Genomic DNA, 56,105 nt, shown 5'->3' with positions numbered 1-56,105 from the left:
CGGCGGGGACCGCCAGCGGTGCCGGCACGGGGGAACGCGGGCGGGCGGCCGGAAGGCTGAAACGCGAGCGGTTCGCCGTGCTCTGGCGCCGCCTGCCGTTCACCACCACCGTCGTGCTCGCGATCCTCGTGGCCGGGGTCGCGAGCCGCACGCTCTGGCAAGCCGCCGAGCACCAGCCGTCGTTCGCCTACTACGCCTACGGCCTGCCTTCGCTGGAACACGGCCGCTGGTGGACGCTGGCGACCGGCCCGTTCTTCGCGCCGCGGCCGCTGTTCTACCTGCCGATGGCCGGCACTTTCGCGCTGCTGACAGGGTTCGCGGAGTGGCAGCTCGGCACGCGCCGCACGATCCTGGTGACCGTCGGCGGGCAGCTGGCCGCGGCCGCGGCGGCGATCCAGTTCCTCGTGCTGTGCCGCCATTCCGGCTGGACGTGGGCCGCGCACATCGCGACCACGCTCGACGTCGGCTTCTCCGGCGGCACGCTCGCGGCCATCGCCGTGGCCAGCGCGACGCTGCGCGCGCCGTGGCGGCTGCGGTTGCGCGCCGGGTTGTGCGTGTACGCGGGCGTCGCGATCGTGTACGTCGGCACACTCGCGGATCTCGTGCACTTCTTCGCACTCGTGCTGGCGTTGCCGCTCGGCCACCAGCTCGCGGGCAAGGCGCGGCTCGCCGAACCGGTGCGGCCGAGCGTGCGCGAGTGGCGGCTGCTGGCGTGCGCGGGACTGCTGCTGCTCACCGTGGCCGAAGTGGTCATGTGGCTCGTCCCGGGAGACGGCCCGTTCGGCCCGTCGGACGCGGTTTCCCTGTCGGCGCGGGAGATTCTCATCATGGGTGCGCTCGTGGTGCCGATGCTCAACGGCCTGCGCCGCGGCTCGCGCGTCGCGTGGCGCTGGGCCGTGGGGTTGTGCGTGTTCGCGGTGTCGCAGGTGCTCCTGGTGAGTGGGGTCCTGGCCGTGGCGAAGCTGGTGCGCACCGAGTACGACAGCCACGGGCTGTCACTGTTCTTCGTGGACAATCTCTTGTGGACGGTCGAGCTGGTGCTGCTGATCGCGGCGAGCGGGGCGTTCCGCGTGCCCTCACGCCGGCGGCGCCGCAAGGTGCTGCGCGGTGGTCCGGACGGCAGTCTTGCCCGGCTTCTGCTGGGGCGCAACGGGGGCAGCACGATCTCGTGGATGACGACGTGGCCGCAGAACACGTACTTCGTCGCCTCCGACGGCGCGTCCTACCTCGCTTACCAGCGCCACGCGGGGGTCGCGATCGCGCTCGGCGATCCCGTGGCGCCGTGCGGCTCGGCGGCACACGCGCTCACGGAGTTCCGGGAGATGTGCGAGAACTCCGGGCTCGTGCCGTGCGTTTTCTCCGCGACGGCCGCCACGGTCGGCGTGACGCGGGAGCTGGGCTGGCAGCACGTGCAGGTCGCGGAGGACACGCTGGTGGATCTCGAGAACCTGGAGTTCCGCGGAAAAGCCTGGCAGGACGTGCGTTCGGCGTTGAACAAGGCCCGCAAGGACGGCATCGAGTTCCGCCTGGTGCGCCTGGCCGAGCAGCCGCCCGCGATCCGCGAGCAGGTGCGCGCGCTGTCGGAGGAGTGGATCGGCGACAAGGGCCTGCCGGAGATGGGGTTCACGCTCGGCGGTGTCGCCGAGGCGATGGACCCGGCGACGCGCGTGGGGCTCGCGATCGACGCGACGGGCACGGTCTGTGGTTTCACGTCGTGGCTGCCGGTGCACACGGGCTCGGGCACGGTCGGCGGGTGGACGCTCGACGTGATGCGCCGCCGTCCGGACGGGTTCCGGCCGGTGATGGAGTTCCTGATCGCGTCGGCGTGCCTGGCGTTGCGGGACGAGGGCGCGCGGTTCGTGTCGCTTTCGGGCGCGCCGCTCGTACGCAGCCCCGACACCGCACCGGCGCGTGCGGTGGACCGGGTGCTCGACGCGGTGGGCGCGTTGATGGAGCCGTACTACGGGTTCCGCTCGCTGCACGCGTTCAAGGCGAAGTTTCAGCCGCGGCGCGAGCCGCTGTACCTGGCCTACCGCGACGAGGCCGACTTGCCGCGCATCGGCCTCGCGCTCGGGCGCGCGTACCTGCAGGGGGCCGGACTGATGGACTTCGCGAAGCTGGCGTTGCGGCGTCAGCGCGTGGTCGGCGGCGGCGTGGTCGTGGACCGGTCGGCGGCCGGCACGCCGCGGTAGCTCTGAAGCAAGCGGACGACGTCGGCGCGGCTGGTGGAGTCGTCGGTGTAGACGACGAGGACCACGGACTGGGTCGCGGTGGCCAAGGCGAGCGCGCCGACGGTGACGTGCTTCTGGGTGCAGGCGTCCGTGCCGCCCTGGGTGACGTCGGCGAGCACCACGCGCGCGGGACGGGTTGTGCCTTCGAGCTGCACGGTCGCGTCCTGCGCCGGCGCGTACGTCACCTTCGCGCCGGGGTCGTAGGCACTGCCGACGAGGTCGCCGACGGCTTTGCGCGCGGCGGCTGCGGCGTCGCCGCCGTCTTCGGTCGTGACTCCGGACCCGCCGTGGCGGCTGTCGCTGCCGCAGTAGCCGCGGCCGACGGACGCCGTGGTGCTGAGAGTGATCCCCGGCGAGGTCGCCGTGCCGTCCCAGCCGTGCACGGCGCCGGGTTCCGGTGTCCAGCTCGGCGGGACGTCGTAGGCGAAGCTGCCGTCGCGCGCGGCCACGGAGGACCAGCCATCGACCACCGCGGGCACGACGAGGTGCGGCTCGGGCTGGAAGCTGACCGGGCCCAGGCTGGGTGTCGACGAGCTCGCCGAGTGGTGGCGAGCGGCGCCGAAGAAGTTCATCGCGGCCACACCGAGGGCGATCACGGCCACGAGGATCCACAGCGCCCGCGACGGCCGCCCCTTCAACCGCGCATCCGGCCGACTCGCCGGCCGGATGCGCTGGGGCTCCGCGCGCGGAGCCTGCCCGGTGACGGCGGGATCCTCGGCGTACCAAGGAGTTCCGCCGGATTTCTCGCCTTGCGCCGGCCCCGGACCGCGTCCCGGTTCGGCCGCCGGCTCGGCGGCGGGCTGCCCGGAAACCGGGGAGCCCGTGCCGTAGCCGGCGGCCGGGAAGCCGGGTGCGTCAGCGGGTTCGTACCCGCCGACGCCGGTGAGGGCGGCGTTGTCCTCGTAGCCGCCATCACCATCGGCACCGTCGGCACCATCGCGGCCGGACCGGCCGAAGAGCCCCACCGGCGGGTGCCGTCAGGAGCGGACGAGCTTGACCAAGTGGCCGACCACGGAGTCGACCGGGATCTCCTCGCGCTCGCCGGTGCGGCGGTCCTTGACCTCGACCAGCCCGTTGGCCAGGCCGCGCCCGACGACGAGGATCGTGGGCACGCCCACCAGCTCCGCGTCGGCGAACTTCACGCCCGGGGTGGCCTTGCGGTCGTCGAACAGCACGTCGACCCCGGCCGCGTCGAGCTCGGCGACGAGCTTCTCCGCACCCGCCGCGATGGTCTCGTCCTTGCCCGCGACGACCACGTGCACGTCGTACGGCGACACCTCGCGCGGCCACACGAGGCCGGAGGTGTCGTGGTTCTGCTCGGCGAGCACGGCGACCAGGCGCGAGACGCCGACGCCGTAAGAGCCCATCGTGATGCGGATCGGCTTCGAGTCCGGGCCGAGGGCGTCGAGCTCGAACGCGTTGGTGTACTTGCGGCCCAGCTGGAAGATGTGGCCGATCTCGATGCCGCGCGCGGCGACGAGGGTGCCGTGGCCATCCGGCGACACGTCGCCCTCGCGGACCTCGGCCGCCTCGATCGTGCCGTCGGGCGTGAAGTCGCGGCCCGCCACGAGGTCGAGCACGTGGTGGCCGTCCTGGTCGGCGCCGGTCAGCCACGCGGTGCCGGTGACCACGCGCGGGTCGACGAGGTAGCGGACGCCGTTCTCCTTGAGTGCCTTCGGGCCGATGTAGCCCTTGACGAGGAACGGGTTCTTCGCGAAGTCCGCCTCCTCCAGCAGCTCGACCTCGGCGGGCTCGAGCGACGCTTCGAGGCGCTTCATGTCGACCTCGCGGTCGCCCGGCAGGCCGACGCCCAGGAGCTCCCACTCCTTCGCGCCCGGCTGGCGGATCTTCAGCATCACGTTCTTGAGCGTGTCGGCCGCGGTGAACTCGCGGCCGAGGCCTGCGGCGTTGAAGAACGCCACGAGCGACTCGATGGTCGGCGTGTTCGGCGTGGCGTGCACCTGCGCGGCGGGCAGGCCCTCGATCGGGCGCTCGGCCGGCGCGGGCGTGACCACGGCCTCGACGTTGGCCGCGTAGCCGGACTCCGTGCTGCGCACGTAGGTGTCCTCACCCGTCTCGGCGACGGCGAGGAACTCCTCCGACGCCGAACCGCCCATGGCGCCCGACGTCGCGGCGACCACCACGTACTCGAGGCCGAGGCGGTCGAAGAGCTTCGTGTAGGCGTCGCGGTGCGCCTGGTAGGAGCGCTCCAGGCCCTCGTCGTCGAGGTCGAAGGAGTAGGAGTCCTTCATCACGAACTCGCGGCCGCGCAGGATGCCGGCGCGGGGGCGCGCTTCGTCGCGGTACTTCGTCTGGATCTGGTACAGCGTGACCGGGTAGTCCTTGTACGAGCTGAACTCGCCCTTCACGGTGAGCGCGAACAGCTCCTCGTGCGTCGGGCCGAGCAGGTAGTCGGCGCCGCGGCGGTCCTTGAGACGGAAGAGGTTGTCGCCGTACTCGGTCCAGCGGCCGGTGGCCTCGTAGGGCTCGCGCGGCAGCAGCGCGGGGAACTGGATCTCCTGCGCGCCGATCGCGTTCATCTCTTCACGCACGACGTTCTCGACGCGGCGGAGCACCCGCAGGCCCAGCGGCAGCCACGAGTAACCACCCGGGGCGACCCGGCGGACGTAGCCGGCGCGCACCAGCAGCCGGTGGCTGGGTACCTCGGCGTCCGCCGGATCCTCGCGCAGGGTGCGGAGGAACAACGACGACATCCTGGTGATCACTGCGGACTCCCTGCACTGAGAGACTGAGAAGCTGAGCGGGCTGAGACGTCGAGCCTGGTTCGACCGACACAGGGTAGTCAACCGGCGTCCGGCCACTCCACCCGGTTATCGCGGGGTCCCGGTTTTGTCGGTGCCCCGGGCTAGCGTCGGCGGCATGGCACTCGAACTGAGCATGATCACCATCGACTGCGCAGACCCCCGAGTCCTCACGGACTTCTGGACGCAGGCGCTCGGCGTCGCGGTCGAAGCGGACTACGGACCCTTCGTGATGCTCGCGCGCCCTGGTGGCGGCGGGCCCGCGCTGGCCTTCCAGCAGGTCCCGGAGCCGCGCACGGTCAAGAACCGCGTGCACATCGACTTCTCCGCACCCGACCGCGAGGCGGAGGTGAAACGCCTGGTCGGGCTCGGTGCGAGCGAGCAGGAGCGGCACGCGCAGCCGGGCATCGAGTGGACGGTGCTGGCCGATCCGGAGGGCAATGTGTTCTGCGTGGCGCAGGCGGGCGCGCACTGAGCCGGCGGCACTAGGTTGGCGGGCATGAGCGCGCGAGTTCTCCTGCCCTGGACCGACATCGAGCTGCCCGACGGGCTGGCCGCCGCGTACTACGACGGCGTGAACCTGCCCGGCGACGACCTGTCCGGCGTGGAGTTCTACGTGCTGCCCTACGACGCGGGAAGCGAGCCGCCGAAGCTGATCGGGAAGCTGCCTTCGCTGCGCGCGGTGCAGGCGCTGTCAGCCGGAGTCGAGGCGCTGGTGCCGCTGGTGCCCGAGGGCGTCGTGCTGGCCAACGGCCGGGGTCTGCACGACCTCAGCGTGGCCGAGCACGCGCTGGCGCTGATCCACGCGGCTCAGCGGGACCTGCCGCGGTGGTTCGCGCAGCAGGCCACCGGGTCGTGGGAGCGCGAGCACACGCGTTCGCTCGCCGACAGCCGCGTGCTGCTCGTGGGCTACGGCTCCATCGGCCACGCGATCGAGCGGCAGCTGCTGGCCGCGGAGGCAGTGGTCACGCGGGTGGCGAGCCGCGCGCGTGACGGCGTGCACGGGATCGCCGAGCTGCCCGAGCTGCTGCCCTCGGCCGACATCGTGGTCTTGATCCTGCCCGAAACCGAGGCCACGAAGGGGTTGATGGGTACCCGGGAGCTCGCGCTGCTGCCCGAGGGCGCGCTGGTCGTGAACGTCGGGCGCGGCTCCGCGATCGACACCGCCGCGTTGCTCGCCGAAACGACCACCGGCCGGTTGCGGGCCGCCCTCGACGTCGTGGACCCCGAGCCGCTGCCGGCCGACCATCCACTGTGGAGGGTTCCGGGCGTGGTGATCACGCCGCACGTCGCCGGCGGTTCGGCGTCGTTCTACCCGCGCGCCAAGAAGCTCGTGGCCGAGCAGCTGCGCCGCTTCGTGGCCGGGGAACCCCTGCTCAACGTCGTCGAATAGAGCTTCAGATCGGGAGCACGTAGCCGTAGTAGGTGTCGGCGACCTCGTAGCCGCACCGTTCGTAGATGCCGACGGCGCTGTGGGCGTTGTCGGTGTCCACGGACAGGGCCGAGCGCTCGAACCCGGCGTCGCGGGCGTGGGCCAGCGTATGGCCCAGCAGCGCCGTCGCCACGCCGCGGCCGCGCAGCTCCGACAGGGTGCCGACGTAGTCCACGTACAGCTCGCGCACGCCGGTCCCCGCGAAGTCGGCCGGGTGGAACGCGCTGAGCACGAACCCGACCACGGCGTCGTGCTCGGGGGTCAGGAGCAGGAACGACAGGTCGCCGCGGAAGTCCTTCGCCCCGGTGATGCGGTGGCGCCAGGCTTCTGCCGACAGCTCGGCGCTGCCCCAGTGGCCGGCGAAGGTCGCGTTGCGGGCCACGCGGGTGAGGTCGTCGTAGCGCTCGTCGAACGCGACCAGCTCGTACTCGGCCGGGAGCGGCCGAGCGGGCGGCAACGCACGCAGGTCGGCGCGCATCTCGACGAACGACCGCGCGTGCCGGAACCCGGCCCGCGCCAGCGCGTCGAGGTACCAGTGTTCGTTCTCGTGCGCGCCCGCGTGCAGCTCCAGCGGCGCGTCGGGGAAGGCGCGCTCGTGCACGCGCTTGCCGGCGTCGAGGAACCACGTGGTGAGGTGCGCGGCGACGTCGGCCGTGCGGAACTCGGGGTGTGTCATCGCCTCGACGCGCGGCATGTGCACCGGGTCGGCGGCGTCGCGGCGGCGGATGGCCGCGTAGCTCACCATTCGGTCGCCGGCCCACGCGCCGGTGCTGGCGAGCGCGAGGTCGAGGTCGGGTCCCTGCATCTCCTCGCGCAGGTCGGCGGCGGTGTAGTGCTCGCCGGTGCGGTCCACCTCCTCGGCGGCCGCGAACACGGTCGCGAGCTGCTCCGCGTCGCCGAGGGTGAGCGGGCGCCAGGTGAGCTCCATGACGTCAGCGTAGGCGGGCGCCGAACAGCGGCGCACCCCGATTACCCTCGTCGTGTGCTGGTGCTCCTCCCTCCTTCCGAGACGAAGGCCGACGGCGGCAAGGGCGCGCCGCTCGACCTCGAGACGCTGTCCTTCACCGAGCTCAACCCCGTGCGGGCCAAGCTCGCCGACGCGCTGGTCGAACTCGCGCAAGACGTCCCCGCGAGCCTCGCCGCGCTCGGCATCTCCGAGCGCCAGAGCCATGAGGTCGCGCGCAACGGGAGCCTCTGGACCTCGCCGACGCTGCCTGCGCTGCGCCGCTACACCGGCGTGCTCTACGACGCCCTCGACATCGGCAGCTTCACCCGTGCCGGCCTGGAGAAGGCCCATCGCCGCCTGGCCGTCACGTCTTCGCTGTTCGGGGTGGTCTCGGCCACCGACCCGATCCCCGCGTACCGCCTCTCGGGCGGCAACAGCGTGCCCGCGCTCGGCACCGTGCGCAGCCTGTGGAAGCCCGCCCTGGAGCCGGTGCTGCAGGACATCGAGGGGCTCATCGTCGACCTGCGTTCGGGCACGTACTCGGCGTTCGCGAAGCTGCGCCCCGGCGCGGTGACCGTGCGCGTGGTCACGGAGGACGCCGCCGGCAACCGCACCACCGTGAGCCACTTCAACAAGGCCTACAAGGGCCGGCTCGCCGCAGTGCTCGCGACCACGCGCACCGAACCGTCCACTGTGGACGAACTGGTGAAGGTGATCGCCAAGGCCGGCCTCACGGTGGAGCGCACCGGCGACCACGCCCTGGAACTGCTGACCGACGACTGAGCAAGCACCCCAATGCGGCGTTGGTTGCGCTCAACGCACCCAATGCGGCATTCGTTGCTCCATCCATGCCCCCGCCGCCGCCCTCAACGGAGGCGCTGCGCGCCCATGCCCCATTCAACGCACCGAACGCCACAACTGGGGTGCGGGCCTCAGCCGAACCGCGAAGGCGAGCACGCCGTCAGCAGGTCCGCCGGCAGATCTTCGCCGAGGACGAGCGCGGCGATGAGCTTGCCCGCGTACGGCGCCAGCGTCAGCCCGGCCGGTCCGAAGCCCGTGGCCAGGAACAACCCCGGCGCGGCCTGGCCCAGCAACGGCAGCGTGTCCGGCGTCGCGGGCCGGAAGCCGACGCGGGTCTCGGCGAGCGTCGCGTCGGCCAGGCCCGGTGCGACGGCCAGCGCCTGGTCGAGCACTTCGCGCTGGCCGGCGGCCGTAACGCGGTAGTCGAAGCCGGAGTTCGTCTCGCGCGTCGCGCCCGCCACGACGCGGCCGCCCGCGAACGACAGCAGGTAGTGGCTCGACCGCGGCAGCACCACGGGCCAGGCGGACGTGTCGGTTTCGGGCAGGTCGAAGTGGCTGATCTGCCCGCGTTGCGGCGCCACCGGCACCGCGATCCCGAGCGGCTCGGCCAGCTCGGCCGACCACGCGCCCGCGGCGAGCACCACGGCGTCGCCGGTCAGCTCCTCGTCGCCCGCACGCACGCGGGAGCCGGACAGGAGCGTTGCCTCCGCCGACACGAACCGCGCGCCCCGCTGCTCTGCGGCGGCCACGAGCGCCGCCCGCATCACCCGGCCGTCGACGCGGCCCGCGCCCGACAAGTGCACGGCGGACAGCTCCGGCGCCAGCGGCGGGAACAGCTCGCGCGCCTGCGCCGGATCCAGCCGCCGCACCTCGCCCGCCTCGGGTGCGTCCGCGACCCGCTCGACCAGCCGCGTGTAGGCCTCGTCGAGCTCGGCCCCGTCCGCCGAGACGACCATCCCGCCGACGACCTCGAACGACGCGTCCTGCCCCTGCTCGCGCAACGCCGCCGCCAGCTCCGGGTAGTACGCCCCGGCGGCGGCCGCGAGCGGGTAGATCGCGCTGTCCCACCGCGAGGTCCAGGGGCTCACGATCCCCGCGCCCGCCTCCGTCGCGACGCCGGGCAGCCCGGCGTCCACCACCACGACGTCGGCCCCGCTGCTCACGAGGTGGTAGGCCGTGGCTGCTCCGGCGATCCCGCCGCCGATCACGATCACGCGCATGTCTTCACCCTGCCCGTTCCTCGGCGCGCCGTCGAGCGAGCACCGCCATCGCCGCGTTGTGCCCGGGGATCCCGCTCACGCCACCCCCGCGCACGGCACCGGCGCCACAGAGCAGCACGCGCTCGTGCGCGGTCTCGACACCCCACTTCCCGGCGTCGGCCGGATCTTCGGCGTAAGGCCAGGACAGGTCGCGGTGGAAGATGTGCCCGCGCGGCAGCCCGAGCTCGGCCTCCAGGTCCAGTGGCGTCTTCGCCTCCACGCACGGGTTGCCCGCCGCGTCGCGCAGCAGGCAGCTCTCGATCGGCTCGGCAAGCACGCTGTCGAGCGACGCGATCGTGGCGCGCAACGCCTCGGTCCGCGCGCGATCGTTGTCGGCCTCGAACAGCCGCGCCGGCATGTGCAGGCCGAACAACGTCAGCGTCTGCACGCCCGCCGCGCGCTCGGCCGGGCCGAGAATCGACGGGTCGGTGAGCGAGTGGCAGTAGATCTCGCACGGCGGCAGCGTCGGGATCTTGCCCGCCGCAGCCTCGGCGTACGCGGTTTCGAGCTGCGAGTAGGTCTCGTTGACGTGGAAGGTGCCGCCGAACGCGTCGCGCGGGTCCACGGCCGCGTCGCGCAGGCGAGGCAGCCGCGACAGGACCATGTTCACCTTGAGCTGAGCGCCTTCCGGGCGTGGGCCGGGTTCCTCGCCGAGGAGTCGCGCGAGCGTGTCGGGGGCGACGTTGGCCAGCACGTGAGAGCCTGCGGCCACGCGTTCGGTGCCGTCGAGCGTGTAGCGGACCTCGCCGTCGGGTGAGACCGACCGCACCTCGGCGCCGGTCACGAGCGTGGCCCCGGCGCCGCGGGCGGCGTCGGCGAGCGCGCGGGTGACCGCGCCCATCCCGCCGACGGGCACGTCCCAGTCGCCCGTGCCGTTGCCGATCAGGTGGTAGAGCAGGCAGCGGTTCTGGCGCAGGTCCTCGTCGCCGGCGCCGGCGAAAGTGCCGATGAGCGCGTCGGTGAGCACCACGCCGCGCACGGTGTCGTCGCCGAACCGCCCGGTGAGCGTCTCGGCGATCGGGCGCTCGAACAACGTGGCCCACGCTTTGTCGTCGCCGATGCGGGCTTTGAGCTCTTCCCGGCCGGGCAACGGTTCGGTGAGCGTGTCGAACGTCGCCGCCGCCACGCGCCCGGCCTGCGCGTAGAACTCGCGCCACGCGTCGAAGTCCTTTGTGGACCCGGTGACGGCGCGGAAAGCCGCCCCGGTGCGCGCCTCGTCCCCCGTGTCGACAAGGAGACCCGTGTCGCCAGACGGCGTGTACGACGACATCCGGCGCCGGCGCAGCTCGACGCCGAGACCGAGGTCGGCCGCGATCTTCCGCGGCAGCAGGCTCACCAGGTAGGAGTAGCGCGACAGGCGCACGTCGACGCCGTCGAACGCGCGGAACGACACCGCCGCTCCCCCGATCTCGCCGCGCCGTTCCAACACCAGCACCGAGCACCCGGCCCGGGCCAGATAGGCCGCCGCGACCAGGCCGTTGTGGCCGCCGCCCACGATCACCGCGTCGTACTTTCCGCCACCGTTCATGCCGCCGAGGCTAGGGGTATTTCGCGGAGCCCGTTAATTCGGTTGCGCGAGCCGCTCGCGCCCCGGCATGCTGCTCGCGAACCGGCGGGGTGCCGGTGGCCGACGGAAGCGAAGGAGGTGCGTCGTGGCCAATGTCCGGGCGCTGACCTGCCCACTTCCGTCCGCCCCTCTCGGCTAGAGCCGCCGCGCTCGCCCGGTGGGGCACCCCGATCGAGGAGACCCACCAGTGCGCGAGCACGACTACGAAGACCTTCACGCGTCCGATTTCGAGCGTCCCCGTCGCGGGCGGCGCTTCAGCGACGAACCCGAGCCGACTCGCCGGGGCCGGCTCACCGAGGGCGAGCGCGTCCGCCTCGCCCAGGCGCGCGACGACGCCTACACCGAGACCGACCTCCCGGACGGCGCCGACCGCTGGACCACCTGGGACGACGCCGACCAAGGCCCCCGCCCGAGGCCCGACTGGGTGGTCACGGAGCTCGGGGCCGTCGACACCGACCTGGGGGTGCTCAAAACCGGCAAGGAGGCCGACGTCCACCTCCTGCGCCGCACTCTGCCCGGCACCGACGGAGTGCTGCTGGCCGCCAAGCGCTACCGCAGCGACGAGCACCGGCTGTTCCACCGTGACGCCGGGTACCTCGAAGGCCGGCGCATGCGGCGCTCACGTGAGATGCGGGCCATGGCGGGCCGCACCTCCTTCGGGCGCAACCTGATCGCCGAGCAGTGGGCGGTCGCCGAGTTCGCGGCGCTGAGTCGCTTGTGGACGATCGGGGCACCCGTGCCCTACCCCGTGCAGCGCCACGGGACCGAGCTGCTGCTCGAGTTCCTCGGCGAGCCCGACGGCACGGCCGCGCCCCGGCTGGCACAGCTGCGCCCGGAGCACGACGAACTGACCGAACTGTGGGAACAGGCCGTGTCGGCGCTGGAACTGCTCGCCACGCAAGGGCTCGTGCACGGCGACTTGTCCGCGTACAACCTCCTGGTGCACGAAGGGCACCTGATGGTGATCGACCTCCCGCAGGTCGTCGACCTCGTCGCGAACCCCCGCGGCCGCGAGTTCCTGGAGCGCGACGTGCGCAACCTGGCGGGCTGGTTCCAGGCCCGTGGCCTGCCGGAACGCGTGACGAACGTCGAGGATCTCGTGGCGGAACTGGCCTACGCCGCAGGGGTGGGCTGATCCGCCGGCTGTACTGTGGGTGGCGTCGCTGCGCTGGGCCATTCGGATGTGGCACAGGACACGACTGCGACGCCGCCCACAACCGGACACCTGGGTGTGAAGCAGAAGCCCTCGCTCCGGTACAGTAATCAACAGACCGCAATCGGCGGCGTGGATGAGTTGGTGTCCGTCGCCTCCAAAGCCCACTGACGGGCTCGCGGTGAAATCCGAAGCATTTCCATCGGCGCTCGATGGTGGGAACTCCTGAGCGCGCCGGGTCCGTCCCTGTGAAAGCCCATTGCACACCATCTTGCCCTGCCTGCGAGCGGGCAGCCCGGGCCTCCTTGCGACGTGCCACGTCCGAGAGGCATAAGTGACAGTCACGTTCAACTCCGGCCATTCCGCTGCGTCGTCCCACTCAGGGCCGGGCCGCGGGGACCGTCCCGACCGCAAGCCGCGGCAGCGCCCGGCTCGCGAAGACTTCCTTCGCGACGACACCGTCGAGACGGTGGCCACCAAGACCTTCGCCGAGCTCGGTCTGCCCGACGAGCTGCTGCGCGCGCTGGCGGAGGCCGGCATCAACTCGCCGTTCCCGATCCAGTCGGCGACGATTCCCGACGCGCTCGCTGGCCGCGACGTGCTGGGCCGCGCCCAGACCGGTTCCGGCAAGACGCTGGCGTTCGGCCTGGCCATCCTGGCCCGGCTCAACGGCGGCAAGGCCCGCCCGAAGCACCCCCGCGCGCTCGTGCTGGTGCCGACCCGCGAGCTGGCCATGCAGGTGGCCGACTCGCTGACCCCGCTCGCCAAGTCGCTCGGCCTGTGGTGCCGCACGGCCGTCGGCGGCATGGCCTTCACCCGTCAGGCCGACGCGCTTTCGCGTGGTGTCGACCTGCTCATCGCCACCCCGGGCCGGTTGTCGGACCACGTCCGGCAGGGCACCGCGTCGCTGAGCGACTGCAACTTCATCGCGCTCGACGAGGCCGACCAGATGGCCGACATGGGCTTCATGCCGCAGGTGCGGGAGATCCTCGACCTCACCCCGCCGCGCGGCCAGCGGCTGCTGTTCTCGGCGACGCTCGACGGTGACGTCAACAAGCTGGTGAAGCAGTACCTCGCCGACCCGGTCACGCACTCGGTCGCGCCGTCGACCGCGAGCGTGGACACCATGGACCACCACGTGCTCCAAGTGTCGCACCAGGACAAGCAGGACATCGTCACGCAGATCGGTGCCCGCGAGGGCCGCACGATCATGTTCGTGCGCACCAAGCACCACGTCGACCGCCTCACCGAGCGGCTGCGTGAGCAGGGTGTGCACGCGGCGGCGCTGCACGGCGGCAAGACCCAGGGGCAGCGCAACCGCGTGCTGGCCGACTTCAAGGAAGGCCACACTCCGGTGCTGGTCGCCACAGACGTCGCCGCGCGCGGCATCCACGTGGACGACATCTCCCTGGTGCTGCACGTGGACCCGGCCGCGGACCACAAGGACTACCTGCACCGCGCGGGCCGCACGGCGCGCGCCGGTGCGTCGGGTGTTGTCGTCACGCTGGTGACGCACGACCAGAAGCGCACCGTCCGCCGGATGACCGACCGGGCCGGCGTGCGCGCCGAGACCACGGTGGTCCGCCCGGGCGACGCGGAGCTCTCGCGCATCACGGGTGCGCAGGAGCCGAGCGGCGAGCCGGTGATCGAGCGTCGCCGCGAGTCGCCGCGCCGCAGCGGTGGCCGTGGCTTCGGCGGTGGCCGCGAGCGCGGTGAGCGCAGCTACGGCGAGAACCGCGACCGCGGTGGTTACGGTTCGCGCGAAGGCCGCCCGAGCTACGGCGGTCGTGGCCGGTCCGGCAACGGTTCGGGTCGCCCGCAGCGCCCGGGTCGTCCGCAGCGCCGTGGTTACGACAGCTGAGTTTCCGTTCGAGAAAAAGCCCCGCCTTCGTGCGGGGCTTTTTCTTTGTGTGGCAGGGCCCACGGTTTCGCGCGTGACGCGGGTGGGACACTGCGGGACGTGAATGCCATCCCGCAGCTGCCGCCCGAGAACGTCTTCGACTGGCTCGACACCGAGGCCGAGAAGCGCGCGGAAGCGGGTTTGGTGCGGCGGCTGCGGGCCCGGCCCGCGCAGGCGGACGAGCTCGACCTCGCCGGCAACGACTACCTCGGCCTGGCCCGCGACAAGCGCGTCGTCGGCGCCGCCGCGGCCGCCGCCATGCGCTGGGGCGCGGGAGCCACGGGCTCGCGGCTCGTCACGGGGTCGACCGAGCTGCACGCCGAGCTGGAGCTCGAGCTGGCGCGCTTCTGCGGCGCCCAGGCGGCGCTGGTGTTCTCCTCGGGCTTCGCCGCGAACCTCGGCGCGGTGACGGCGCTGTCCGGCGCCGAGTCGGCGATCGTGACCGACAAGTACATCCACGCGTCGCTCATCGAAGGCTGCCGCTTGTCGCGCGCCGACGTGGCGGCCGTGGCCCACGCGACGCCGTCGGCGATCCAGCACGCGCTGTCCACGCGCCGCAAGCCGCGCGCCCTCGTGGTCACGGACTCGGTGTTCTCCGTCGACGGCGACCTCGCCCCGCTGGGCGAGCTCGCGGAAATCTGCCGCGGCGCGGGTGCCGCCCTGCTCATCGACGACGCCCACGGCTTCGGCGTCCTCGGCGAAGGCGGCCGAGGCGCCGTCCACGCGGCCGGTCTGTCCGCCTCGCCGGACGTCGTCACCACCCTGACGCTGTCCAAGTCCCTCGGCGCCCAGGGCGGCGCCGTCGTCGGCCCGCGGCGCGTGATCAAGCACCTCGTGGACACGGCGCGGAGCTTCATCTTCGACACCGCCCTCGCGCCCGCCAGCGTCGCCGCCGCGCTGACGGCGCTGAACGCGCTGAAGGCCGATCCTTCGCTGCCCACGAAGGTCACCGACAACGCCGGCACCATCGCCATGCAGCTCAAGGCGGCCGGCCTGCACGCCAGCGTCCCGGACGCCGCGGTGATCTCGGTGCAGGCCCCGTCCGCCGAGGCCGCCGTCACGTGGGCCGAGTCCTGCGCCGACCAGGGCATCCGCGTCGGCTGCTTCCGCCCGCCGTCCGTCCCGGACGGCATTTCGCGCCTGCGCCTCACCGCCCGAGCCGACCTCACCGAGGCAGACGTGGACCGTGCCGTGAAGGTCATCACCGCGACGGCACCGCGAGGGGCGGCTTCTTAGGAACCGGCGGGGTCCTTCGCGACACGGCGCATGGTGATGTGCGGGATGCCGTCGTCGAGGAACTCGTCGCCTTCGGCCACAAAGCCGAAGCGGGCGTAGAGGGCCCGGGCGTACGTCTGCGCGTCCAAGACGAACTCGCCTGAAGAGCCGGCCAGCGCGGCCTCCATCAGCGACGCCGCGAGGCCACGACCGCGGGCTGAAGCAGCCGTGACGACGCGGCCGATGCGGGAGACACCATCCGGGTCGGCGAGGACGCGCAGGTACGCCGTGACCTCGCCGGCGGAGTCCGTGAACCACAGGTGCCGCGTCGTCGGGAGCAGGTCACGCCCGTCGACGTCGCCGTAAGCGCATTCCTGCTCGACGACGAACACGTCGGCGCGCAGGCGGAGGATGGCGTAGAGCTGGGCGGCGGTGAGTCCGGGGCCGGTCGCGTGGTGCGGGGTCGTCACGACCCCTGCTTAACACAGCTCAGCCGAGGACCCGCGGCGGGGACTGCACAGCTCAGCCCAGGATCCGCGCCTGCGACTGCGCCGCGATGTCGTCGGCGTACGTCGACACGCGGGTGTACACGCCGGGCTTGCCGGCCTTCGCGCAACCGTCGCCGAAGGAGACGATGCCGATGAGGGTGTCGCCGACCACGAGGGGACCACCGGAGTCACCCTGGCAGGCGTCGATGCCGCCATCCGGGTAGCCGGCGCAGACCATGCTCGACGGGTCGTACGTGTCGTAGGCCGTCTTGCACGTGGAGTCGCTGACGAGCGGCACGACGGCGCTGCGCAGGTAGTCGGAGCGGTCGCCGCCGTCGGCGACGCGGCCCCAGCCGAGGACGGTGGCCTGCGTGCCCGTGTCGTAGGCCGCGCGGTCGCTGGCGGACGCCACCCTCGCCGGCCGGTAGGGCAGCTGGCCCCGCACGCTCAGCACCGCGACGTCGGCGCCCTTCGTCGGGTCGGAGAAGTCCGGATCGACCCACTCGCGCGACACGGTGAGCACCACGCCGTCGCTCGTGCGCTTGTCCTGGCGGCCCGCGACGACGCGAACATCGGTGCGGGGCAAGGCTTTCGCGCAGTGCGCGGCTGTCGCGACCGCGGTGGAGCTCACGATCACGGCGCCGCAGAACTGGTTCCCGTTCTGGTCGGCGAGGTACACCGCGTACGGGTGGTCGGACAGCGTGGCCTCGTCTCCGCCGACGATCCGCGGCTGCGCGCCGGAGGGCGGCGTGGGCGCGTCCTGTGCCGACGCCGTGCTGACCGCGATCGGCACCGTCACCGCGGTCACGAGCAGGGCCCCGGCCGCGAGAAGGAGCGGACGGCGGAACTTGGCGGGCATGGGATTCCCCTTCGGCAGAGCATTTCGACCAAAACATTCGGCAAGAGCATGGACATTCGGCAAGAGCGAGCAGCGGGATCGCGGCGCGTGAACGAGCAGCCGCGATTACCCTAAACGGAGCAGGCCCGAAATGGTGTCACTGGAACGGGTGGACTCAGCGCTCACGGAGCGCGTTTGATTGGCTGGTTCCATGCGACGGAGAGCGACGGCCGCGGCCGGCACCCTGATCACGTTCCTGCTGGTCGGCTGCAGCACGCCGGCCTCGACCGCGCCCTCGGTCCCGCCCGGAACGCCGTCACCGAGCGCGACGAGCCGGACGAGCGCGGCACTCCCGACAACCCGGACAGCGACGAGCACTCCGCCTGTCACCTGGCAGGTGGGTGCACGCCCGCTCCCCCGCCGTTCCGACGGCTTCGGCGAGATCCTCCCGACTCCACCCGAACTGGTGAATCGCGCCCTGCCGACGCGCGACTTCCTGCCGCCGCCGGCTGGCACCACCTACACGTCGAAGATCGTCCCCGTCCCCGCCGACGTGCTCGCCCGCAGCACCTGGCAGCCCGGGTGCCCGGTGAAGTCGACGGACCTGCGCTACGTCACGCTCTCCTTCTGGGGCTTCGACGGCCGCGCCCACACCGGCGAGCTGCTCGTGAACCGCACCGGCGCGCAGGCCGTCGTCACCGCGTTCGGCAAGCTCTTCGCGCAGCGGTTCCCCCTCGAAGAAATGCGCGTGACCAGGCCCGAGGAGCTCGACGCGCCGCCCACCGGCGACGGCAACGACACGAGCGCCTTCGTCTGCCGGCCCGTCCGCGGCGAGACGAATTGGTCCGCCCACGCGTACGGGCTGGCCGTGGACGTGAACCCGTTCTGCAACCCGTACACGAAGGGACCGCTGGTACTGCCGGAGCTGGCGTCGGCGTACCTGGACCGCTCGCGCGTGCGGCCGGGCATGGTCGTCGCGGGCGGACCGGTCGTGCACGACTTCGCCGCCGTCGGCTGGAGCTGGGGTGGCGCGTGGACCTCGCCGGTCGACCGGATGCACTTCACAGCCACAGGGCATTGACCGCGGGAACACCCTGTGCGGCCGCGCAGTTGACTAGGCTGGGGAACGCCTGTTCTACGGCTTTCGGAGGAAGACTGTGCCGCACTACGACCTGGTGATCGTCGGGACCGGATCGGGGAACTCGATCCTCGACTCGCGCTTCGCCGACCTGAAGACGGCGATCGTCGAGAAGGGGACGTTCGGCGGCACGTGCCTCAACGTGGGCTGCATCCCGACCAAGATGTTCGTCTACGCCGCAGACGTGGCCGCGACACCTTCGCACAGCTCCCGCTACGGCGTGGACGAGGAGCTCAAGGGCGTGCGCTGGCCCGAGATCCGCGACCGCGTCTTCGGGCGCATCGACCCGATCGCCGCGGGTGGCGCGGAGTACCGGAAGAACCACGAGGACAACAAGAACGTCGACGTCTACCAGGGCGAAGGCCGCTTCACCGGAATGAAGGAGCTGCGCGTCAGCTTCACCGACGGGCGGCCCGACGAGGTGCTCACGGCCGACCGCTTCGTGCTCGCCGCGGGCGGGCGCCCGGTCGTGCCGGACGTCCCGGGCCTCGAGGAGACCGGCTACCACACCTCCGACACGATCATGCGGCTCGACGCCCTGCCCCGCCGCATCACCATCCTCGGCGGCGGCTACATCGCGGCGGAGTTCGCGCACGTGTTCGCGTCGTTCGGCGTGGACGTGACCGTGGTCCTTCGCTCGGGCGCGATGCTGCGCGGCGAGGACGAGGACGTGAGCGCCCGCTTCACCGAGCTGGCCGCGGAACGCTTCGACCTGCGTCGTGACCGCAAGATCCTGCGCGCGCACCGCGAAGCCACGGGTGCGGTGCTGGAGCTCGAAGGCCCGCAGGGCGCCGAGACGCTGGAGAGCGACCTCATCCTGGTCGCCATCGGCCGTACGCCGAACTCCGACGTGCTCGACGTCGCGGCCACCGGCGTCACCACGAAGGCCAGCGGCCACGTGGCCGTGGACGACCACCAGGAGACGGTGGTGCCGGGCATCTACGCGCTCGGGGACATGTCGTCGCCGTACGAGCTGAAGCACGTCGCGAACCACGAAAGCCGTGTGGTGCAACACAACTTGCTGCACCCGGACGACCGCATCAAGGCCGACCACCGCTTCGTGCCGCACGCGATCTTCACCTCACCGCAGATCGCCTCGGTGGGCCTGACGGAACAGGACGCGCGCGCTCGCGGTGTGTCCTACGTCGTGTCCAAACAGGACTACGCCGGCATCGCCTACGGCTGGGCCATGGAGGACACGACGGGCTTCGCGAAGCTCCTCGCCGACCCCGCCACCGGCCAGCTGCTGGGCGCCCACATCATCGGCCCGCAGGCCTCGTCGGTCATCCAGCCGCTCATTCAGGCCATGAGCTTCGGCCTCGACGCCCACACCATGGCGCGCGGCCAGTACTGGATCCACCCGGCGATGCCGGAGCTGATCGAGAACGCGCTGCTGAACCTGCCGCTGGACTGAGAATCTCGAGACGCGAAAGGCCTCCCCGTTTCGACCGAGCGGGGAGGCCTTTCGCGTGTCGGGTCAGACGTAGCGCGGACGCCCCGCCAGGACGCCGAAGAACATCTGCGCGCACATCACCACGATGAGCACGATCAGCGACACCGACCAGCTGCCCGTCGCGTTGTGGAGGAGGCCGAAGACGAACGGGCCGACGGCCGCGAGCAGGTAGCCGTAGCCCTGGGCCATGCCGGACAGGCGCGCGGTGTCGGCGCCCGTGCGGGCGCGCAGGGCGATGACGGTGAGGGCGAGTGAGAAGACGCTCATGCCGATGCCGATGAGCACGCTCCACAGCAGCGGCGACGCGGCCGGCGCCACGAGCAGGCCGGCCATCCCGGCCAGGCCGCACAGGCCCATGCCGAGGATCCACCAGCTCTGGGTGCCCTGCCGCGCCGCGATGGGCGGGATCACGAGGCTGATCGGCACGGCGATCACGGAGATCAGGCCCAGCAGCAGGCCGGCGTCGCCCTTGCTGACGCCGGAGTCGATGAAAACCTGCGGGAGCCAGCCCATGACGACGTAGGCGATGAAGGACTGCAGGCCGAAGAAGATCGTGACGATCCAGGCGAGCGGGCTGCGCATGAGCGACCGTCCACCGCCGGTCGACGCGGTCGGCTTGGGTGCGCGGCCGGTGCCACGCACGGCGAAGAGCCAAACGGCCAGCGCGAGCGCGCCCAGCACGGCCCACGAGCCGAGCGACAGGCGCCAGCCGCCGAACGCCGTCTCCAGCGGTGGGCTCGCGGCGGACCCCGCGGCGCCGCCGCCTTGCAGCGCGGCCGTGTAGACGCCGGTCATCATGCCGACGCGCGCCGGGAAGGAGTCCTTGATCACCACGGGGATGAGGACGTTGATCAGCGCGATGCCGGCCGTCGCGACGAGGGTGCCGCCGAGGACCACGAGCTGACCGTCGACGACGCGCAGCACCAGCCCGGCCGTGAGCACCGCCAGCGCGAACCCGATCGCCGAGCCGATGCCGAACCGGCGCGAAAGCAGCGGCGCCGTGAGGCCCGCGCCGGCGAAACACAGGCCGGGCAACGTCGTCAGCACGCTCGCCCAGATCGCCGACGCGCCGAGGCTGCCGCGCATCTCCGCGAGCAACGGACCGACGCTCGTGATGGCCGGGCGCAGGTTCAGCGCCGTGAGCACCACGGCGACGGCGAGCAGCGCGCCACCCGCGATCACCCCGGGCCGGCGCACGCCGCCAGGCGTCTCTTCCTCGATGCCGCCTTCGAGTTCGAGCTCGAGGCGGTCGGAGTAAGAGGCGGGGCGTGGGGTGGGATCCCAGGAATCGACGGACACGTCCGCTACTATCGCATACATAGGATGATTGGATGAAGGGATTAATCCTGTGCCTCTCGCCACCACCCGGCGCGCGGGCCTGGTCGACCAGGTCATCGACCAGCTGCGCGACGCGATCGCACAGGGGGAATGGCCGGTCGGACAGCGCATCCCCACCGAGCCCGCGCTGGTCGCCCAGCTCGGCGTCGGGCGCAACACCGTGCGCGAGGCCGTCCGCGCGCTCGCGCACACCGGCATCCTCGAAGTCCGCCAGGGCGACGGCACGTACGTCCGCGCCACCAGCGAGGTCTCCGGCGCCCTGCGGCGGCTGTGCGGCACCGAGCTGCGCGAGGTCCTGCAGGTCCGCCGCACCCTGGAGGTCGAAGGCGCGCGCCTGGCCGCCACCGCCCGCACCGACACCGAGGTCGCGAGTCTGCGCGTGCTGCTGCAACAGCGCGACACCGACCAGCTCGACGGCCGCGTCGACGACTTCGCCCGCACCGACGCGGAGTTCCACCTCGAAATCGTCCGATGTGGACACAACGGCCTGCTGTTCGAGCTCTACCGCGGCCTGATGGAGGCGATCACCGCCAGTGTCGCGTCCACCTACGACCACCCGGACCACGCCGAGATCGCCCAGCACCGCGCCATCGTCGACGCCATCGAAGCCCGCGACCCGGCCCGCGCGGCCCAGGCGGCCGGCGACTTCCTCGACGAAATCCTGGCGCGGGCCGAGGAAAGCGGACAAACGGCGGACTAGGGACTCCTCGACACCGCTCCCCCGATGTCACCGCCGCGTCACCGCTGGTTCACGGCCCGGCCGAGGGGCCTCCCCCACCCGCGGGACTCTTGAACGTGAAAGTGACTCACATAAGTTGCGGACTTGTCCGGACCACGCGAAAGTCTGATCACCATCCCGTCGGACGGAGAGGTCAGGCCCGTGCGCCGTTCGCCCCTTGTCGTGTTGCTCGTGGTCGCCGGGCTGGTCGCCGGTGCCGCCGCCGCGGCCGCCAGCACTCCGTCGTTCCGCAAGTACGTCGCCCTCGGCGACTCGTACACCGCCGGGCCGCTGATCCCGTGGCAGCAGGCCAGCTGGTGCTTCCGTTCGAACAACAACTACCCGTCCTGGCTCGCGACGCGGCTGGGGATCTACGACACGGACGGCGCGTTCACCGACGTCAGCTGCTCGTCGGCCGACACGTCGAACATGACGCAGCCGCAGGTCACGCCGTCGCCGAGCATTCCGCTGTCCACACAGCAGCCGCAGTTCGACGCGCTGCACGCCGACACCGACCTGGTCACCATCGGCATCGGCGGCAACGACGACAGCGTCTTCGGCGACCTGACCGGCACCTGCCCGACGCTGCGCGCCGACGACCCGACCGGCGCGCCCTGCCAGGCGCACTACACCGTGAACGGCGTGGACACCATGGCCGCCGCGGTGCAGGCGACCGGCCGCAACGTCGCGAAGGTCGTGCAAGGCGTGAAGGACCGCGCGCCAACCGCGACGATCGTGCTCGTCGGCTACCCGCGCCTGCTGCCGCCCACGGGCACGTGCCCGAGCGTGATCCCGTTCGCCGACGGCGACTACGCGTGGGCGGACAGCATCGAGCAGCAGCTCAACGCCGCCATCGAAGGAGCCGCGCGCAGCGAAGGCGTGCACTTCGTCGACACTTACGGCCCCAGCCTCGGCCACGACGCGTGCGCCCGCGGCAAAGCGTGGGTCAACGGCCAGAGCACGAATCTCTTCGAAGCCGTGGCCTACCACCCGTTCCGTGCCGGGATGGAGGCCGAAGCGAAGCTGATCGCCCAGTCGCTCGGGGTGCCCGCGAAGAGCACCAAGACACCGGCTCCGCGCAGCAAGGCCGACCCCGCTCAGCTGGCCCGGACCGCGCACCTCACGGGAGCGTGAGGATCTCCGCGCCGTCGGCCGTGACCACGAGGGTGTGCTCGAACTGGGCCGTCCACTTCTTGTCCTTCGTGGTCACGGTCCAGTTGTCGTCCCACACGTCGTAGTCGATGGTGCCGAGGGTGATCATCGGCTCGATCGTGAAGGTCATGCCCTCTTCGATCAGCGTGTGGACCGAGGGCTCCTCGTAGTGCAGCACCGTCGGCGCGGTGTGGAACGCCGGGCCGACGCCGTGGCCGGTGAAGTCGCGGACCACGCCGTAGTCGAAGCGCTTCGCGTACGCCTCGATCACGCGGCCGATCACGTTCAGCTGCCGCCCGGGGCGCACCGCCTTGATCGCGCGCGCCGTGGCTTCGCGCGTGCGCTCGACGAGCAGCTTCGCCTCCTCGGAGACGTCGCCCGCGAGGAAGGTGGCGTTGCAGTCGCCGTGGACGCTGCCGATGAAGGCGGTGACGTCGATGTTGCAGATGTCGCCGTCCTCGATCAGGGTCGAGTCGGGGATGCCGTGGCAGATCACCTCGTTGAGCGAGGTGCAGCACGACTTCGGGAAGGCGCGGTAGCCCAGCGTCGACGGGTAGGCGTGGTGGTCGAGCAGGAACTCGTGCACGACCTTGTCGATGTCGTCGGTGGTCGCGCCGGGCTTGACGGCCTTGCCGCCCTCCTCGAGCGCCTGCGCGGCGATCCTCGACGCCACGCGCATCGCCTCGATCACCTCGGGCGTGCGCACGCCGTTGCCGGTGTCCCGCTTCGGCGCCGGCCGGTCGACGTACTCGGGGCGGGCGATGTCTGCGGGAACGGCGCGGCGCGGAGTCTGGACGCCGGGCTTCAACGGGGCACGAACGGACATGCCCTCCAGACTACGACGTCACTTCGCGGCCACGCCCGCGAGGAACCGGTGAGCGGCGTCGACGGCCGGTTTCGAGGAGCCGGCGTCGGTGAGCAGCACCGCGAACGCCAGGTCGCCCTGGTAGCCGACGAACCAGCCGTGGGAGTGCGTGCCGTCGCCGAACTGGGCCGTGCCGGTCTTCCCGCGCACGTCGGGCAGGTCGCGCAGGGCGGTGGCCGTGCCGGTGGTGACGACGTCGCGCATCATCGAGCGCACGGCGTCGAGCACGTCCGGCCGCGGCGCCGGGCCGAGACCGCTCACCCTGGCGGGCCGGCCGCGCACCAGCGACGGCGAGGGGACCTTTCCCGACTGCACGGCCGCGGCGGCGAGCGCCATCCCGAAGGGGCTCGTGACCACGGTTCCCTGCCCGAAGCCGTTCTCCGCGCGCTGCACCACGGAATCAGCCTGCGGCGCGGACCCCGTGACGGTCGTGAGGCCGGGGATCACGAAGTCGGCGCCGATGCCGAGCGAGCGCGCGGCGTCGGTGAGCGCCGTCGGCGAAAGGTCGGCCGAAAGCTGGGCGAACGTCGTGTTGCACGACTGCGCGAACGCCTTCGCCAGCGGCACCGTGCCCAGGTCGAACCGGCCTTCGTTGGGCACCACGCGGCCGGCGAACGTCACCGTGCCCGGGCAGGCGACGGGTGAGTCGACCTTCACGCGGCCGGCCGTGAGCGCGGCCGTCGCGGTGACGATCTTGAACGTCGACCCCGGCGGGAAGCGGCCGGTGAGCGCGAGCGGTCCCTGCTCGTCCGCGGGCTCGTTCTGGGCGACGGCCAGCAGCTGCCCCGTCGACGGCTGCAGCGCCACGATCGCGGCGGCGGTCTTCACTGGCGCAAGGGCCTTCTCAGCGGCCGTCTGGATGTGGGTGCTGAGCGTGCTCGTGACGGCCGGCGAGTCCTTGTGCGGCACGGCGTAGAGCTCGCTGGCCTCGCTGCCGGTGACGTCGAGCGAGACGATCCGCCAGCCCGCGCCGCCCGCGGCCTGCTGCTCGACCATCGCGCGCAGTGCGGGCAGGATCTGGCGGCCGGTGTCGCGATCGTCGGGCAGAAGGCGTTCCTGGCTCGTGAAGCGGACGCCAGGCAGGTCGTAGATGGTGGGCTTGACCTGCTCGTAGTCGGTGTCGCGCAAGGAAAGCACGGGGTAGGCGGCGCCGGGTTTGGTGGCCTTGATGCCATCGAGCACGGAGCGGCCGGTCACCGTCGGCTCGAAGCGGTGCAGCGCCGAGCCGAGCTTGCTGGCGACGGCTGTGGTGTTGCCCGTCTTCGCCGGGTCCACGACGACGCCGATCACGGTCTGCGGGCGCAGCAGGGGGAAGCCGTCGCGGTCGAGGACCGGCGCGGGCTCGGCCGGATCGGCCACGATCGCGATGCTCTGCGACGGCGCCAGCTGCGGGTGCACGACGGTGGGCTGCCAGTGCACCTGCCAGCTGTCCTCGGCCGAGCGCAGCTGCGCGTCGGAGGTGTAGCTCCAGGTGCGGCCCTTCGGGAGGTGCCAGGTGAGGCGGTAGCCGCCGGTGGCGTTGTCGCCCGACTGCTTCACGGTCTCGTCGCTCGCCTCGATCGACTCGGGCTTGAGCGCGGCGCGGACCTGGGTGAGCAGGGTCTTCGCGGCGTCGGGCGAGTCGGTGCGCGCGGCGGCCGCGGCGACGTCACCAGAGCTGACGGCGGTGAGGAAGGCGGCGAGCGTGTCTTCCGGGCCGTCGGACGAGAACAGACCGCAGCCGGCGAGCGGCAGGACGGTCACGACGGCGGCGGTCAGGGCCGCTGCGCGGTGTCGACGGTGCGGGTGCCGACCAGGTGCCATGCGTCGGATCGAACCAGCCCGGCAGGCAGGTCCCGGGCCGAAACGCCGACCCGGAAGGGCGAATCGGGTTCAGAACAGGACGGTCGCGTACTGGCCGACCTGCTGGAACCCGATCCGGCGGTACGCGGCGAGCGCGGGTGAGTTGAACGCGTTCACGTAGAGGCTCGCGGTGCGGCCGAGGCCGTGCACGAGCCGGTTGACGACCGCGGCCGTGCCCGCGGTGCCGAGGCCGCCGCTGCGGCGCGCCGGGTGCACCCACACGCCCTGGATCTGGCCGACGCCGGCCGACATCGCGCCGATCTCGGCCTTGAACACGACCTCGCCGTCTTCGAACCGGGCGAACGCCCGTCCGGTGGCGATCAGCTCGCTCACGCGCGCGCGGTAGCTGGCGCCGCCGTCGCCACTGCGCGGATCGACGCCCACCTCCTCGATGAACATCGCGACGGCCGCGGGCAGGTAGCGATCCAGCTCGTCCGGCCGCACCGCGCGCACGTGCGGGTCGGCTTTGACGTGCGGGCTGCCGTCGAGCGCCATCAGCGGCTGGTCACCCCGCACTTCGCGCGCGGGCCCCCACTCGCTCGAAAGCTCGTCCCACAACCCCAGCACCTGCTCGGCAGGCCCGACGAGCGACGAGCACGTGCGCTGCCTGCGCAACGCCCGGTCCGCGAACGACCGCAACGCCGACGCGTTGCCGCGCAACGGAATCAGGTTCGGGCCGGCAAAACACAAGCCCTGGAACCGCGTGGACCGCCCCGAGCGGCCGTCGGCGGCCCAGAGCTCGCCACCGAGCCGCCAAGGGTCGAGGCCCGCGGCCTCGACCCTGGCGCTGACCATGCAGCTGCTCACCGGGTCGGCGGCCAGCGCGGCGCGCACCGCTGGGTAGTCCCGATCGTCGAGCAGCCGTGCACCTGCAAGCCGCAACACAGTGTCCAGAGTGCCAGATGACGCGGATGAACGGAACGCAAGCCCACCGACACGCTCAGATGAACGGCACAATCGGACACATGCAGCGCTACACGTACAAGGTCGTCGAACTCCGCGAGAAGCTCATGGGCGGCAAAATGTCGGGTGACAAGCTCGAACGCCTGCTGAACGACCACGCCCGCGACGGCTGGCAACTGAAGGCGATCACCTCGGCGGACGTGAAGGGCCGTGTCGGTCCGGGAGGGGTTGACGGGCTCTTGGTGACCTTCGAACGACCAGTCCAGTAGCCGGTCGCGACGCGCCGGCGGCAGGCGATCGAGGCTCCGGGCCGAGCGGGCAAACCCCGCGCTCACGCTCCCCGGTAGGTGCCGATCGTCCAGCTGTTGCCCTCCGGGTCGCGCAGGCTGAAGGTGTGCGAGCCGTAGTCGGTGTCGTGCAGGTCGAGGGTGATGTCGCCGCCGGCGGCGCGCACGCGGGCGTGGATGGCGTCCACGTGGTCGGAGACGACGTAGACCGCGCCGGTGCCCGGTTTCATGGCGTCGTGGACGTCGTCGGCGGGGCCGCCGGTGCTGCCGAGCATCACCGCGCCGCCTTCGGGCCAGCGGAGCTCGGCGTGGGCGATGGCGCGCTCGGCGCCGCCGGGGACCACCAGCGTTTCCTCGAAGCCGAGGACGTCGACGAGGAAGCGCACGGCCGCGGGGGCGTCGTCGTAACGGAGGGCGGGCCAGACTGTCGGTTGAGGTGTCATGCCCCCGAGTCTGGTTCCGGGGGCACCGAGTCGTCTTGGAGGAACGGGAGCTCCTCGGCGATCCACGTCCGCGGCGAGCACCCCGCCAACGCCCGCCACTCGTTCGACAGGTGCGCCTGGTCGTAGTAGCCGGCCTCGACAGCCACCGAGGCCAGGTCCGGCGAACCCGCCCGCAACAGACGACCGGCGCGTTCGAAGCGCAACACCCGCGCCACCTGCTTCGGAGCCAGGCCGACCTCCGCGCGGAAGCGCTCACCGAAATGCCGCCGGCTCCAGCCGACCGAAGAAGCCAGGTCCGTCACCCGCACACCGCCCGAACGCACCCGCAGAAGCCGCCAAGCCTCCCCCAGCTCAGGAGCCGGAGGGGGCGCCGAAGCAGCCGAAGAAGCCAGGACCTCGTCCAGCACGGCAAACCGGGAAGGCCAATCCGCAGCCTCGAAAAGACGCGAAGGCAACAGCGCCCACGGCCGGCCGAACTCGGCGAGGTCCACGACCCGCCCGCTCAGCTCAGCCGCCGTCACGCCGAGCAGGGAACGCACACCCAGCGGGTCCAGCTCGATGTGCAGGCCGCGCTGCACCCGGTCCTGCGTGATGAGCGCCGGCGAGGTGTGCAGCCCGCCGACCAGGGCCTGCAGGGTGCCCTCGCCGGGCAGGCCGGCGAAGCGGATCGGCTGTTCCAGGCTGATGATCAGCGTCACGTGCCGGGACGGCAGGCCGCGATGAACCGACAACGTGACGTCGTTCTGGGCGTAGCCGACGTAGCGCGTGACCAGCGGCCGCAGCACCGGGTGCGGCAAGCGGGTGGCCCAGCTGTGACTCACCTGACCAGCGTAGGCCGCGAAGCACCGGTTTCTGCTACCACGGACAGCGGGGGCCACCGGAGAAAGGACGCGGGAGTGACGATCCAGGAGCAGGCCCAGCAGCTCGAACTGCTGGCCGACTCGGTGCCCACCGGCATCGCCCTCGCGACGAAGGGCGAGCTGGAGGACCTGCAGTCGCAGGTGCTCGGGCTACTCGGCGAGACGTCCACCGCCACGTCCATCCAGGGCGCGATCCAGCTGGCCAGCCAGCAGATCGACGAGGTCGCCGCGGCCCTGGAGAACGTGCGCATGCAGATCAAGGACGCCGCCCAGCACCACCTGCAGGGCTGAAAAAACCGGCCCCGCGACAAAGGCGGGGCCGGTTTCACAAGAGCCGAAAACTCAGCCGACCGTGACGCTCGGCGAACCCTCGCCGATGCCCTCGCCGGCTTCCTCGGCGATACGCATGGCCTCTTCGATCAGGGTCTCCACGATCGCGTGCTCGGGCACGGTCTTGATGACCTCGCCCTTCACGAAGATCTGGCCCTTGCCGTTGCCGGACGCGACGCCCAGGTCGGCCTCGCGGGCCTCGCCGGGGCCGTTGACGACGCAGCCCATCACCGCGACGCGCAGCGGGATCTCCATGCCCTCCAGACCGGCCGTGACCTGGTCGGCGAGCGTGTAGACGTCCACCTGCGCGCGACCGCACGACGGGCACGACACGATCTCCAGCTTGCGCGGGCGCAGGTTCAGCGACTGCAGGATCTGGTTGCCGACCTTCACCTCTTCGACCGGCGGCGCGGACAGCGACACGCGGATGGTGTCGCCGATGCCTTGGGTCAGCAGCGCGCCGAACGCGACGGCCGACTTGATCGTGCCCTGGAACGCCGGCCCGGCCTCGGTGACGCCGAGGTGCAGCGGGTACTCGCACTGCTCGGCGAGGATCTCGTAGGCGCGGACCATCACGACCGGATCGTTGTGCTTGACCGAGATCTTGATGTCGTGGAAGTCGTGCTCGGCGAAGAGCGAGGCCTCCCACATGGCCGACTCGGCGAGCGCCTCGGGCGTGGCCTTGCCGTACTTCTCGAGCAGCCGCTTGTCCAGCGAACCGGCGTTGACGCCGATCCGGATCGGCGTGCCGTGGTCCTTCGCGGCCTGCGCGATCTCCTTGACCTGGTCGTCGAACTTGCGGATGTTGCCCGGGTTCACGCGCACGGCGGCGCAGCCGGCCTCGATGGCGGCGAACACGTACTTGGGCTGGAAGTGGATGTCGGCGATCACCGGGATCTGCGACTTCTTCGCGATCGCGGGCAGCGCCTCGGCGTCGTCGGCGGACGGGCACGCGACACGGACGATGTCGCAGCCGGCGGCGGTGAGCTCGGCGATCTGCTGGAGGGTGGCGTTGACGTCGGAGGTCAGCGTCGTCGTCATCGACTGGACGGAGATGGGGAAGTCGCTGCCGACACCGACGGAACCCACGTGGAGCTGGCGGGTTTTGCGGCGCTCGGCGAGGACGGGGGGCGGCAGTGCGGGCATACCTAGCGCGACGGTCACGTCCCCAGCGTACCTACTCCATCCGGCCCTGCTTCAACGAAGTCAGCCGTCACGGTGAGCAGCGTTACCCCCGGTCGGGAGCCCACCGGCCGGGTAGTGACCCGACCGGTGGGACCGGTTACTGCAAGCGAATCGGGTTCACGATGTCCGCTGTGACCGTCAGTAGAGTGATGCCGCCGCCGATCACGACGAGCACCATCGTGACGGCCGAAAGCTTGGTGTAGTCGACCGGTCCGCCCGCCGCCTTGCCGCGCAGGCCGCGCAGCCAGTCGCGCACCTTCTCGTACCAGACGACGGCGATGTGCCCGCCGTCCAGCGGCAGCAGCGGCAGCAGGTTGAACACGCCGATGAAGAAGTTCAGGCTGGCCAGCAGGAAGAAGAAGATCTGCCACAGCCCCTGCTCCACGGCCTCGCCGCCGATCCGGCTCGCGCCGACGACGCTGACGGGCGTGTTCGGGTCGCGCTCGCCGCCGAAGATCGCGCTCACCACGGCCGGGATGCGCTCGGGGAACTCCACGAGGCGCTGCGCGGTCTGGGCGAACATGTCGCCGGTGAACGAGAACGTGGCGCCGATGCCGGTGAGGCCGTTGTAGTGCAGGTACAGGGGCGGGACCACGGTGGACGCGCCCATCATGCCGACCTCGTGCACCTTGCCGTCGGTGCCCAGCCGCTGCACGCGCGGGATGTCCACGACCAGGTTCACGGTCTTGTCGCCGCGCTGCACGGCGATCGGCGTGGGGCCGTTCGCCGCCTGCACGACCTGCAGCACGTCGGTCCAGCTCGCGGTGGGCTTGCCCGCCACGGAGACGATCTTGTCGCCCGCCTTGATCCCGGCCGTCGCCGCCGGCGTCGGGGCGCCGGGCGGGCACGAGGTGTCGCTCAGCTGCTGCGTGGTGGTGGCCGGGCGGGCGCACGACGTGCCCTGGATGACGGGCTGCACCGGCTCCGACGCGGCGGCGATGTTCGGCAGGCCCATCGTGATCGACATCAGGTAGAGCACGATGAAGCCGAGGATGAAGTGCGTGATCGAGCCCGCCGACATCACGACGGTGCGCTTCCACGTCTTGAACCGCCACATCGCGCGCGGCGCCTCGTCCGGGGTCACCTCGTCGAGCGCCGTCATGCCGGCGATGTCGCAGAACCCGCCGAGCGGGATCCACTTCGCGCCGTACTCGGTCTCGCCGCGGCGGAACGAGAAGATGGTGGGCCCGAAGCCGATGAAGTACCGGCGGACCTTCATGCCGAACATCTTGGCCGTGACCATGTGGCCGGCCTCGTGCAGCGCGACGGAGATGCAGATGCCCAGGGCGAACAGCACCACCCCGATGATGTAGGCGAGCACGCGCTACTTCCCCTTACCCAGCATCGATCCTGCGCGCCTTCGAGCCCAGTGCTCGGCGGCGAGTACGTCCTCGACGTCGCGCGGTTCGCGACGCCATTCGTCGGCGGCTTCGACCACCTGGGAAACAGTGTCCACAATCGACGTGAAACCGGTGTTCTGCGCGAGGAAGGCGGCCACGGCCTCCTCGTTCGCCGCGTTGTAGACGGCGGGCAGGCAGCCGCCCTCGGTGCCGACGTGGCGCGCCAGCTCGACCGCCGGGAACGCCTCGTTGTCGAGGGGCTCGAACGTCCAGCTCGCGGCCGTGTCCCACGAGCACGCCGCGGCGGCGCCGGGCACGCGCTCGGGCCAGTGCAGCGCAAGCGCGATCGGCAGCCGCATGTCGGGTGGGCTGGCCTGGGCGATCGTCGAGCCGTCGACGAACGTCACCATCGAGTGGATGATCGACTGCGGGTGCACGGTCACGTCGATGCGCGCGGGCTGGATGCCGAACAGCAGCGCGGCCTCGATCAGCTCCAGGCCCTTGTTGATGAGCGTGGCCGAGTTGATCGTGATGACCGGGCCCATGGACCACGTCGGGTGCGCCATGGCCTGCTCGATGGTCACATCGGAGAGGTCCTCGCGCTTCTTGCCGCGGAACGGCCCGCCCGACGCCGTGAGCACCAGGCGCGCGACCTCGTTGTCCCGGCCGGAGCGCAGGGCCTGCGCGATGGCCGAGTGCTCGGAGTCGACCGGCACGATCTGCCCCGGCTTCGCGGCCGCGAGCACGAGCGGCCCGCCCGCGATGAGCGACTCCTTGTTGGCCAGCGCGAGCGTCGAGCCGGTGGCCAGGGCTTTGAGCGTGGGCTGAAGGCCCTGCGACCCGGGCAGGGCGTTGAGCACGACGTCGACGTTCACCGCGTCGATGAGCTCCGTCACGGCGTCGGCGCCGGCGAAGATGCGCGGGATGCGGAACTCGCCCCGGGAGTAGCCGCGCCGCTGCGCCTCCGCGTACAGCGCGAGCTGCAGGTCTTCGACCACCGTCGGGCGGCTCACGGCCACGGCCTCCACGCCGTGGGCCAGGGCCTGCGCGGCGAGCGCCTGCGGGTCGGAGCCACCGGCGGCGATGCCCGCGACGGTGAACAGGTGGGGGTTACGAGCGGTGACGTCGAGGGCCTGGGCTCCGACGGACCCGGTCGAGCCGAGCACGAGGACGCTTCGCGAGGTAGTCATCGCACGCCATTATCGCCCGCCGAGCCGCGGCCCGTCTCCGCGGAGCACTCGGGGGTGTGGGATCATTACGGCGTACCAGGTTGAGCGGGTCAGGAGGAGTGATCGTGGCAGGCAAGGCGATCGAGAAGCGCCCCGAAGTGGACCCGCGCGACGAGCCGTCGGCCGAGTGGGGCTGGCACGGGTCGTTCCCGAAGGCCACCCGCATCGCCGGCTGGGTCAGCGTCGTCATTCTGCTGCTCATGATCAAGGGCAACCACGAGAACAACACCGAGAACGTGTGGCTCATCGGCCTCGCCGCGTTCCTCGCCCTGTTGCTCGTGCTCGACTTCCGCAAGCGCCGCACGGCCTGGCGCAAGTAGGTTCCCGTTCGCTACCTTGCGGGGCTATGACGTCACGCTGGGTCGCTCTCGTTCTTTCGGTCGTGGCCGGTGTGGCGCTGTTCGCCGCGCCGGCCACAGCTGCGTCCGCGCCGGTTGTCCGCTGCTCTTTCACGCCGACGCCGGACAACCCGGCGGCTCGCCCGGTGCTCCGGCCGCTGCCCTTCGCCTTGACGCGCGGCACGGTCGACGTGACCTTCCACTTCAACTACGGGCCGGTCACGGTTCGCTTGGATCGCGCCGGCGCCGCCCCGTGTGGTGTGGCGAACATGGTGTCGCTGGTCATGCAGCACTTCTACGACCGTTCGCAGTGCTGGCGCCTGTCTGATTCGGAGCGCCTCGGCGTGCTCCAGTGCGGCGACCTCTATGAAGTCGAAAAGGGCGGCCCAGGCTACAAGTTCCCGGACGAGGTGTCGGGCGCGGAGACGTACGAGCGCGGCACCATCGCGATGGGTAACCAGGGCCCGGGGACGAACGGGTCGGAGTTCTTCATCGTCCATTCGTTCGCGCACATTCCCGCGCAGTATTCGGTGCTGGGGAAGGTCGTGCGTGGCATGGACGCGATCGACCGGATGGTGAAGGACGGCATCATTCCGACCGATCCGAACGGGCCACTGGACGGTGCGCCGAAGCACCCGGTGAAGATCGCGACGGCGTCGTTCGGCCGGTAAATCCCGGCCCGGAGCGCCTCAGAACCCGTCCCCGACCAGCACGAGTAACCCCAAAGAGTGAATACCCGCCGTGCCTGATTACAGTACGCGAGCAGTCGGGCGGCGGACCGGGGGAGCTCATGCTGATGACCCACAAAACCTACCTCGCCACCAAGCGGTTCCCGGCGCTGGACGGGGTGCGGGCGATCGCCGCGGTGCTGGTGGTGTTGTTCCACTTCGGAGGCAGCGCGTGGGTGCGCGCGAACGGGTGGATCGGCGTGCACGTGTTCTTCGTGTTGTCCGGGTTCCTGATCACGACGCTGGCGTTGCGCGAGGAGGACCGCACCGGCCGCGTCTCGCTCAAGAACTTCTACCTGCGGCGGGCGTTCCGGATCCTGCCGGTGTACTACGTGGTGCTCGGGATCTTCGTCGTGGTCACGTACGCGCGTGGTGAGCTGCGGTCGAGTGCGCTGCTGGGCGCACTGCCGTGGTTCGCGACGTTCCTCAACGAGTTCCACGTCATCGGGGTGTTCGGGGTGGCGTGGACGCTCGGAGTGGAGCAGAAGTTCTACCTGGTGTGGCCCGTGCTGGCGTTCGGCGTAGCCGGGCTCGCGTTCGCGAAACGATTCAGCCTCGCGCTGGGCCTGGTGGTCGCGCTCGTCGCGCTCGTGCCGGTGGTCCCCTACTCCGGCGCGTACGCGTCCATCGTCATCGGCTGCACGGTGGCCATCGTTCTCCACCACGCCAAGGGGTTCGCCGCGCTGAAGGCGTTCACGCACCCGGTGGCGGGGATCGCGGTGGCCGCGGCGATCGTGGTGGTGCAGGTGTTCTTCACCGACCTCACCGTCGCCCTGCACGACGACGGGGGCGTCGCCGTCGGCACGGCCTACGCGGTGCTCGTGGCGCTGCTGCTGCCCTCGCTCGTGGCCGGCGGGCCGCTGAGCCGCGTGCTTTCCCTGAAACCCCTGCGGTTCATCGGGGAGCGGTCCTACTCGCTCTACCTCATCCAGTCCATCGCCGGCTGGACACTCGCGGGGCTGGTGCCGCAGCTTGCGCACCCGCGCACGCTCACCGCGGTCGGCGTCACGGCCGTCGCGCTGCTGATGGCCGACCTGCTCTATCGCTGGGTCGAGCTGCCGATGATCGCGCTCGGCCGGCGGGTCACCGCGAAGCGGCCCGAACCCACACCGGCTAAAGAGCCCGTCCCGGCATAGGGAAACGGGCCGTCCCGGGAACGAATCCCGGGACGGCCCGTGCACCCGAAATGGTCACCGCTCGCTGGTCGGAGCCACCAGCTCGCTCGGCCCGCCGCCGGACTCCCCGGCGACCGCGGCCAGCTCCTCGCCCACCGATTCCGAAGTCTTGCCCTTGTCCTTCGTGAGCAGCGACGCGACCGCACCGATCAGGCAGACCACGATGGCGAAGCCGAACGCCACGGCCAGACCGTCCTGGAACGGACCCGAGATCAGGTTCGGGAAGAAGCTGCGCCCGGTCAGGAACGAGGCCTGGTCCGGCGGCAGGCTGCCCAGCTGGCCGCCCAGCAGCTGCTGGATCGGGTTGTAGCCGAGGAACGCCGCGAAGAGCACGGCCACCGCCGGCAGGTGCGCCACCTGGTTTGCCGGCCCGGCGGCCACGCCGTGGGCGGTGAGGCCCTGGAACATCGCCGTCGGGAGGTTGTCCGAGAGGCCCGCGATGATCAGGCTGAAGAAGAAGCCGATCGAGAGCACCATGGCCGCGTTCTGGAACGTGGTCATCATGCCCGCGCCGGAGCCGCGGGCGTCGGCCGGCAGGCTGTTCATCACCTCGGCGCGGTTGGGCGAGGAGAACATGCCCATGCCGATGCCGTTGACGAGCAGGATCGCCGCGAAGGCCCAGTAGTTGAAGTTCACTGGCAGCAGGATCAGCAGCAGGAAGGTGATCGCGGTGATCACCAGGCCGCTCGACGCGAGCAGCCGGCTGCCGATGCGGTCGGACAGGATGCCGGCCGTCGGCGCGGACACCAAGAAGCCGACGGTCATGGGCAGCATGTAGATGCCGGCCCACAGCGGCGTCTGTTCGAAGGTGTAGCCGTGCTGCGGCAGCCAGATGCCCTGCAGCCAGATGATCAGGATGAACTGCAGGCCACCGCGCCCGAGCGACGCCGTGAGGTTCGCGAGGTTGCCCCAGCTGAACGACCGGATCCGGAACAGCGAAAGCCGGAACAGCGGGTTGGCTACCTTGGTCTCGATGACCACGAACGCGATCAGCACCGCGATACCGCCGATGAGGCACGAGAGCACCATCGGGCTGCCCCAGCCGGTCGGCGACGAGCCGTAGGGCTGGATGCCGTAGGTGATGCCCACCAGCACCGCGATCAGGCCGACCGCGAAGGTGATGTTGCCCCACCAGTCCATCTTCGCGTGCTTACGCACCCCGGTGTCGTGCAGCTTCAAGTACGCCCAGATCGTGCCGACCACGCCGAAGGGCACCGACACCAGGAAGATCAGGTTCCAGTCGACGGGCGCGAGGACGCCGCCGACGACCAGGCCGAGGAACGAACCCGCGATCGCCGCGACACCGTTCATGCCCAGCGCGAGACCACGCTGGTTGGAGGGGAACGCGTCGGTGAGGATGGCCGACGAGTTCGCCATCAGGAACGCGCCACCGATGCCCTGCACGATGCGCCAGCCGATGAGCCAGAGCGCCGCCGCGTCACCGTCGAACCAGGTGATGGCCAGGAAGATCGACGACACGGTGAACACCGCGAAGCCGAGGTTGTACATCCTGGCGCGGCCGTACATGTCCCCCAGCCGCCCGAAGCTCACCACCAGTACGGCGGTGACCACCAGGAAGCCCATGATCATCCACAGCAGGTAGCTGGTGTTGGCCGGCTCCAGCGGGTTGATCCCGATGCCCTTGAAGATGTCGGGCAGCGCGATGAGCACGATCGACGAGTTGATCGTCGCGATCAGCATGCCCAGCGTCGTGTTGGACAGCGCGATCCACTTGTATCGCGGACCCAGTTCCGCGAGTGAATACGTTCTGCGCTCGGCCACAGTGAAACCCTTCTCTCGTTCCCTTAGCTAGGCTAAGCAAGTTGCTTGCCTGTGGCAACCAACTTCGTAAATCGGTTACGAGAGAACCGTCACAGGATGATCACTGTCCTTTGAGGACTATTTACGTTCACTCGACCGAGTGAACAGCGAAAACCTTCCCGGGATTGAGGATCCCGTGCGGGTCCAGCGCGTTTTTCACGGCCTGGTGCATCTGCAGAACCGCCGGTCCGAGCTCGTTTTGCAGCCCCGGCCGCTTGAGCAGGCCCACACCGTGTTCGCCGGTCACGGTGCCGCCGAGGGCCAGTGCGTCGGCCACGATGTCGTCGAACGCGGCCTGCGCGCGCCGCCGCGCGTCCTCGTCGCCGGCCGGCGTGCTGAGCAACGGGTGGAGGTTGCCGTCGCCGATGTGCGCGACGTTGGCGATGAGCGTGTTGTGCCGCTTCGCCGCGAGGTCGATGCGCGCGAGCATCTCGGGCACGAGGTGGGTGGGCACGCAGACGTCCTCGGTCAGCAGCGGGCCGAGCCGCTCCAGCGCCGGGTACGCCAGCCGTCGCGCGGCGAACAGCGCGTCGGCCTCCGCCTGGTCCGACGACTGCGCCGCCCACGTGGCGCCCGCCTTCTCGAAGCACGCGAGCATCACGGCGGCCTCGTGCTCCCCCGCCGCGCCCGGCGCGTCGCTGCGGCCCAGCAGCACCACCTCCGCGTCAGCCGACAGCCCCATGTTCTTCCACTCGTCCACGGCGACGAGGCAGTGGCGGTCGACCAGCTCCAGCGCCGAGGGCACCACGCCGGCCGCCCGGATCGCGGCGGCCGCTTCGCCCGCGGCGACGGTCGAGTCGAAGTAGCCCGCCACCGTGCTCTCGGGCGCGCGCTGGGCTCGCAGGCGCACGGTGATCTCGGTGATGACGCCGAGCGTGCCCTCGGAGCCGACCATCAGGCCGGCGAGGTCGTAGCCCGCCACGCCCTTCGCGGTGCGGCGCCCCAGCCGCACGAGTTCGCCGGTGCCCGTGACGACTTGCAGGCCGAGCACGTAGTCGCGGGTCACGCCGTACTTCACGCAGCACACGCCGCCCGCGTTGGTGGCGACGTTGCCGCCGATCGTCGACCACGGGGAGCTCGCCGGGTCGGGTGGGTACCAGAGGCCGTGCTCGGCGCAGGCGGCGCGCAGGTCGTCGTTCACGACGCCCGGGCCGACCACGGCGAGGCGCTCGACCGCGTCGATCTCGTGGATCGCCGTCATGCGGTCGGTGACGAGCACGACGCAGCCCGCCACGGCGTTGGCGCCACCGGACAGCCCGGTGCCGGCGCCGCGCGTGACCACGGGCGTGCGGTGCTTGAGGCAGACCTTCACGGCGGCCTGCACGTCTTCCGCCGAGCGCGGCCGCACGACGACCTCGGGCAGCGCCCACGGCGCCCATTCGGCCTCGTCGTGGGCGAAGCTGCGCAGCACGTCGGGGTCGCGCACGAGGACCTCGGGCGGCAGGACGGCTTGCAGGTCTTCGATCAACATGGGCGCTCCCGATCGAGTGTGCGGCTTCCCCTTCTCAGGTTAGGGCGCTGTCAGGTCACGGCGCTGCGACATCGAAAGTGCGGGGATGTCGAAATGGCGGTCTCGGCTTCGACGTAGGGGTAAGGACCGACTTCAGGAGGCAGCCATGGGAACCAGCTCACGCGGGATCGCGATGTTGCGGGCCGTCGCGGCCGGGCGCGCGCGGGTGACCTGCAGCGCCGAACCGGACCTGTTCGTCGACGGACTGCCGTGCTGCGACCAGTTCACCGCCCACGCGCTGGCGCACCAGGGTCTCGTCCGCCCGGCGCGGCTCGGGCTCGTCGGGCAGCAGGTGCCGGCGGAGCTGACGCCGGCCGGGGCTGCGTTGCTGACGACAGCAGCTGTGGCGGCGTGAGATACCACCGAGTTTGAGACCACGGGGAGGGAAGCCAGGGCCCTGTCGACTCGCCCGAGCGCGAGTCGACAGGGCCCTGGTCCGGGGAGACGCCTACGTGTTGAGCGAGCCGTAGACGATGATGTTGTCGAGGTAGCTGTGCGCGGCGGGGTCGAACGCCCCGCCGCACGTGATGAGACGGATCTGCGGGTCGGCGGTGTTGCCGTAGACCGCGTCGGTGGGGAATTCCTTCTTCGCGATCTGGTCGACCTTCGTGACGGTGAAGGTGGCCTTGGACCCGTCCTGGCGCCCGATCACGAGCTGGTCGCCCTTCTTCACCTCGTGCAGCCGCCAGAAGATGCCCTTCTGGTGGTTGCCGTCGATGTGCCCGAGCACCACGGCGGGGCCGACCTGCCCCGGCGTCGGGCTGTTGGAGTACCAGCCCGCCTGCAGTGGTTCGGTCACGGGCGGGACCTGGACGGTCTTGTCGGCGTTGAGGCCGAGCGGCACGAGCGAGGAGTGCGCGTCGATGCTCGGCACGTCGAGCGAGACCGGTACCGACCGCGCGAGCCCGACGACGGGCGCGGCGCTCGCGGGCGCGGCCGGCTGCTGGGCCGGGGTCGTGTCCGCGCCACAGCCGGACAGGGCGAAGGTGGCGACGAGCGCCAGCAGCAGGGCGAAGAGCCCGAACCGGCGTTGGGTCACTGCACGATCACTCACCGAGCGAACACTCACTGAGCGAACACTCACTGAGCGAGCACCGTGGCGAGCGAGCCGTCACCGGTCTCCGGCGCGCCGGCCGGGATGACGGTGACCTGGCCGGGGCCCTGGGCCGGCGGCTTTGCGGGGGCGGTGGGCTGGGTGGGCGTGCTCGGCGTCGCCGCGACCTTCGCGCAGGTGGAGGAGGCGAGGACGATGTCGCCGCTGCCCAGCGCGCCGGTGGTCTTGCCGCCGAGGAGCTTCACGTGCAGGGCGTTGACGGTGAGGGAGCCGTCGTCGTGCTTGATCTGCTCGTTCACGATCACCTGCACCACCCCGGGCACACCGATCTTCTGATTCGGCGCGGTGCCCACGGGCAGCTTGCCGATGCGGCCGAGGTCCAGGCCCGCGAGCTCGGACGAGGCGGTGATGCCGTCGGGCGTCGACGTGCACTCGGAGCTGATCACGCGCGCCTTCGGCGTCGCGCCCGCGAGCGGGGCGAGCACGGGCAGCGTGGCGTCGACGATGGAGGCCTTGGACGCGACCTTGCCGTCGGCCTTCTTCGCGGAGCTGCTGACGGCCTTCGCCGTGACCAGGCCCTTCAGCGGCACGTTCACCACGTCCGCCGACGTCGGCCCGTCTGTGTTCGACGGCGCGATCTTGCCCGTCTCGACCGAGATTCCCTTGTCCCCCAACACTCCCGCCAGCAGCGAGACCGAAGCCGAGGCTCCGTAGGCCGACCCGGCAGGCGCGTCGGCGGCGACCGCCGAGGGGGCGGCGGTGGCAAGCAGGGCGAGGGCCGGAGCGGCGACCACGAGGGTCCGTCCTCGCAGCAGGGCAGAACGCATGAATTGTCCTTTCGAACACCAAAGAAATGGAACCGCCCGCGGATCCCCGAATCCACGCGTGACCCGACGCAACTGTCGATCACCGGCGAGAACGCGACGCTATCAAGGGGGCCCGGAATTGCAAAGCAAGATCGACTGCGCAGCGCGCCGGTCAGCCGGGCCAGTGACCACGTTTTCCGCAATTTCACCACTAAAGAGTGATGTAACGCTGCGGCCTTGGCCGAGTTATCTCACTCTGCGCAAGGTGCTTTCCGCACCTACTTGGCGGATTGCTCGCGCTACCACTCTTCGGGGTGATCCTAGGGATGGGTGATCGGCCGGCACTCAGCGTCATGTGACCACTACGGCGGCCCGTGGCTTTTTCGTAAAACTCGGTGCGGGAAATCGTCGCGTGGAATTGTCCACTATGGAGCGTGGGGTGGCATTCACCCGCTACCGGTGAGCACGACGTCGTGATCCGCCGTCGTGCCGGCGACCAGAAAAAGGAAGTCGCTCTCGACCGCGCGGCCGGGAACCTTCAGCAGGTAGTAGCCCGCGCGCAGTCCGGAGAGCCGGTAGCTGCCGTCCGGGCCGCTGACCGCGCTCCACGTCCGGTCGAGCGTGCTGGGGTTCTGGCTCGTCGCGACGAGCGTGGCCCCGGCCACTGGCTTCCGGTCCTCGAGGACGTGCCCGCTCACCGGCACGACCGGTCCGATCACCTCGGCCGCCGCGCCGCCGCGCATGGTGAACCGGCCCGCGGTGACCACGCACGTGGCCTCCAGCCCGCCGCGCCGCACGCCGTCCTCGGTGACCCGCCCGGTCAGCGCCGCGGTCACGGTCTGGTTCGCGAGGAGCGTCCCGGAAAAGCCGCCCTGCAACGGTTGGTTGGTCTGGACCCCGTTGAGCGCCATGCGATCAGCGGGATCCGCCGACGCACACGTCACGCGCACGCCGTCGACCCGCCGGCCGGTGTCGTTCGTGATCGCGAGCGTCCCCCGCACCGGCGCACCCGGTTCGTACGTCGTGCGGTCCAGGCTCAGCGCCGGGTCGAGCTTCACCGCCGCCACGGCCGCGTCCTCGTCGAGCGGCGCCGCCACCGCGGCCACCGCGAGCACGGCCGCGGGCAGCGCGAACCACAGGGACTTCCGCATGACACCCCCAGAGAGTCAATCACCCGAGAATACCGGGAACTCCGTCGCTGGAGTGCGGTTTCGCGCTCAGACTCCCGCGCCGCCGTCGACTCGGAGGATGGCGCCCGTCACGTAGGAGGCGCGGTCGCTCAGGAGCCAGGCCGCGGCTTCCGCGATCTCTGCCGGCTCGGCGCCGCGGCGCAGGGGGGTCGCCGAGACGAGGCGGTCCTGCAGGCCCGGCGACTCCGCCTCCCACGCGCGGATCATCTCGGTGAGGGTGTTGCCCGGGGTGATGGCGTTGACGCGGATGCCTTCCGGGCCGTAGGTGACGGCGGCGGACTCGGTGAGGCTGTTGACGGCTCGCTTCATGGCGCCGTACGCGGGCAGTTCGGGGTTGCCCCGCAGACTGCCGACCGACGACGTGTTCACGATGGCGCCGGTGCCCGCCGTCGCGCGGATGGCGGCGACCTCCGCGGCCATGGCGAGCCACACGCCCTTGAGGTTCACGGCGAAGACGTGGTCGAACTCGGCCTCGGACAGGCGGTCCATCGGGCCGGGCTGCTGGATCGTGGCGCCGTTGTTGAAGGCGATGTCGAGGCGGCCGTAGAGCTCGGCCGCGCGGTCGACGGCGGCTCGCAAACTGGCGGCGTCGGCGAGGTCGCAGAGCACGTAGTCGGCGGTGCCGCCGGCGGCGCGGATCTCTTCGGTCACGGTCTTGAGCTGGGTTTCCGTGCGGGCCGCCAGCAGCACGCGGGCGCCTTCCCGGGCGAACAGGCGCGCCGCGGCGGCACCGATGCCCCGGCCCGCGCCGGAGACGAAAGCGACCTTGCCGGCCAGCAGGCCGGGTGTTTCGTGGAGTTCCATGAACCCAGGCTGCGACGCCGCGGCGGGCTTATTCAGGCATCGGCAGTACCTGGTTGAGCGCCGTGAGACGCGGATACTGGAGGCGTGGACAGGCGAGAACTGGCCGGCTTCCTGCGCAGCCGGCGCGAGCGGATCACTCCGGCCGACGTCGGGCTGCCCGCGGGGCCGCGCCGCCGCACGCCGGGGCTGCGCCGCGAGGAGGTGGCGCAGCTGGCGTTCATCTCGACCGAGTACTACACGCGCCTCGAACAGGCGCGCGGCCCGCACCCGTCGCGTGAGGTGCTCGGCGGGCTCACGCGCGCGTTGCGCCTGAGCGACGCCGAGCGCGAGCACCTGCACCACCTCGCCGGTGAACCCGCGGCGCCGCTGCCCGGGCCGTCGCGCGTGGTGCGCCAGAGCATCCTCGATCTGCTGGACCGGTTGCCGCAGGCCGCCGCGATGGTGATGTCGGCGACGTACGAGGTGATCGCCTGGAACGACCTCGCCGCCGCTCTGATGGAGGACTTCTCCGCGCTGCCGCGGCGCGACCGCAACCTGGTCCGCCGCGTGTTCCTGCGTTCCGACGACCAGCGCCTCTACGGAGTGTCCGACGCCGACGAGTTCGCCCGCTACGCCGCCCGCAACCTGCGTGCCACCGCCGCCCGATACCCGGACGACCCCGAGGTGACCGAGCTCGTCCACGACCTGCTCGCCGGCAGCGAGCACTTCGCGCGCCTGTGGGCGTCGCACGACGTGACCGCCGAACCCAGCCTGCGCAAGACGTTCCGGCACCCGGTGGTCGGCCCGCTCACGGTCAACTGCGACGTGCTCGACCTGACCGACCGCGACCAGCAGGTGGTGATCTACACGGCTGTGCCGGGCTCGCCTTCGGAGGAGGCGCTGCGGCTGTTGTCGGTGATCGGCACGCAGCGCATGGACGTCGGCAGCTGAGACCAGAACACCGGAGGCCCAGCACACCGGACGCTCAGAACACCGCGACGGGGTTCACCGGCAGCCCGGTGGTGCCGTTCACCCGGGGCGGTGCTGCTACCAGCAGGAAGCTGTGGCGTCCCAGCTCCGCGCACGTAGCCGCCAGGTCCTCGACGTTGGCGGCGTCGATCAGCGGCACACCCAGGCGCGTGAGGGCCACGACGTGCAGCGGGAACGGTACGGCGGGATCGAGCGGCGGGAACGCGTCGCCGATGTCCCCGGCGTACACCGAAACTCCGCGTTGATGCATCCAGCGCACGGCGTCGAGGCTCAGCCCCGGCGACGACCGCGCCGGATCCGGCGTGAACTCCCAGCCGCACCGCACCACGAGCGCGTCACCGGACTCGACGCGGACCTCGTCCCTCAGCTCCGCCGCTTCGAGATCTTCGGCAGTCACGGCGTGGCCTTCGGGAAGCGGGCCGTCGCCGGCGAGGTCCAGGAGAACCCCGCGCGTGACGATCCCTTCGCTGAACGCCGCGCTCGAACCGTGCGTGACCCCGGCCGGGGTCACGCACTCGGCCAGCGGCCGTCCGGAGTAGACGGCCCCGTCGCCGGCGATGTGGGCGAGCGCGTCGAGGTGGGTCGACCGGGGATGGTGGTTGGTGACGAGGAGGACGTCGAGGCTCGCGCAGACCGAAGGATCCGGATGCACCGGGTGCACCATCAGCTGCTGCACGGGCGATTCCTCGACTTTCGCCGGCACGAACGGACCGCTGAGGATCGGCGCCGGCTCGATCGGCAGCGCCAGCGACACCCAGCGGCCCGTTCGCACCTCGCGGGCGGCGGGCGCCCGGACCTCGTCGGTGATGAGGTTCAGCGCACCTCGTTCGTCGTCCTCGCCCCAGCGGCCCCAGTTGCTCGGCAGTTCGGTTGTCATCGAGCCAGCGTGCGGGTTTCGCCGGCTCACTCGCTGACGATGGCTGCCGCGGGGACTGACGATGTGCGCCAAGGTCACCAGTCGGCGCAGGACCGGATCCCGAACCCGCGGCCCGGAAAAACCTTCCGCAGGAAGAAGTCGTGCACTTCCGGATCGGCGTCGGCGCAGCCGTCGGACAGGACCGAGACGCCGTAGCCGCGGTCGGCGGCGTCGTAGCAGGTCGCGGCGACCATCGCGCTCGTCGCCACTCCGGCGACGGCCACCTCGGCCACGCCACGCGCCCGCAGCACAAGGTCCAGGTCCGTGCCGGCGAAGGCGCTCGCCCGGCGTTTGAGCACCACGACGTCCTCGGCGAGCACTGGCAGGTCCAGGTCCGTGCCGGGCGAGCCTTCGTGGAAGGTGTCGCCCGCCTCGAAGAACCCGGTCAGCACGGTGTCACCCGGCGGGAGGTCGGCGCGGTTGACCCGGAACGCGGTGTGCACGAACACCACGAGCGCCCCGGCCGCCCGTGCCCGGGGCAGCAAGTCGGTGACCGGCGGCAGAACCTGCCGGGCGAAGGCGTAGTCACGGGTGATGCCCTGCTGGAGGTCACCCACGATGAGTGCGGTCGTCATGGGACCAGCTTCCCGTCGAGCCGTTCCATCCGCCGCCCGGCCGTCGCGAGCACGGCGATGCCGGCGAGCATGATCACGGCGATCGCCAACAACGCGAAGGTGAAACTGCCGGTGGCGGTCTTGATCGCGCCCGTGAAGTATGGCCCGACGAACCCGCTCAGGTTGCTGACGGAGTTGATCAGGGCGATGCCGGACGCCGCGGCCGTGCCGGTGAGCCCGACCGCGGGGATCCGCCAGAACTGCGGCATAGCGGTGTAGATCCCGGCCACGCTCAGGCACACGGCCACGATGAACAACAGCCCGCTGCCCGCGAACGTGGCCAGCAGCAGCCCGGCGGCACCGACCGCCATGGGAACCCCCGTGGCGACGACCGCGCTGCGCCGGCCCGCGAACCTCGCCCAGGCGAGCATCGCGATCGCCGCCACGACGTACGGGATCCCGGACAGCAGCACGCTGCTCACGTCGGCCGCGCCGTCGACGCCGTGGGTGATCGAGGTGATCATCGTGGGCAGGAAAAACGCGAGCGGGTAGAGACCGAACACGATGGCGAAGAACGTCACGGCCAGCGCCCACACCCGGCCGCTGGTCAGCGCTGGGCGCAGGCCGGTGAGAGCGCCGTGGCCCCGCTGTTCTTCCGCTTCCGCCGCCAAAGTCCGCTCCAGCGTGGCCTTTTCACGCTCGTCGAGCCAGCGGGCCTGCGAGGGCCGGTCGGGCAGGAAGCAGAAGATCAGCACGCCGATCACGATCGTGAGCCCGCCCTCGACGAGGAACAGCGAGCGCCAGCCGGCGATGCCGAACAGGCTTTGGCTCCACGTCAGCAAAGCCGCCGCCAGTGGGGAGCCGACGATGGAGGACACCGGGATCATCAGGAAGAACCCGGTCAGCGCCCACGATCGTTGGCGACGCGGGAACCAGTACGTGAGGTAGAGCAGGATTCCGGCGGCGAGCCCGGCCTCGGCGAACCCGAGCAGCAGCCGCGCGACGTAGAGCGTGGTGGCCGAGTGGACGGCCGCCGTGGCGCCGGTGACCAGCCCCCACGTGAGCATGATCCGGGCGACCCACTTGCGGGCGCCGAAGCGGCGCAGGGCGAGGTTGCTCGGCACTTCGACGATGATGTAGCCGATGAAGAAAAGCCCTGCGGCTAGGCCGATCTGCGCGCCGTCGAGGTGGAGGTCACGCGACATGGGCGCGGCGACGTAGCCGAGGTTGGCGCGGTCGATGTAGCTCATCACGTAGGCGACACCGATGAGCGGGATGATGCGGAAGCCGACCTTGCGCCAGGTGCGGCTCGACGCTGAGTCCGCCACGGTGGTTCCCAGGGTCATGGCATTGTCCTTTCCGGACACTCAAGGGATTCGCTGGTGCGCAAGGCTTTTGTTGCGGTGTGGTCGACGGCGTCTTCGTCGGTGACCACGACGCGGTAATCGCGGACGGCGCCCTCGCGGGTCACCTTGCCGTCGAGGACGTCGTCGAGGACCCGGGCGGGATCGCGGGTGAAGGCTGGTCCGTGGCCGCCGCCGCCGGCCGTCACGTGCCGATGCCGAGCGCCTTCGGTGAGGACGAGGTGCGGCTTGGACTCCAGCACGCGCTCGCCGGGGCCGCCGGGGTCGAGCACGTTGACCGAGGGCGTGCCCTGCCCGCCGCCCGCGAGGCCGTACGGGAGGAACCGGCGGCGGTCCGACCGGATCTGCACGCTCGCTTCGGGAGCGAGCACCGTCAGGTCGCGGAACGTGGCCAGGCCGCCGCGGAACCGGCCGGCGCCGCCGGTGTCGGGCAGGTAGCCGTAGCCGTCGACGCGGACGTGACCGGAGCGTTCGAGCTCCTCGACGGGCGTGTTGGCCAGGTTGGCGCCGAGCGGGCTGATGCCGTCGACGCCGTCGCGGTCGGGCCGCGCGCCCCACGCGCCGCACAGGATGTCCCACAGCACCACGGAATCGCCCTTGGCGTCGGTGATGCCGATGGCCACGGAATCGGGGCCGCCGTCGCCGGCGGCGGGCACGCGGCCGGGGAACACCGGGGCGAGGGCGCCGAGGACGGTGTCGATGATCCGGTACGCCACGAGCCCTCGGGCACCACGCGCGGCGGGCCGCCGGCCGTCGAGGATCGAGGCCTTGGGGATGACGAAGGTGAACGGCCGGTAGAAGCCGTTGTTGGCCGGGATGTCGCGCGCGAGCGCGCCTTGGACCGCGGCGTAGGAGGCGGACCGGGTGAAGGAAGCCGTGGCGTTGAGGGCGGAGGCGACCTGCGGCGACGACCCCGTGAAGTCGAGTTCGATCCCGTCGCCGGACAGCGTGACCTTGACCTTGAACGGGATGGGGCCGGAGCCGAGGCCGTCGTCGTCGATGTGGTCGGTGAACTCGTAGGTGCCCGGCGTGGCCTCGGCGAGCGCGGTGCGCAGGAGGGTTTCGGAGTAGTCGAGCAGTTCCTCGCTGAGCTCGGCCAGCCCGTCGACACCGTGCCGTTCGGCGAGCGCGCGCAGCCCGGCGGCACCGGCGTGGCACGCGGCGAGCTGGGATTCGAGGTCGCCGCGCAGCAGCTCGGGTTCGCGGACGTTGCGCAGGATCAGGTTGAGGAAGGTTTCGTTGACGGTCCCGTCTTCCGCCAGCCGCGACGGCGGGATCTGCACGCCTTCGGCGAAGATGCTCGTCGATTGCACGGCCATGGAACCGGCGACCCAGCCGCCGACGTCGGCGTGGTTGACCACCGTGACGGCGAAGCCCAGCAGGTGCTCGCCGGCGAACACCGGGGCGACGGCGAAGATGTCCGGCAGGTGCATCCCGCCGAGCGACGGGTCGTTGAGCAGGTAGACGTCGCCGGGGTGCACGGCGTCGCCGAAATCGGCGAGGATCGCCGCCATCGCGTCCGGAATGGACCCGAGGTGCACCGGGCAGGTGTTGGCCTGCGCGATCACGCGGCCGCGGGCGTCGCACAGCGCGGCGGAGAAGTCCATGCTGGACGCGACGATCTGCGAGTGCGCGGTGCGCACGATCGTGATGGCCATCTCGTCGGCGACGCCGGCGACGGCGTTGCGGAAGACCTCGAAGGTCACGGCGTCGCGGATCATGCGGCACTCCAGGTGATGACGATGTTGTGGAAGCGGTCGCGGCGGGCGCGGGCGCCGGGCGGGACGAGCGTGGTGGCGTCCATGTCCTCGATGACCAGCGGCCCGTCGACGGGTTCGGGGCCGAGGTCCGTGCGCCCGATGACCGGCGTGGGGACCGGTTCGGCGAAGCGGCATTCGCGGGTCGACGGCACGCGGCCGGCTCCGGCGGAGAGCCGCAGAACATCCTTAATGGACACTTTGCTGGGCAGCATTCCGCGTACGCGCAGGTTGACGAGCTCGACGAGGTCGTCGGTGCCGGCGCGGCCGTAGGTGCGTTCGTGTTCGGCGTGGAAGCGGGCGCGCGCCGCCTGGAGCAGGTCTTCGGTGACTTCGCCGTCGTCCAGCCGGATGCGCAGCTCGAAGCGCTGGCCGCGGTAGCGCAGGTCCAGCAGGCGCTCGATGACGGCGTGGTCGCCGAGCTCGTCGGTCACCTTGCTGGTGAGCCGGTCGAATTCCTGCTGCAGCACCGTTTCCGGTTGGCAGGGCGCGACTTCGTGGCGTTCGGTGTCGGCGACGAGGAGGCCGAGGCTGCTGAACAGGCCGGGGTGGGCGGGGACGATCACCGTGGTGATGCCGAGCTCCCGGGCGAGCGCCGCGGCGTAGAGCGGGCCGGCGCCGCCGAAGGCGACCATCGTGGCCTCGCGCGGATCGCGTCCGCGTTCGCTGGTCACAGCTTTGACGGCCGTTGTCATGCTGGAGACGGCTACTTCGTATGCACCGCGCGCTGCTTCGGGGACTTCACGGCCGAGCTGGTCGGCGACGGGCGCGAGGGCTTTGACGGCCAGGTCGGGGTGGATGGCGACGCGGCCGCCCGCGAGCGCTTCGGGGCTGAGGTAGCCGAGTGCCACGTTGGCGTCGGTGAGGGTGGGCAGCTCGCCGCCCTGGCCGTAGCAGGCGGGGCCGGGACGCGAGCCGGCGCTGGCGGGGCCGACGTGCAGCGCCCCGGCCTGGTCGACGGCGATGATGCTGCCGCCGCCGGAGCCGACCTCGGCGATGTCGATCGACGGCGTACGCACGGGGTAGCCGGCGCCGGACCCCAGGCCGCGGGCGACGTTCATGCCTCCACCGACCTCGTAGTCGGCCGAGACGAACGGCTCGCCGTGCTCGATGAGCGACGCCTTCGCCGTGGTGCCGCCCATGTCGAACGCGACGACGGCGGGCAGGTCCAGCAGCCGCGCGAGCTCGCGGACCGCCGTGACGCCGGCGGCCGGGCCGGACTCGATGATCTGCACGGGCCGGCGCGACACCGACCCCGCGTCGAGCAGGCCGCCACTCGACTGCATGACCAGCAGTGGTGCGTCCACGCCTTCGGCCTGAAGTCCGGCTTCGAGCCGGGTGAGGTAACCGTGGACGGTGGGGCCGACGTAGGCGTTGACGGTCGCGGTGCTGGTGCGCTCGAACTCCTGTGGCTGCGGGGAGATGTCGACGGACGCGGTCACGTAGACCCCGGGCAGTGTTTCGCGCAGCAGCTCGGCGACGCGGCGCTCCTCGTCGGGGCGGACGTAGGAGTTGAGCAGGCAGACGGCGACGGCTTCGATCCCGTCGGCTTCGAGTTGTGCGGCGAGGGCCTCGACTTCGCGCTCGTCGGCGGGCGGGGTGAGGCGGCCGTCGGCGGTGATGCGCTGCGCCAGCTCGTAACGGTGGCGGCGGCGGGCCAGCGGCACGGGCTTGACCCATGAGAGGTCGTACAGCACGGGGCGGCGGAGGCGGCCGAGCTCCAGGACGTCGCGGAAGCCCCGGGTGGTGACGACGGCGGTGCGGGCGCCGTTCATCTCGAGGATCGCGTTGGTCGCGACGGTGGTGCCGTGGAGCATCGCCGTGACGTCGGCCGGTGCGGCGCCGGCGAGGTCGAGCACGTCGGTCGTGGCCGTGACGACGCCGGTGCCGAAGTCGGGTGGGGTCGAGAGCACCTTCATCGGCACCACCTCTCCGGCGGGGCCGAGGGCGATCACGTCCGTGAACGTCCCCCCGATGTCGGCGCCGACGCGCCAACCGGAGCGAGCATCAGAACTGGGAAGCACTGGGTCTCCTTTGCCATGTCCAGCATCTGGAAGCACGGTAGGAACCCGTTGAGATATTAGCAAGCCTTGGTTGAGATATTTTTTGTACCGTCACGTGCGACCAGGGCCGGGTGGTCGGTGTACCGTTTCAGAGACCAGCCCCGCCGCGAGGAGCCCACCGTTGCGTTACGAGCCCGACCTGATCCGTGAGCACCCCGTCGCGGGCAGCCTGATGGAGACCGCCTACCGGCGGCTGAAGCGGGACATCATCGAGCTGGTCCGCCCGCCGGGCGCGAACTTCACGGAGGCCGAGGTCGCGAAGGCCCTGGGGCTCAGCAAGACCCCCGTGCGCGAGGCCCTCGCCCGCCTCCACCGCGACGGCCTCGTCCGCCCCCTGCCGCGCGCGGGCTACGTGGTCTCCGCGGTCACCCTGGGCGACGCCACCGACCTCTGCGACATGCGGTCGTTGCTGCAATCCCAGGCCGCCGCCCTGTGCGCTGAACGCGGACTGTCCGAAGAGGACACGCGGCGCCTCGCCGAACTGGCCGTCGACACGTCCGAGGACCAACTCGGCGGCCCTCACTTCGAGGAACGGTTCCGGGCGAACTACGAGTTCGAGTCCATCATCGCCAACGGCAGCGGGAACCACCGCCTGGCCGCCGCGTCCATCGGCGTGCTCGACGAGATCGAGCGGATCACCCGCCTCAGCATCAAGCTGGACCCGTCCATGCCGCCCACACGGATCCGCGAACGCCAGGCCATCGTCGACGCCATCACCTCCGGCAGCGCCGACGCCGCCCGCGCCGCCATGGAGCAGCGAACGGCCTCCGCGCGCCGCGAGATCGTGGGTGCGTTGGCGGCGAGCCGATCGATCACGGATGCGGAGATCGTGGTCCCTTAGGGCTGAAGGTTCGCCGGCAGCCGTCCCCTGACGTAGGGGTCGGGCGCGCCGGCCGGGCCACGCGACAACGGACGGCCTGCGCTCCGCGCGGCGCGAGATCGTCGGCGAGCCAGGACACGAAGACGGTCGTGCCCTAGCGCCGGAGTGCAGCCAGCCGCCGACCCACCTCGGTGAGGTCGGCGTCGGTGCCGCCGTAGAGGAGGCGGGCGTGGTGGGGCGGGCCGTGGAAGGCGTCGCCGGCGAGGGCGGTGAGGCCGTGGGCCAGGAGGAGTCGTTCGAGGGCGCGGCTGCTCGCCTTGAGGTCCGAGAAGTCGGGGAAGGCGAAGATACCCGAGTCGGGCCGGGCGACGGGGAAGCCGGCCTTGTCGATCGCGTCGCACAGTAAGTCGCGGCGGTGGCGGAAGGTCGAGAAGGCGCCGTCGAGCCAGTGCTGCGGGCCGGTGATCACCGCGCAGGCCGCAGCCTGCGGGACGTCGCCGACGTTGATGGCGTCCCATTCGAACGCGCGGTGCACGCGGTCGAGGAGGTGCGCCGGCGCGTGGACGTAGCCCACGCGCCACTGAGTGAAGGCATAGTTCTTGCTCAGGCTGGTCACGGTGACCAGCTCGGGCCACACGTCCCGCAACGCCTGTTGCGGGGTGTACCCGAGTCCACTGTGGACATATCGGGCATAGGACTCGTCCGACAGAACAAGCAGGCCACGCTCGGCTGCCAGCGTCAAGATCGCTGACAATTCGTCCTTCGAGGGTGTGTATCCGGTGGGGTTGTTCGGGTTGCACAGCAGGATCGCCCGCGTCGCCGGGATCGTCGCCCTCCGGAGCGCGTCGACATCCACGGCCCAGCCGTCCTCGGCGCGGCCAGGCACGTACACCGGCCGCGCCCCGGCCATCCGGACCATGCCCTCGAAGAAGTACGTCGGCGCGGGCACCAGCACCTCGTCACCCGGCGACAGGAGCGCCCGCAACACCACGCTCATCCCGTGCTGCGCGCCGTGGGTCACCAGCAACTCGCGCTCGGGATCCACGGCCAACCCGAAGCTGTCCCCGAGGTGGTTCGCCAAAACTCTCCGCAGCTCCGGCCATCCCCGCGACTGCCGCGGCAACACCCGCGCGGCCGTCTCCCGCACCGCCTCCAGCACGTGCCTCGGCATCGGCAACGCCGGCACCCCCTGCATCGGCACGACGTCCCACTCGCGCGCCCGGTCAGCCAGGTCCAACGCCGGCAGTCGCTCCATCGCGCCTCCTGATATCTCAATCATCGATGCTGAGATACTAACAGCACGGGCCGCCACACCACCAACGCGTCAGGCGCAGACGCAAAAGGGAGGAGAGCCCCCTCGGCTCCCCTCCCCCTTGGTCAGCGGATCACTGCTGGATGGTCAGCAGGTCTTCCAGATCGATCCGCTGGTAGAACTCGCGGTGGATCCGGTCGGCGACCGCCGAGACCTCGGCCGAGCCGTCGTCGGACGGGTCGATGGTCACGCGGTACGGACGCTGCCCACGCGGCAGCGCGATGATGCGCGCGATCTTGTCCGACACCGCTCGCGCGGGAGTTTGGCGGCGGCCGCTGGGCGCAAACCGCCGCGGCGGCCGCGTACGCCGCTTCTCCCCGGGTGCTCGACACCGGATCGCTGCTGCTGACCCAGACGTTCGACATCCCGCTGTGGATCGCCACGACGTTGCTGCTGGTGCGCTGGGCGCGAACCGGCTCCGACCGCCTCTGGTGGGGCGTGGGACTTCTCGCCGGGGTGGCGTTCACGGTCAAACCGCTGATCGCCGTGTTCTGGGTGTGCTGCGTCGCCGTGCTGCTGGCGGCCCGGCGGCGGAGCGTGCCGTGGGCCGGGCTGGGGAAACTGCTCGCGCTCGCCGTGGCCGGTGCGTTGCCTTACCTGATCTGGCAAGGGTTTCACGGCTTCCCGCAGCTGACGCTCATCCCCGTCGTCGCGCAGGAGACCGGCGAGTTCGCCGGCGGCAAGGCGGCCGTGCTGCCGCTGACGCTGGCGTCCGACGGCGCGCTCGCCGGCGCGGCTTTGGCCACGTACGGCTGCTGGGCGCTGCTGCGAGACAGCCGGTTCGCACGGTATCGGTTTCTGGGCTGGACCACCGTCGCCGTCACCGCGGTGATGCTCGTGGGCGGCGGCCGGTACTACTACTGCGCAGGCCTGTTCCCGGTCTGCTGGGCCGCAGCCACGGCCCGCATCAATGCCGCGGCGGGATCACGGTGGTGGCGACGGATCGGGTCGGTGGGGGTTTCCGCGTTCTCCGGCGCCGTCGTCCTGGCGACCAGCCTGCTCGCCGGCGGACCTCCGTCACCGGCCTGGGCCACGGCGGCCACCCTCGAAGTCCGGGCCGAACAAGGCTGGAGCGGCTTCACCGACGCGGTGGCCACCGCCTACCACCACCTGCCACCCGCGACGACGATCGTCACCGACCACTACTGGCAGGCGAGCGCGCTGAACTTGTTCGGCGCGGGCCGCGGGCTGCCTCCCGCACACAGCCCCCACCGCGGCTTCTCCTACTTCGGCGAACCCTGGGACGCCGCGCAGGCGACCCTGTTCGTCGGCACCGACCCGGCCGAGTTGCGCACACACTGCCTGCGGGTGTCGGTTACCCCGGCCGACGGCGACCACGGTTTCGCCGGGCTCAACGAGGGCGTGCCGATCTGGCTGTGCAACACACCAAGGCAACCGTGGGAAACGCTGTGGCCGCAGCTGCGCCACTCGTGACCCGGCCGAACCTTCAGTTCGTCGCGACCCAGGGCGCCAGCAGCACTTCCAGATCCGCATCCGACAACGCCCGCGGGCCGCTCTCGAACTCGTGCCACCGCGAAGCGACGCGGGCGGCGTGGAAGTCCACGGAGTACGCGCGCATCAGCACGTACATGAAACTTTCCGAATCGAACCGCTCACCCAGCAACGTGCGAGCCGCGCGAGCAACCGCCACCCCGCCGGTGATGTCGCGCAGCTTCAGTTCTTCGGCAGCCGGGTCCAGCAGACACGGGGTTGAGATCACAACAGATTCTCCATCACTGAAACGAAAACTCAGCCTTCGGCAGCCAACTGGCCACACGCGGCAGCAATGTCCTGACCACGAGTGTCACGCACCGTGCAGGCTACGCCCCCCGCGTTGACCAGCCGCACGAACTCCCGCTCCACCGGCTTCGGCGACGCATCCCACTTCGAACCCGGCGTCGGATTCAACGGGATCACGTTCACATGCACCAACTGACCCAAGTGCTTACGCAGCCGCTTAGCCAGCAACTCCGCCCGCCACGGCTGATCATTGATGTCCCGAATCAACGCGTACTCGATCGACACCCGCCGACCGCTCGTGTCCGCGTAATACCGCGCGGCCGACAAGACCTCGTCCACCGACCAGCGATTGTTCACCGGCACCAACGTGTCCCGCAGCTCGTCATCCGGCGTGTGCAGCGACACCGCCAACCGCACCTGCATCTTCTCATCCGCCAGCTTCCGGATCGCCGGCGCCAAACCCACCGTCGACACCGTCACCGAACGCTGCCCGATCCCCAAACCCGACGGCGCCGGCTCCGTGATCCGCCGCACCGCGGCCACCACCCGCTTGTAGTTCGCGAGCGGCTCACCCATGCCCATGAACACGATGTTCGACAACCGGCCGGGGCCGCCGGGCATGGCGCCGTCGCGCATGACGGCGGCGGCGGAGCGGACCTGGTCGACGATCTCGGCCGTCGACAGGTTGCGGTCGAGGCCGCCCTGGCCGGTGGCGCAGAAGGGGCACGCCATGCCGCAGCCGGCCTGGCTGGAGATGCACAGCGTCGCGCGGTCGGGGTAGCGCATGAGCACGCTCTCGAGCAGCGTGCCGTCGTGGGCGCGCCACAGGGTCTTGCGGGTCGCTCCGGCGTCGGCGGTGAGGGCTCGGACCTCGGTGAGCAGCGACGGCATGAGGTCGGCGACGAGCCGCTCACGCGAGGCCGCGGGGATGTCCGTCATGTCGGCCGGGTCGACGGTCAGGCGCGAGAAGTAGTGGTTCGACAGCTGCTTCGCGCGGAAGGCCTTCTCCCCCAGCTCCACCACAGCCTCGGCCCGCTCGGCGGAGGTGAGGTCGGCGAGGTGGCGCGGCGGCAGGCCGCGCTTGGGCGCATCGAAAACAAGGGGGAGGGCAGTCATAACCGATCCAGTATTCCACGTCCACCGGACACGCCGTCAGGACTCCCCCGGCCGTGTGCTGCCGGTCACCAGCCCGACGGGTCCGCCCGCAGCACCGCGGCCGCCTCGCGGACAGCGTCGACGATGAACTGGTAGCCCGTGCACCGAAAGCGGGCGGGGGACCTCACCGCGGCAGCCCGCACGCTGTACGTGCACCGCAACACGTTGAAGTACCGGCTGACCCGGATCCGGGACGTGTTCGGGGTCGATGTCGAGACCCCCGCCCAGCGCCTCGTCGCGGAGCTGCCGGCGGCGGTGTTCACCGGCCACCCGGAGCTGCAACGAAGGCTGGACGCCACCGCGCCCGAAAAGGAGTGACGCACCGTCCTCCGGCGGACCTGCACCGGAGGACGGTCGGGGCTCACGCCGTCAGGGCTTCGAACCGCCGCAGGGTCTCGTCGCGGCCCAGCGCCTGCGTGATCGAGTGCAGGTCCGGGCTGCGGGTTGAGCCGGTGATCGCGATGCGGATGATCTGCGAGGCCTCGCGGATCGAGCCCGGGAACGCGTCGGGGTTCTTCTTGAGTTCCTTGGCATTCTTGGCGAAACCGTGCTTCGCCGCGACGTCGCGGATCTGCTGGAACCACTCCTGCCCGTCGTCGAGCTGCGTGTAGTTCGCGACGAAGTCCGACGCGACGGCGCGCACGACGTCCGGTGCCACGCCCAGTGCGGCGATGCGCTCGTCGTCCGGGCCGGTCACGGGCGCGTGCAGCTGCGGGAAGAAGAACCCGTAGACCGCGCGGAACTCGCTCCACTTCTTGAGGTCCTTGCGCGGGTTCTCAGCGCCTTCGCGCTCGACGGCCAGCGCGCGCAGGGCCAGCTCCTCCGACGACTCGAGCACCGACAGCAGCTCCAGGTCGAAGCGCTGCGCCCACGTGCGCACGGCGGCGAGGATCTCCGCGCCGGACATCGTGGCGATGTGGTCGGCGGAGATGTCGTCGAGCTTCACGAGATCCACGAGCGGTCCCGCGACGCCCATCTCGTCGAGGTTGACGGGCTCGTCCAGTGCCTCGGCCAGCGGCAGCTCGGCGAGGCGGCCGTTGGCCAGCCCGCGCAGGTAGTACAGGACGGCCTCGACCGGGTAGCCGGCCTCGATGTAGAAGTCGACCGACGCCTCGGGGTCCTTGCGCTTGGACAGCTTGCGCTTGCTGCCGCCCTCCTGCTTCATCAGCGGGGCGATGTGGGCGTAGGTGATCGGCTCGAAGCCGAGCGCGTCGAACAGCTGCTGGTGCACCGGCACGGACGAGATCCACTCGTCGCCGCGGATGACGAGGTTCACGCGCATGAGGTGGTCGTCCACGGCGTGCGCGAAGTGGTAGGTCGGCAGCCGGGGGCTCTGGTCGGAGCTCTTGAGGATCACCACGTCGTTGCGGTTGGCCTCGGCCTCGATCGTGCCGCGGATGGCGTCGGTGAAGCGCACGCGCGCGCCGGTGTCGTCGGGCGCGCGGAAGCGCACGACCCACGGCTCGCCGGCGTCGAGCTTCGCCTGCACGTCGGCCGGGTCGGCGTCGCGCCAGATCGCCCAGGAGCCGTAGTAGCCGGTGGGCAGCTTCGTGGCCTGCTGGCGCGCGGTGATGGACGCGAGCTCGTCCTTCGTCGCGAAGTCGATGTACGCGCGGCCTTCGCGCAGCAGCTGCCGCACGAAGGTCAGGTAGATCTGCTCGCGGCCCGACTGCTGGTACGGGCCGTAGTCGCCGCCGCGCAACGTGTCTTCGTCGGCCTGCAGACCGAAGTAGGTGAAGCCGCGCTCGAACTGGTCCAGCGCGCCCTCGACCTCGCGCGACTGGTCGGTGTCCTCGACGCGCACCAGGTAACGGCCGCCTGAGCGGCGGGCGACGTCCTGGTCGATCGTGGCCACGTAGATGCCGCCGATGTGCACGAACCCGGTGGGCGACGGGCCGAACCGGGTCACCTTCGCACCGTCGGGCAGCTGCCGCGCCGGGTAGCGCTGCTCCCAATGCTCCGGCTCGGGCAGGTCCGCGGGGAACAAGGCGTCGATGACCACTCGGTCCAGCATGGGGGGTCGGGTCTCCCAGGTCGGTTCAGCGCTTCTTCTTACTCCTTCGAGTATCTCCGACCACCGCAAACGTCTTTCGCGCAGGTCCTCGACAGTCGGCAGGTTGCATCGCGACCGTTTCCGATATATCGTGAACCAGTCGCAACCGATCAGCGAGATCGCGCCGGCGTCTCGATCAGGCGGTGCGATCGGCCCCCGGCCGATCCGACCGTCTGACGCCAGGCGGACGGCGTCGGCGCACAGGTCGCCGGAGTCGAACTGGCTCACCGGCCTGAACTTCACGATCACCGGCGACCAACCCGCCGGCGGCGGTGCGTCGGGCGGAGCCGGCGCACCCGCC

General features: G+C 71.0%; 53 protein-coding genes and 1 pseudogene (1 of these 54 running past the window's edge). 22 read left to right on the top strand and 32 right to left on the bottom strand.

Translation table 11 applies throughout. The annotated features are described in order from the left end of the window. Positions 1–2,192 carry the 3' portion of a DUF2156 domain-containing protein gene (locus ABZU76_RS24505; RefSeq protein ID WP_354873422.1) on the top strand. The gene continues 19 nt to the left of window position 1, outside the view, so 2,192 of the gene's 2,211 nt are visible here — the last part of the coding sequence; the start codon falls outside the window, past its left edge; it ends in the stop codon at positions 2,190–2,192. Here the strand turns inward: ABZU76_RS24505 and ABZU76_RS24500 are convergent. Both ABZU76_RS24500 and ABZU76_RS24495 read right to left on the bottom strand, forming a co-directional pair. Beyond that, on the bottom strand, positions 2,132–3,196 hold the full coding sequence (locus ABZU76_RS24500) for a hypothetical protein (protein ID WP_354873420.1): 1,065 nt from the start codon (positions 3,194–3,196) through the stop codon (positions 2,132–2,134). The two genes, ABZU76_RS24505 and ABZU76_RS24500, sit on opposite strands and share 61 nt — an antisense overlap. 12 nt (positions 3,197–3,208) lie before the next feature. Further along, entirely contained in the window at positions 3,209–4,957 is a 1,749-nt protein-coding gene (locus ABZU76_RS24495) for a proline--tRNA ligase (RefSeq protein ID WP_354873418.1), read from the bottom strand. A gap of 154 nt (positions 4,958–5,111) precedes the next feature. On the opposite strand from ABZU76_RS24495, the gene ABZU76_RS24490 reads away from it, so the two are divergent. Both ABZU76_RS24490 and ABZU76_RS24485 read left to right on the top strand, forming a co-directional pair. Next, complete coding sequence (locus tag ABZU76_RS24490) at positions 5,112–5,468, top strand: VOC family protein (protein WP_354873416.1); 357 nt, start codon at positions 5,112–5,114, stop codon at positions 5,466–5,468. A gap of 24 nt (positions 5,469–5,492) precedes the next feature. Then, positions 5,493–6,386 (top strand): 2-hydroxyacid dehydrogenase, encoded by an 894-nt coding sequence (locus ABZU76_RS24485; RefSeq protein WP_354873414.1) that lies wholly within the window; start codon positions 5,493–5,495, stop codon positions 6,384–6,386. Between the two features lie 4 nt (positions 6,387–6,390). Here ABZU76_RS24485 and ABZU76_RS24480 read toward each other — a convergent pair whose 3' ends face one another. Then, entirely contained in the window at positions 6,391–7,353 is a 963-nt protein-coding gene (locus ABZU76_RS24480; RefSeq protein WP_354873412.1) for a GNAT family N-acetyltransferase, read from the bottom strand. A 54-nt stretch (positions 7,354–7,407) separates the two neighbouring features. On the opposite strand from ABZU76_RS24480, the gene yaaA reads away from it, so the two are divergent. Further along, entirely contained in the window at positions 7,408–8,154 is a 747-nt protein-coding gene (gene yaaA / locus ABZU76_RS24475) for a peroxide stress protein YaaA (RefSeq protein WP_354873410.1), read from the top strand. 149 nt (positions 8,155–8,303) lie between these two features. Here yaaA and ABZU76_RS24470 read toward each other — a convergent pair whose 3' ends face one another. Next, a complete protein-coding gene (locus ABZU76_RS24470) occupies positions 8,304–9,392 on the bottom strand; it encodes an FAD-dependent oxidoreductase (protein ID WP_354873408.1) in 1,089 nt (362 codons plus the stop codon). A 4-nt stretch (positions 9,393–9,396) separates the two neighbouring features. Next, on the bottom strand, positions 9,397–10,959 hold the full coding sequence (locus ABZU76_RS24465) for an NAD(P)/FAD-dependent oxidoreductase (protein ID WP_354873406.1): 1,563 nt from the start codon (positions 10,957–10,959) through the stop codon (positions 9,397–9,399). A 226-nt stretch (positions 10,960–11,185) separates the two neighbouring features. Between ABZU76_RS24465 and ABZU76_RS24460 the strand changes: the two genes are divergently transcribed. The 3 genes from ABZU76_RS24460 (at position 11,186) to ABZU76_RS24450 (ending at position 15,287) form a co-directional block, all read left to right on the top strand. Then, the gene (locus ABZU76_RS24460; protein ID WP_354873404.1) at positions 11,186–12,133 is read left to right on the top strand and encodes an RIO1 family regulatory kinase/ATPase; all 948 of its coding nucleotides are present in this window, start codon (positions 11,186–11,188) and stop codon (positions 12,131–12,133) included. 352 nt (positions 12,134–12,485) lie between these two features. Next, positions 12,486–14,012, top strand: coding sequence for a DEAD/DEAH box helicase (locus ABZU76_RS24455; protein WP_354873402.1), 1,527 nt, complete (start codon positions 12,486–12,488; stop codon positions 14,010–14,012). Positions 14,013–14,111: 99 nt separating this feature from the next. After that, positions 14,112–15,287: an 8-amino-7-oxononanoate synthase gene (locus ABZU76_RS24450; protein WP_354873400.1), complete on the top strand. Its 1,176-nt coding sequence runs from the start codon at positions 14,112–14,114 to the stop codon at positions 15,285–15,287. On the opposite strand, the gene ABZU76_RS24445 is transcribed toward ABZU76_RS24450, so the two are convergent. Together ABZU76_RS24445 and ABZU76_RS24440 are read right to left on the bottom strand one after the other, a co-directional pair. Continuing rightward, positions 15,284–15,736, bottom strand: coding sequence for a GNAT family N-acetyltransferase (locus ABZU76_RS24445; protein ID WP_354873398.1), 453 nt, complete (start codon positions 15,734–15,736; stop codon positions 15,284–15,286). The genes ABZU76_RS24450 and ABZU76_RS24445 overlap by 4 nt on opposite strands. Positions 15,737–15,788: 52 nt before the next feature. Next, on the bottom strand, positions 15,789–16,613 hold the full coding sequence (locus ABZU76_RS24440) for a serine protease (protein ID WP_354873396.1): 825 nt from the start codon (positions 16,611–16,613) through the stop codon (positions 15,789–15,791). A 190-nt stretch (positions 16,614–16,803) separates the two neighbouring features. Between ABZU76_RS24440 and ABZU76_RS24435 the strand changes: the two genes are divergently transcribed. Continuing rightward, entirely contained in the window at positions 16,804–17,673 is an 870-nt protein-coding gene (locus ABZU76_RS24435; RefSeq protein ID WP_354873394.1) for a M15 family metallopeptidase, read from the top strand. Positions 17,674–17,749: 76 nt separating this feature from the next. Then, complete coding sequence (locus tag ABZU76_RS24430) at positions 17,750–19,144, top strand: mycothione reductase (RefSeq protein WP_354873392.1); 1,395 nt, start codon at positions 17,750–17,752, stop codon at positions 19,142–19,144. 63 nt (positions 19,145–19,207) lie between these two features. Here the strand turns inward: ABZU76_RS24430 and ABZU76_RS24425 are convergent, their stop codons facing one another. After that, complete coding sequence (locus ABZU76_RS24425; RefSeq protein WP_354873390.1) at positions 19,208–20,482, bottom strand: MFS transporter; 1,275 nt, start codon at positions 20,480–20,482, stop codon at positions 19,208–19,210. A gap of 49 nt (positions 20,483–20,531) precedes the next feature. Between ABZU76_RS24425 and ABZU76_RS24420 the strand changes: the two genes are divergently transcribed. Next, positions 20,532–21,221, top strand: coding sequence for a FadR/GntR family transcriptional regulator (locus ABZU76_RS24420; protein WP_354873388.1), 690 nt, complete (start codon positions 20,532–20,534; stop codon positions 21,219–21,221). A 180-nt stretch (positions 21,222–21,401) separates the two neighbouring features. After that, entirely contained in the window at positions 21,402–22,373 is a 972-nt protein-coding gene (locus ABZU76_RS24415; protein WP_354873386.1) for an SGNH/GDSL hydrolase family protein, read from the top strand. Here the strand turns inward: ABZU76_RS24415 and map are convergent. The 3 genes from map to ABZU76_RS24400 form a co-directional block, all read right to left on the bottom strand. Next, positions 22,360–23,217: a type I methionyl aminopeptidase gene (map, locus tag ABZU76_RS24410; protein ID WP_354873384.1), complete on the bottom strand. Its 858-nt coding sequence runs from the start codon at positions 23,215–23,217 to the stop codon at positions 22,360–22,362. The two genes, ABZU76_RS24415 and map, sit on opposite strands and share 14 nt — an antisense overlap. 18 nt (positions 23,218–23,235) lie before the next feature. After that, the gene (locus tag ABZU76_RS24405; RefSeq protein WP_354873382.1) at positions 23,236–25,059 is read right to left on the bottom strand and encodes a penicillin-binding transpeptidase domain-containing protein; all 1,824 of its coding nucleotides are present in this window, start codon (positions 25,057–25,059) and stop codon (positions 23,236–23,238) included. 69 nt (positions 25,060–25,128) lie between these two features. Next, complete coding sequence (locus ABZU76_RS24400) at positions 25,129–25,983, bottom strand: GNAT family N-acetyltransferase (protein WP_354873380.1); 855 nt, start codon at positions 25,981–25,983, stop codon at positions 25,129–25,131. Between the two features lie 80 nt (positions 25,984–26,063). Between ABZU76_RS24400 and ABZU76_RS24395 the strand changes: the two genes are divergently transcribed. After that, on the top strand, positions 26,064–26,270 hold the full coding sequence (locus ABZU76_RS24395; RefSeq protein ID WP_354873378.1) for a DUF4177 domain-containing protein: 207 nt from the start codon (positions 26,064–26,066) through the stop codon (positions 26,268–26,270). Positions 26,271–26,332: 62 nt separating this feature from the next. On the opposite strand, the gene ABZU76_RS24390 is transcribed toward ABZU76_RS24395, so the two are convergent. Together ABZU76_RS24390 and ABZU76_RS24385 are read right to left on the bottom strand one after the other, a co-directional pair. Next, positions 26,333–26,731 (bottom strand): VOC family protein, encoded by a 399-nt coding sequence (locus ABZU76_RS24390; protein ID WP_354873376.1) that lies wholly within the window; start codon positions 26,729–26,731, stop codon positions 26,333–26,335. Next, the gene (locus ABZU76_RS24385; RefSeq protein WP_354873374.1) at positions 26,728–27,552 is read right to left on the bottom strand and encodes an AraC family transcriptional regulator; all 825 of its coding nucleotides are present in this window, start codon (positions 27,550–27,552) and stop codon (positions 26,728–26,730) included. The genes ABZU76_RS24390 and ABZU76_RS24385 overlap by 4 nt, the downstream gene beginning before the upstream one ends. A gap of 75 nt (positions 27,553–27,627) precedes the next feature. On the opposite strand from ABZU76_RS24385, the gene ABZU76_RS24380 reads away from it, so the two are divergent. Further along, on the top strand, positions 27,628–27,882 hold the full coding sequence (locus ABZU76_RS24380) for a hypothetical protein (RefSeq protein ID WP_220237842.1): 255 nt from the start codon (positions 27,628–27,630) through the stop codon (positions 27,880–27,882). A gap of 51 nt (positions 27,883–27,933) precedes the next feature. Here ABZU76_RS24380 and ispG read toward each other — a convergent pair whose 3' ends face one another. The 3 genes from ispG to dxr form a co-directional block, all read right to left on the bottom strand. After that, a complete protein-coding gene (ispG, locus tag ABZU76_RS24375) occupies positions 27,934–29,085 on the bottom strand; it encodes a flavodoxin-dependent (E)-4-hydroxy-3-methylbut-2-enyl-diphosphate synthase (RefSeq protein WP_220237841.1) in 1,152 nt (383 codons plus the stop codon). Between the two features lie 118 nt (positions 29,086–29,203). Further along, entirely contained in the window at positions 29,204–30,427 is a 1,224-nt protein-coding gene (locus tag ABZU76_RS24370) for a site-2 protease family protein (RefSeq protein ID WP_354873371.1), read from the bottom strand. Positions 30,428–30,430: 3 nt separating this feature from the next. After that, positions 30,431–31,636 carry a 1-deoxy-D-xylulose-5-phosphate reductoisomerase gene (gene dxr / locus ABZU76_RS24365; RefSeq protein WP_354873369.1) on the bottom strand — a complete coding sequence of 402 codons (1,206 nt, stop codon included), beginning with the start codon at positions 31,634–31,636 and terminating at the stop codon, positions 30,431–30,433. Positions 31,637–31,740: 104 nt separating this feature from the next. Here dxr and ABZU76_RS24360 point away from each other — a divergent pair, with 104 nt between their 5' ends. The 3 genes from ABZU76_RS24360 to ABZU76_RS24350 all read left to right on the top strand — a co-directional run bounded on the left by ABZU76_RS24360 (position 31,741) and on the right by ABZU76_RS24350 (position 33,877). Further along, a complete protein-coding gene (locus tag ABZU76_RS24360) occupies positions 31,741–31,995 on the top strand; it encodes a DUF2631 domain-containing protein (protein ID WP_285969439.1) in 255 nt (84 codons plus the stop codon). A gap of 26 nt (positions 31,996–32,021) precedes the next feature. Continuing rightward, positions 32,022–32,684 carry a peptidylprolyl isomerase gene (locus ABZU76_RS24355; RefSeq protein ID WP_354873367.1) on the top strand — a complete coding sequence of 221 codons (663 nt, stop codon included), beginning with the start codon at positions 32,022–32,024 and terminating at the stop codon, positions 32,682–32,684. A 125-nt stretch (positions 32,685–32,809) separates the two neighbouring features. Further along, positions 32,810–33,877: an acyltransferase gene (locus ABZU76_RS24350; RefSeq protein WP_354873365.1), complete on the top strand. Its 1,068-nt coding sequence runs from the start codon at positions 32,810–32,812 to the stop codon at positions 33,875–33,877. A gap of 54 nt (positions 33,878–33,931) precedes the next feature. Here ABZU76_RS24350 and ABZU76_RS24345 read toward each other — a convergent pair whose 3' ends face one another. Further along, positions 33,932–35,698, bottom strand: a complete 1,767-nt coding sequence (locus tag ABZU76_RS24345; RefSeq protein WP_354873363.1) for an MFS transporter — start codon at positions 35,696–35,698, stop codon at positions 33,932–33,934. Positions 35,699–35,825: 127 nt separating this feature from the next. Beyond that, complete coding sequence (locus ABZU76_RS24340) at positions 35,826–37,208, bottom strand: FAD-linked oxidase C-terminal domain-containing protein (RefSeq protein ID WP_354873361.1); 1,383 nt, start codon at positions 37,206–37,208, stop codon at positions 35,826–35,828. Positions 37,209–37,353: 145 nt separating this feature from the next. Here ABZU76_RS24340 and ABZU76_RS24335 point away from each other — a divergent pair, with 145 nt between their 5' ends. Further along, positions 37,354–37,602, top strand: coding sequence for a hypothetical protein (locus ABZU76_RS24335; RefSeq protein ID WP_354873359.1), 249 nt, complete (start codon positions 37,354–37,356; stop codon positions 37,600–37,602). Between the two features lie 93 nt (positions 37,603–37,695). Here the strand turns inward: ABZU76_RS24335 and ABZU76_RS24330 are convergent, their stop codons facing one another. From ABZU76_RS24330 to ABZU76_RS24315, 4 genes are all read right to left on the bottom strand, one after another. Then, positions 37,696–38,286 (bottom strand): class F sortase, encoded by a 591-nt coding sequence (locus ABZU76_RS24330; RefSeq protein ID WP_354873777.1) that lies wholly within the window; start codon positions 38,284–38,286, stop codon positions 37,696–37,698. A gap of 41 nt (positions 38,287–38,327) precedes the next feature. Continuing rightward, a complete protein-coding gene (locus tag ABZU76_RS24325; RefSeq protein WP_354873357.1) occupies positions 38,328–39,128 on the bottom strand; it encodes a choice-of-anchor P family protein in 801 nt (266 codons plus the stop codon). Between the two features lie 425 nt (positions 39,129–39,553). Further along, positions 39,554–40,258, bottom strand: coding sequence for a carboxypeptidase-like regulatory domain-containing protein (locus tag ABZU76_RS24320; protein ID WP_354873355.1), 705 nt, complete (start codon positions 40,256–40,258; stop codon positions 39,554–39,556). Positions 40,259–40,324: 66 nt separating this feature from the next. Further along, entirely contained in the window at positions 40,325–41,101 is a 777-nt protein-coding gene (locus tag ABZU76_RS24315) for a glucose 1-dehydrogenase (protein ID WP_354873353.1), read from the bottom strand. Between the two features lie 84 nt (positions 41,102–41,185). On the opposite strand from ABZU76_RS24315, the gene ABZU76_RS24310 reads away from it, so the two are divergent. Further along, positions 41,186–42,031 (top strand): helix-turn-helix transcriptional regulator, encoded by an 846-nt coding sequence (locus ABZU76_RS24310; RefSeq protein ID WP_354873351.1) that lies wholly within the window; start codon positions 41,186–41,188, stop codon positions 42,029–42,031. Between the two features lie 34 nt (positions 42,032–42,065). Here ABZU76_RS24310 and ABZU76_RS24305 read toward each other — a convergent pair whose 3' ends face one another. From ABZU76_RS24305 to ABZU76_RS24285, 5 genes are all read right to left on the bottom strand, one after another. Beyond that, complete coding sequence (locus ABZU76_RS24305) at positions 42,066–42,947, bottom strand: cyclase family protein (RefSeq protein ID WP_354873349.1); 882 nt, start codon at positions 42,945–42,947, stop codon at positions 42,066–42,068. Between the two features lie 74 nt (positions 42,948–43,021). Further along, positions 43,022–43,561 carry an isochorismatase family cysteine hydrolase gene (locus ABZU76_RS24300; protein WP_354873347.1) on the bottom strand — a complete coding sequence of 180 codons (540 nt, stop codon included), beginning with the start codon at positions 43,559–43,561 and terminating at the stop codon, positions 43,022–43,024. After that, complete coding sequence (locus tag ABZU76_RS24295; RefSeq protein WP_354873345.1) at positions 43,558–44,886, bottom strand: MFS transporter; 1,329 nt, start codon at positions 44,884–44,886, stop codon at positions 43,558–43,560. The genes ABZU76_RS24300 and ABZU76_RS24295 overlap by 4 nt, the downstream gene beginning before the upstream one ends. Then, positions 44,883–46,625, bottom strand: coding sequence for a hydantoinase B/oxoprolinase family protein (locus ABZU76_RS24290; RefSeq protein WP_354873343.1), 1,743 nt, complete (start codon positions 46,623–46,625; stop codon positions 44,883–44,885). The genes ABZU76_RS24295 and ABZU76_RS24290 overlap by 4 nt, the downstream gene beginning before the upstream one ends. Then, positions 46,622–48,685, bottom strand: a complete 2,064-nt coding sequence (locus tag ABZU76_RS24285; RefSeq protein ID WP_354873341.1) for a hydantoinase/oxoprolinase family protein — start codon at positions 48,683–48,685, stop codon at positions 46,622–46,624. The genes ABZU76_RS24290 and ABZU76_RS24285 overlap by 4 nt, the downstream gene beginning before the upstream one ends. 160 nt (positions 48,686–48,845) lie before the next feature. Here ABZU76_RS24285 and ABZU76_RS24280 point away from each other — a divergent pair, with 160 nt between their 5' ends. Further along, positions 48,846–49,565 carry a GntR family transcriptional regulator gene (locus ABZU76_RS24280; RefSeq protein ID WP_354873339.1) on the top strand — a complete coding sequence of 240 codons (720 nt, stop codon included), beginning with the start codon at positions 48,846–48,848 and terminating at the stop codon, positions 49,563–49,565. Between the two features lie 133 nt (positions 49,566–49,698). On the opposite strand, the gene ABZU76_RS24275 is transcribed toward ABZU76_RS24280, so the two are convergent. Both ABZU76_RS24275 and ABZU76_RS24270 read right to left on the bottom strand, forming a co-directional pair. Further along, positions 49,699–50,799, bottom strand: coding sequence for a pyridoxal phosphate-dependent aminotransferase (locus ABZU76_RS24275; RefSeq protein ID WP_354873337.1), 1,101 nt, complete (start codon positions 50,797–50,799; stop codon positions 49,699–49,701). Between the two features lie 130 nt (positions 50,800–50,929). Further along, complete coding sequence (locus ABZU76_RS24270; protein ID WP_354873335.1) at positions 50,930–51,103, bottom strand: hypothetical protein; 174 nt, start codon at positions 51,101–51,103, stop codon at positions 50,930–50,932. A gap of 38 nt (positions 51,104–51,141) precedes the next feature. On the opposite strand from ABZU76_RS24270, the pseudogene ABZU76_RS24265 reads away from it, so the two are divergent. Further along, positions 51,142–52,290 (top strand): annotated as a pseudogene (locus ABZU76_RS24265) (glycosyltransferase family 39 protein); the annotation flags it as partial. Positions 52,291–52,303: 13 nt separating this feature from the next. Here the strand turns inward: ABZU76_RS24265 and ABZU76_RS24260 are convergent. Both ABZU76_RS24260 and rlmN read right to left on the bottom strand, forming a co-directional pair. Continuing rightward, positions 52,304–52,576, bottom strand: coding sequence for a hypothetical protein (locus ABZU76_RS24260; protein WP_354873333.1), 273 nt, complete (start codon positions 52,574–52,576; stop codon positions 52,304–52,306). A 29-nt stretch (positions 52,577–52,605) separates the two neighbouring features. Then, entirely contained in the window at positions 52,606–53,712 is a 1,107-nt protein-coding gene (gene rlmN / locus ABZU76_RS24255; protein WP_266118346.1) for a 23S rRNA (adenine(2503)-C(2))-methyltransferase RlmN, read from the bottom strand. A gap of 138 nt (positions 53,713–53,850) precedes the next feature. Between rlmN and ABZU76_RS24250 the strand changes: the two genes are divergently transcribed. Continuing rightward, positions 53,851–54,069 (top strand): helix-turn-helix domain-containing protein, encoded by a 219-nt coding sequence (locus tag ABZU76_RS24250; protein WP_354873331.1) that lies wholly within the window; start codon positions 53,851–53,853, stop codon positions 54,067–54,069. Positions 54,070–54,112: 43 nt separating this feature from the next. On the opposite strand, the gene ABZU76_RS24245 is transcribed toward ABZU76_RS24250, so the two are convergent. Further along, positions 54,113–55,765: a glutamate--tRNA ligase family protein gene (locus ABZU76_RS24245; RefSeq protein WP_354873329.1), complete on the bottom strand. Its 1,653-nt coding sequence runs from the start codon at positions 55,763–55,765 to the stop codon at positions 54,113–54,115. 103 nt (positions 55,766–55,868) lie between these two features. Between ABZU76_RS24245 and ABZU76_RS24240 the strand changes: the two genes are divergently transcribed. Next, the coding region (locus tag ABZU76_RS24240; RefSeq protein ID WP_354873327.1) for a hypothetical protein at positions 55,869–56,105 on the top strand (237 nt) is incomplete at its 3' end.

This window comes from Amycolatopsis sp. NPDC005232 (genome assembly GCF_040607795.1).
In the GTDB taxonomy this organism is placed as follows: Bacteria; Actinomycetota; Actinomycetes; order Mycobacteriales; family Pseudonocardiaceae; genus Amycolatopsis.
Note: the sequence above shows the minus strand (reverse complement) of the source record. Positions and strands in the feature narration are given on the sequence as shown.

Coding starts and splice junctions, on each gene's coding strand:
- ABZU76_RS24275 (WP_354873337.1), bottom strand. CDS start 50,799: ATGGAGCGACTGCCGGCGTTGGACCTGGCTGACCGGGCGCGCGAGTGG.
- ABZU76_RS24390 (WP_354873376.1), bottom strand. CDS start 26,731: ATGACACCTCAACCGACAGTCTGGCCCGCCCTCCGTTACGACGACGCC.
- rlmN (WP_266118346.1), bottom strand. CDS start 53,712: ATGACTGCCCTCCCCCTTGTTTTCGATGCGCCCAAGCGCGGCCTGCCG.
- ABZU76_RS24320 (WP_354873355.1), bottom strand. CDS start 40,258: ATGCGGAAGTCCCTGTGGTTCGCGCTGCCCGCGGCCGTGCTCGCGGTG.
- ABZU76_RS24245 (WP_354873329.1), bottom strand. CDS start 55,765: ATGCTGGACCGAGTGGTCATCGACGCCTTGTTCCCCGCGGACCTGCCC.
- ABZU76_RS24470 (WP_354873408.1), bottom strand. CDS start 9,392: ATGCGCGTGATCGTGATCGGCGGCGGGATCGCCGGAGCAGCCACGGCC.
- ABZU76_RS24295 (WP_354873345.1), bottom strand. CDS start 44,886: ATGACCCTGGGAACCACCGTGGCGGACTCAGCGTCGAGCCGCACCTGG.
- ABZU76_RS24305 (WP_354873349.1), bottom strand. CDS start 42,947: ATGACAACCGAACTGCCGAGCAACTGGGGCCGCTGGGGCGAGGACGAC.
- ABZU76_RS24340 (WP_354873361.1), bottom strand. CDS start 37,208: ATGTTGATCGAAGACCTGCAAGCCGTCCTGCCGCCCGAGGTCCTCGTG.
- ABZU76_RS24490 (WP_354873416.1), top strand. CDS start 5,112: ATGGCACTCGAACTGAGCATGATCACCATCGACTGCGCAGACCCCCGA.
- ABZU76_RS24335 (WP_354873359.1), top strand. CDS start 37,354: ATGGGAACCAGCTCACGCGGGATCGCGATGTTGCGGGCCGTCGCGGCC.
- map (WP_354873384.1), bottom strand. CDS start 23,217: ATGTCCGTTCGTGCCCCGTTGAAGCCCGGCGTCCAGACTCCGCGCCGC.
- dxr (WP_354873369.1), bottom strand. CDS start 31,636: ATGACTACCTCGCGAAGCGTCCTCGTGCTCGGCTCGACCGGGTCCGTC.
- ABZU76_RS24440 (WP_354873396.1), bottom strand. CDS start 16,613: ATGCCCGCCAAGTTCCGCCGTCCGCTCCTTCTCGCGGCCGGGGCCCTG.
- ABZU76_RS24485 (WP_354873414.1), top strand. CDS start 5,493: ATGAGCGCGCGAGTTCTCCTGCCCTGGACCGACATCGAGCTGCCCGAC.
- ABZU76_RS24325 (WP_354873357.1), bottom strand. CDS start 39,128: ATGCGTTCTGCCCTGCTGCGAGGACGGACCCTCGTGGTCGCCGCTCCG.
- ABZU76_RS24315 (WP_354873353.1), bottom strand. CDS start 41,101: ATGGAACTCCACGAAACACCCGGCCTGCTGGCCGGCAAGGTCGCTTTC.
- ABZU76_RS24465 (WP_354873406.1), bottom strand. CDS start 10,959: ATGAACGGTGGCGGAAAGTACGACGCGGTGATCGTGGGCGGCGGCCAC.
- ABZU76_RS24405 (WP_354873382.1), bottom strand. CDS start 25,059: ATGGCACCTGGTCGGCACCCGCACCGTCGACACCGCGCAGCGGCCCTG.
- ABZU76_RS24300 (WP_354873347.1), bottom strand. CDS start 43,561: ATGACGACCGCACTCATCGTGGGTGACCTCCAGCAGGGCATCACCCGT.
- ABZU76_RS24435 (WP_354873394.1), top strand. CDS start 16,804: ATGCGACGGAGAGCGACGGCCGCGGCCGGCACCCTGATCACGTTCCTG.
- ABZU76_RS24480 (WP_354873412.1), bottom strand. CDS start 7,353: ATGGAGCTCACCTGGCGCCCGCTCACCCTCGGCGACGCGGAGCAGCTC.
- ABZU76_RS24290 (WP_354873343.1), bottom strand. CDS start 46,625: ATGATCCGCGACGCCGTGACCTTCGAGGTCTTCCGCAACGCCGTCGCC.
- ABZU76_RS24350 (WP_354873365.1), top strand. CDS start 32,810: ATGACCCACAAAACCTACCTCGCCACCAAGCGGTTCCCGGCGCTGGAC.
- ABZU76_RS24355 (WP_354873367.1), top strand. CDS start 32,022: ATGACGTCACGCTGGGTCGCTCTCGTTCTTTCGGTCGTGGCCGGTGTG.
- ABZU76_RS24395 (WP_354873378.1), top strand. CDS start 26,064: ATGCAGCGCTACACGTACAAGGTCGTCGAACTCCGCGAGAAGCTCATG.